Raw genomic sequence first — 56,951 nt, 5'->3', positions numbered from 1 at the left:
CCGGCGGCGACGAGGCCCGCGGGCTGCGCCGGGCCCGCGCCGCCTCCCTGCTGATGCTGGCGCTGCCCGGCTCCGCCTACCTCTACCAGGGCGAGGAGCTCGGCCTGCCCGAGGTCACCGACCTGCCGGACGAGGTGCGCCAGGACCCGGCGTTCTTCCGCTCCGCCGGGCAGGACGGCACGCGCGACGGCTGCCGGGTGCCGCTGCCGTGGTCCGGGGAGCGCGCGCCGTTCGGCTTCGGTCCCGCCGAGGGCGGCCCGAGCTGGCTGCCGCAGCCGGCGGACTGGAAGGACCTGTCGGTGGCGGCGCAGACCGGCGACCCGACGTCGACGCTGGAGTTCTACCGCTCCGCGCTCGCCGTGCGCCGTACGCACCCGGCGCTCGGCGCGGGCCACGACCTCGCCTGGCTGCCCGCCCCCGAGGGCGTGCTCGCCTTCCGCCGCACCACCGCCGAGGGCTCCTTCGTCTGCACGGTCAACCTCACCGCGCGTCCCGTCGCCCTGCCCACCCCCGGCACCCTGCTCCTCGCGAGCGCGGACGTCGCGCCCGGCACCGCCGAGACGGAGCTCCCGGCCGATTCAACGGTCTGGTGGGCAGCCTGAGATGCGACCGGTACAGTCCAATCCTGTGACCGCACGGCTAGCCGACATCGCAGCCCAGGCGGGGGTCAGCGAAGCGACAGTAAGCCGCGTGCTCAACGGCAAGCCGGGCGTCGCCGCGGCCACCCGCCAGTCCGTGCTCGCCGCGCTCGACGTACTCGGCTACGAACGCCCGGTGCGGCTGCGCCGGCGCAGCGCGGGCCTCGTCGGGCTGATCACCCCGGAGCTGGAGAACCCGATATTCCCCGCGCTCGCGCAGGTCATCGGGCAGGCCCTGACCCGCCAGGGGTACACGCCGGTGCTCGCCACGCAGACCCCGGGCGGCTCCACGGAGGACGAGCTGACCGAGATGCTGGTGGACCGGGGCGTCGCCGGGATCATCTTCGTCTCGGGTCTGCACGCGGACACCTCCGCGGACATGCAGCGCTATGAGCAGCTGCGCGCCCAGGGGGTGCCCTTCGTCCTGGTGGACGGCTTCTCGCCGAAGGTGCAGGCGCCGTTCATCTCGCCCGACGACCGCGCGGCGATGCGCCTCGCGGTCACCCACCTCGTCTCGCTCGGTCATACGCGCATCGGGCTGGCCCTCGGCCCGAAGCGGTTCGTGCCGGTACAGCGGAAGATCGAGGGGTTCGTACGCACGATGCAGGACCAGCTGGACCTCTCGCCGCACGAGATCGAGGCGGATCTGGTCCAGCACTCCCTCTACACGCTGGAGGGCGGCCAGGCCGCGGCCTCGGCGCTGATGGACCGGGGCTGTACGGCGATCGCGTGCGCCAGCGACATGATGGCGCTCGGGGCGATACGGGCGGCACGGCAGCGGGGCCTGGAGGTGCCGGACGACGTCTCGGTGGTCGGCTTCGACGACTCCCCGCTGATCGCGTTCACCGATCCGCCGCTGACCACGGTGCGCAAGCCGGTGCCCGCGATGGGGCAGGCGGCGGTGCGGACCCTCCTGGAGGAGGTCGGCGGCACCCCCGCGCCGCAGAGCGAATTCGTCTTCATGCCGGAGCTGGTCGTTCGAGGTTCAACCGCTTCCGCGCCCCGGCGCCCCTAGGGGCTTCTCGGGGTCGGGGACTCGTTCCTGCGGCGTAGGGAATGCGCCCCGAACCCGACCAAGGGATGATCGGGCGAGGGGTGGGGATCTGGCAGACTCTGTCCCTATGGGTGAGACGACCGTGACGACAATCGAGGGCCGGCAAGGGCCCGCCGCATCACCCATCGCGGGCGAGCAGGACGACCGCCATGGGCACGGTGCACCGCGGCTCCTGCAGCGGCTGCGCACGCCCCGCCGTCCCCGGCTGTGGTTCGAGATCCTGCTGATCGCGGTGAGTTACTGGACGTACTCCCTGATCCGCAACGCCGTGCCGGAGCAGAAGGCGCAGGCGCTGCGCAACGCCGACTGGATCTGGCGCGTCGAGCACGACCTGGGCATCGCCGTCGAGAAGAGCGTCAACCACGCCGTGGACTCGGTGACATGGCTCATCGTCGGCATGAACTACTACTACGCGACGCTGCACTTCGTGGTGACGCTCGGTGTCCTGGTGTGGCTGTTCCGCAAGCATCCCGGGCGGTACGCGGCCACGCGCCTGGTCCTCTTCGCGACGACGGCGGTGGCCCTGGTCGGCTACTACCTGTATCCGCTGGCCCCGCCGCGGCTGATGAACGGCACCCAGTTCATCGACACGGTCGTCGTCCACAACACCTGGGGCTCGATGGCCTCGGGCGACCTGAAGAACATGTCGAACCAGTACGCGGCGATGCCGTCGATGCACATCGGCTGGTCCCTGTGGTGCGGCCTGACGATCTTCGCCCTGGCGTCGGTGCCGTGGGTGAAGGTGCTCGGCCTGCTCTACCCCACGGCGACCCTCGTCGTGATCGTGGCGACCGCCAACCACTTCTGGCTGGACGCCGTGGGCGGCATGATCTGCCTGGCCTTCGGCTTCGCGGTGGCCCGCCTCTGGTACGGCTCGATGCCGTACGCGCTGCCGCGCGAGGTGGCGGTGAAGGGCGACGCGGGGTCGCTGTCGCCTCTCAAGGCATAGCCACGACGCCTTCGAGGGGCCGCACCGGGGCATCCGGTGCGGCCCCTTTCGCGTGCGTGGGCCCTTTCCACGTGCGTCGGGCCCCGCTCGTACGTACCTCAGGCCCCGCGGTGCGTGATCCGGCCTCCGGCGACCGTGAGACGGACCGGCGCCTGCGCCACCTCGTCCGCCGGTGCCTCCACCGGGTCGAGGGCGAAGGCCGTGAGGTCGGCCCGGTACCCGGGGGCGATCCGCCCGGCCACGTCCGCCTCGCCCGCGGCCACCGCGGCGTGCGTCGTGCACCCCTCCAGCGCCATGAGCCCCGTCAGCCCCTGCGCGGGCCCCGCCGCCCCGCGCGGGCTCCGGGCCGTCGCGAGGACCTGACGCACGTCGTGGTGCGCGATCGGCCAGTCCGAGCCGAGGGCCACGTACGCCCCGGCGTCCCGCAGGTCCCGCATGCGCCAGGCCCGGCCCGCGCGGGCGTCGCCGAGCCGCCTGGACCACTCGTCGCTGTGGTCGGCCCGCGTGTACGCGGTGTGCGGCGGCTGCATCGAGGCGATGACGCCCAGCTCGGCGAAGCGCGGCACCGTGTCGTCCGGCACGGTCTCGATGTGCTCGACGCGGTGCGCCAGGCGGCCGCCGGGGCCCAGGGACGCCACGGTGTCGAGGACGTGCCGCACGGCCGCGTCCCCGATCGCGTGGGTCGCCGTCCGCACCCCGGCCGCGTGCAGGTGGCGCACGGCGTCCGCGTACGCCTGAGGGTCCGGCCAGAAGGCCTCGGTGCCCTGGCCGTGGCAGTCCGCGTGCTCCAGCCAGGCCGTGCCGCCCTCGACGGTGCCGTCCATGAAGAACTTGGCGCCGCCGACCCGCCACAGCCGCCCCGCCGCCGACTGCAGGGCGACGATCCCGTCGAGCCCGTCCCGCCCGGTGCCGGGCATGCACCAGGGCGCGAGCCGCAGCCGCAGCGGCAGGTCCCCGTCCTCCTCGACCGAGGCGAGCAGCTCCGGTACGTCGCCGCCGCCCATGTCCATGACGTGGGCGCCGGTCAGTCCGGTGGCCGCCATCGCGGAGAGCAGCTCGACCAGGCGGGCGCGCCGCTCGGCGTACGGGGGCCGGGGCAGCACGGCCTGGACGAGGTCCATGGCGGCGTGCTCGACGAGGTGGCCGGTGAGGCGCCCGTCCGCGTCGCAGACGACGGTGGAGCGCTGGGCGAACGCGCGCGGCCCGGTGATCCCGGCGGCGCTCAGCGCGGCACCGCTGGCCAGGGCGGAGTGCCCGTCGTAGAGGCGGAGGAAGGCGGGCGCGCCGTCGAGGACGTCCTCGACGAGCACCCGGTCGACGGGCCGCCCGCCGAAGACGTTGTGGTCGAGCCCCCAGCCGGTCACCCAGCCCCCGGTCCGTGCGGCGCCGCGCAGCGCGCCCCGCAGCGCGTCGAGGTCGCGCACGGCGGTCAGGTCGAGGCCGGTGGCCATCTCCAGGCCCCACACCGGGTGGCTGTGGGAGTCGACGAGGCCGGGCGTGAGGGTGGCGCCCCTCAGGTCGATCCGCTCGGTGCCGGGACCGCTCAGATCGCGTACGTCGGCGGGGTCGCCGACGGCGACGATCACTCCGTCGCGGACGGCGACCGCGGTGGCGACGGGCCGGTCGGGGTCGAGGGTGCGGACGTGGGCGCCGGTGAGGAGGAGGTCGGCTGCGGGCACGGGGAGGGCTCCGTTCGGGTGGGGCACTAGGCGTGTGCGGACGGGGTCGGCGAGGCCGGTGACGGCGGCTCCGTGGGGGTGGCGGGCGCGTCCTGCGGTTCGGCCGCGAAGTTCTCGTACACCTCGGGCCGCGAGTGGCGCAGGCGCAGCGCCAGCGCGACGCCCAGGACGAGCACCGCGGGCACGAGCGCGACGAGGACCGTGTTCACCAGGGGCGAGGCGCCGGTGAAGAGGTCGACATGGCCGACGACGAGGACGAGCGCGGCGGTCAGCAGCACCGTCGCGGCGAGGGGCGCGACGACGGTGCGCAGGGTGCCCTCCTGGTGGCTGATCCGCCGGAAGTAGCAGGGCACGGCGATCGCGGCGAGCAGCTGGAGCGTCAGCAGGCCGATCATCCCGGGGGTGTTCACCCACAGGAGGAGCTGCTGGTACGGGTCGGCGTCGGCCGCGGCGAAGGCGAGGACGACGGCCGCGCCCAGGGCGGTCTGCGCGGCGCCCGCGACGTGGGGCGAGCGGTGCCGGGGGTGGACGCGGCCGAGGACCTCGGGCAGGACGCCCTCCTCGGCGAGGGAGAGGGTGTAGCGGTTGATGGCGTTGTGGAAGGCGAGCAGGGAGGCGAGGACGCTGGTGACGATGAGGACGTGCATCAGGTCGGCGGCCCAGGCGCCGACGTAGGTGGTGATGGCGGTGAAGAAGAGTCCGGCGGGGTCGGACGCGGCGGCCTTTACGACCTGCTCGTCGCCGAAGGCCTGGACGACGGTCCAGACGACGAAGGCGTAGAAGAGGCCGAGGAAGGCGACGGCGATGTAGGTGGCGCGGGGCACGGTGCGGTCGGGGTCGCGGGCCTCGCGGCGGTAGATGACGGTGGACTCGAAGCCGGTGAAGGCGGCGAAGGCGCAGGCCAGGACGGCGGCCGTGCCGGGGACCAGGACGTTGCCGGGGGCGAGGCCCGCGAGGCCGAGGCCGTCGGCGCCGCCCTTGAGCAGGACGCCGCCGGCGAGCAGGACGAGGATGCCGGTCTCGGCGACGAGCAGCACCCCGAGGAGCTTGGCGCCGAAGTCGATGGACCGGAAGCCGCCGTACCAGATGAGCAGCAGGCCGGCGAGGGAGACCGGGAGCCAGGGGATGTCGGCGCCGAAGAGGACGCCCGCGGTGTCCTGGGCGGCGGTGCCGAGCAGGCCGTAGACGCCGATCTCCATGCCGTTGTAGCCGAGCATGGCGAGCAGGGCGGCGGCGATGCCGGCCGGGCGGCCGAGGCCCCGGGTGATGTACGCGTAGAAGGCGCCGCCGCTGCGGACGTGGCGGCTCATCGTGGTGAACCCGACGGCGAAGACGGTGAGGGTGAGGCCGGCCAGGAGGTAGCCGACGGGGGCGCCGATGCCGCCGAGGGTGAGGGCGATGGGGGCGACGCCCGCCATGACGGTGAGCGGGGCCGCGGCGGAGACCACGAAGAAGGCGATGTCGGCGGTGCCGAGGGAGCCGGTGCGGAGCGTGCTGGCCATGGGGAGGCAGCCCTTCTGCGGCAGGCGGGAGCAGGGCATGGGGCGGGGAGTCCGAAAACCTAAAGGCTTTCGGTTTCGGCAATGTAGCCTCACCCTGGGCAGTTCGGGAAGGCTTCACAGGGAGATCGGGACCATGGGACGGCCGCGCACACCACTCCTCGACCGGGAGCGCATCACCACGACCACGCTCGAACTCGTCGACGAGCAGGGCGACTTCAGCGTGCCGCAGGTCGCACGGCGGCTCGGCGTGCAGACGGGCTCGGTGTACCACCATGTGGACGGCCGCGACGGCATCGTCGAGCTGCTGCGCGAGCGGGTGTCCGAGGCGATCGACACGGCGACGCTGACGGGCCCGTGGGACGGGGCCCTGGCGGCCTGGGCCCGCTCCTACCGCGCGGCCTTCGCGGCCCACCCCAAGGCGATCCCGCTCCTGATGGCCTCACCGGTGCGGGCCCCGCGGGTGCTCGCCCAGTACGAGCGCGCGGTCACCCTCCTCCTGGACGCCGGGTTCGCCCTGCCCGACGTGATGCCGGTGATCATCGCCCTGGAGAACGTGGTGCTCGGCTCGGCGCTCGACCTCGCGGCGCCGGAGGCCATGTGGGACCTGGCGGACGAGACGGCGACCCCGGCACTGGCCCGCGCGCTGGACGCGGTGCCGCCGGGGCGGGCGGACCGGGCGTTCGAGCTGGCGCTCGAAGGGTTCCTGGCGCACGCGCGGGAGATGCTCGCGGCCTACGACGCGCCCCGCTGACCCCTCCCCCGAAGCCGCCCCCTACGCCCCGTAGAACCTCTCCTCCACCACGGCCCGCGCCCGGCGCGTGATCCGGCGGTAGTCGTCGAGCATGTCGCCCACGTGCCCGGGGTCGTAGCCCAAGTAGCGCCCCACCGCGGCCAGTTCGCGGCCGTCGGAGGGGAAGGTGTCGCCCGCGCGGCCACGGACCAGCATCACCGCGTTGCGCACCCGGGTCGCGAGCACCCACGCCTCGTCGAGGGTCGCCGCGTCCTCGGTCGGGATCAGGTCCGCCGCGCAGGCCGCGGCGAGGGCCTCGCGGGTGCGGGTCGTGCGCAGGCCGGGCTCGGCCCAGGCGTGCTGCAACTGGAGGAGCTGGACGGTCCATTCGACGTCGGAGAGGCCGCCGCGGCCCAGCTTGGCGTGGAGCGTCGGGTCGGCGCCGCGCGGCATCCGCTCCGACTCCATGCGGGCCTTGAGCCGGCGGATCTCGCGGATCGCGTCGTCGCCGAGGCCCTCCGCCGGATAGCGCAGCGGATCGGCCAGCTCGATGAAGGCGCGCCCCAGCTCCTCGTCGCCCGCGACCGGTTCGGCGCGCAGCAGCGCCTGGGACTCCCAGACCAGCGACCAGCGGCGGTAGTACGCGGCGTACGACTTGAGGGTGCGCACCAGCGGGCCGCTCCTGCCCTCCGGGCGCAGATCGGCGTCGATGAGCAACGGCGGGTCGGCGGAGGGCAGTTGGAGGAGCCTGCGCATCTCGGAGATCACCTTCGCGGCGGCCTTGGCGGCCTCCTGCTCGTCGGCGCCCTCGCGCGGCTCGTGCACGAACAGGACGTCCGCGTCCGAGCCGTAGCCCAGTTCGTGGCCCCCGAAGCGGCCCATGCCGATGACCGCGAAGCGGGTCGGCAGGGTGTCGCCCCAGCCGTCGCGGACCACGGCGCGCAGCGTGCCCGCGAGCGTCGCCGCCGTCAGGTCGGAGACCGCGTCGCCCACCCGGTCCACCAGCGCGCCCGGGTCCTCCTCGGCGGGGCCGTCCTCCGTGCCGTACGAACCGATGAGGTCGCCCGCCGCGGTACGGAACAGCTCCCTGCGCCGGACCCCGCGCGCCGCCGTCACCGCCTGCTCGGCGCCGTCCGCGCGGCGCACCGCCGCGAGGATCTCCTGCTCCAGGTGGGCGCGGCCGCGCGGCTCCAGACCCCGCTCGTCGCCGAGCAGGGCGACCGCCTCGGGGGCGCGCAGCAGCAGGTCGGGGGCGAGCCGTCCGGCGGACAGGACGCGGGCGAGGTTCTCCGCCGCCGCGCCCTCGTCCCTGAGCAGCCGCAGGTACCAGGGGGTCTTGCCCAGCGCGTCGGACACCCTGCGAAAGCCCAGGAGGCCCGCGTCCGGGTCCGCCGAGTCGGCGAACCAGCCGAGCAGCACGGGCAGCAGGGTGCGCTGGATGGCCGCCTTGCGGGTGACCCCGGACGCCAGCGCCTCCAGGTGCCTGAGCGCGGCGCTCGGGTCGGCGTAGCCGAGGGCGATCAGGCGCTCGCGGGCCGCCTCGGTGCTCAACCGGGCCTCGCCGGGGGCGAGTTGGGCGACCGCGTCGAGCAGCGGGCGGTAGAACAGCTTCTCGTGCAGCCGGCGCACCACGGACGTGTGCCGCTTCCAGGCGCGGTTCAGGTCGGTGATCGGCTCGGTGCGCATCCCCAGGGAGCGGCCGATGCGCCGCAGGTCCGCGTCGTCCTCGGGCACGAGGTGGGTGCGGCGCAGCTTGTAGAGCTGGATGCGGTGTTCCAGGGAGCGCAGGAAGCGGTACGCGTCGTCGAGCTGGACGGCGTCCACGCGCCCCACGTACCCGCCCTCACCGAGCGCGTGCAGCGCCTCCAGCGTCGACCCGCTGCGGATCGAGGGGTCGCTGCGGCCGTGCACCAACTGGAGCATCTGGACGGCGAATTCGACGTCCCGCAGCCCGCCGGGCCCGAGCTTCAACTCCCGCTCGACCTCGCCGGCCGGGATGTTCTCGACGACCCTGCGGCGCATCTTCTGCACGTCCGTCACGAAGTTCTCGCGCTCGGCGGCCTGCCAGACCAGCGGGGCGAGCGTGGCGACGTACTCCTCGCCGAGCGTGAGGTCGCCCGCGACGGGGCGGGCCTTGAGCAGCGCCTGGAACTCCCAGGTCTTCGCCCAGCGCTGGTAGTACGCGAGATGGCTGGAGAGGGTGCGCACCAGCGGGCCGTTGCGGCCCTCGGGGCGGAGGTTGGCGTCGACGGGCCAGATGGTGCCCTCGACGTTCGTCTCGGAGCAGATCCGCATCATGTGCGAGGCGAGCCGGGTCGCGGCGCGCAGGGCCTTGCCCTCGTCGGCGCCCTCGACGGCCTCGGCGACGAAGATGACGTCGACGTCGGAGACGTAGTTCAGTTCGTGGCCGCCGCACTTGCCCATCGCGATGACCGCGAGCCGGCACTGCGCGGCGTCCGAGGGCGCCGCCGCGCGGGCCATGGCGAGCGCCGCCCGCAGCGTCGCGGTGGCGAGGTCGGCCAGCTCGGCCGCCGCCTCGGCGACGTCGGTCGTGCCGCACACGTCACGGGCCGCTATGGCCAGCAGGCAGCGGCGGTAGGAGACGCGCAGCTGGACGGGGTCGGTGGCGTCCGCGAGGCCCCGCTCGAACTCCTCGACGCCGGGGTGCAGGTCGGCCGCCTCGTACGTGACCAGGGCCCGCCAGTCGCGCGGGTGCCTGGCCAGGTGGTCGGCGAGGGCCTCGGAGGCGCCGAGCACCCCGAGCAGCCGGTCGCGCAGCGGCTTGGCGGTGACGAGGGTGTCGAGCAGCTCCCGCCGGCTGAGGTCGTCCTCCTGCCCCTCCACGAGCCGGACCAGGCCGAGCAGCGCCAGGTCGGGGTCGGCGGTGGCGCCGAGCGCGTCCAGGAGCAGCGGGTCGGAGCGGACGGCGCTCAGCGCGGGGTCGTCCAGGAGCCGCTCCGCGGTGGACGGGTCCGTGAAACCGTGCCGCAGCAGCCGCGTGAACGTACTGCTCCTGCGCCCTTGCGGCACCGTCATGGCCTCGCGCCTCCGTTCGATCACTCCTGGCCCCGAGCCTACGGCCTCACCGATGAGTTCCGCCCGCGTGCGCGGTCCGTCCTTCACACGGAGCCTTGACGGAACGACGGAAGGACGGACCATGCCGAGCGGAGAACCGCGTACGGAACTCGACGCGAGGTACAGCAGCCCCGGCGCCGAGGCGACGCCGTGGGAGGAGGCAGCGGCCCGGCTGAGGACGGCCGAGCTGTTCTGGATCTCGACGGTGCGCCCCGACGGACGCCCCCACGTCACGCCGCTGCCCGCCGTCTGGCTGGACGGCGCCCTGCACTTCGCGACGGGCCCGGAGGAGCGCAAGGCCCGCAACCTCGCGGCCAACCCGGAGACGGTCCTGACCACCGGCGTGAACCTCTGGGACAAGGGCTACGACCTGGTCGTGGAGGGCACGGCGGTGCGGATCACCGACGAGGCGCGGCTGCGGCGCCTGGCGGCGGCCTGGGAGGAGAAGTACGGCAGCTTCTGGCACTACGAGGTGCGGGACGGCTGCTTCCACCACGGGCCCGGCCACGCGTACGTCTTCGCGGTGGCGCCCCGCACGGCGTTCGGCTTCGGCAAGGGCGAACCGTTCAGCCAGACGCGGTGGCGTTTCGGGGACGCGGCGCGGTGAGTACGCGGATGGCGCAGACAGCGCTGACAGGCGGCCGACCGCCTGGTGTACTGCGCCCATGGAATACACCCTCGAAGTGATCCCGCTGCCGGTGAGCGACATCGAACGGTCCAAGGAGTTCTACCGCGACAAGCTCGGCTTCCACGTGGACATCGACACGGAGGTCATGCCGGGCCTGCGCATCGTCCAGCTGACCCCGCCGGGCTCGGGCTGTTCCATCGCCCTGGCCGACGCGCTCTGGGACACGATGGACGGCCCGACGCCGCCGCCCGGCTCCTACCAGGGCCTCCAGCTCTGCGTCGCCGACGCGAAGGCCGCGCACGCGGAGCTGGTGGCGCGCGGCCTGGACGTCAGCGAGCCGGTGCAGCACGCGCCGCAGGACGGCGGCACGTTCATGTACTTCAAGGACCCGGACGGCAACGGCTGGGCGATCCAGGAGTACCGGGTGAGGGCGACGACGTCTTTGCGGGACGCGATCGTGAGTGCCCCGTAGGGGGCGCGAGGAACTGCGCGAGGAACTGCGCGAGCGACCAAGGAAAAAGCCGCAGCCGCGCCTGACCGGCAACCCGGCGGACGCGTCTGCGGCTTTGGCAGGAACTACAGCACCGGCAGGTTCTTCCGCAGCTCGAAGGCCGTGACCTCGCTGCGGTACTCCTCCCACTCCTGCTTCTTGTTGCGCAGGAATTGATGAGGTCCAGTGGCCACCTGCCGCAACCAGAATTCCATCCCTCGTGACCAGCGGCCGGAAGGTCGTGGACGGTCGTTGTTGGTCGCCCTTGACGGCCCAGAGACGGCCCGAGCAGAGTGACCCGCCGTCGCGGACAGCGGCAGATTTACAGCGGGCCGCCACCGCGCCCTCCGACCTGCGGTTACTCACAGCTAAGGCCTGTTTGGGGAACACCCTCACCGACGCCAATGACGCTTCGACACACCTCATGCAGCCCAGCCACTCCCCCGAAGTACCTGGTGCACATCCACTGGGCTCGCACCGGGAGTGGGAGAAGGTGTCCAAGCTCGCGGTCAAGGTACAGGCAACGATCGACTCCAACGAGCCGGACACGGATGAGGTCGATGAGAAGCCAGACGTTGACTGATCGCTAGCTCCCCCACGCAGATGCGCCGTGCCTCGACGTCGCTGCACGGCGCATTTGCGTGGGAGCAGGGCCACGACTCCTTCGTCCCGAACGCGATAGCGACGGTATTTGACCTGGCGAGGCCCCTCGTTGACCACTATGACGTCGTGAGTTCTGTCCATACGTGCCTAGGGGAGTACACGGCAGGCTGCGAGGTATGGCCCCCTGTTTGGCCCCGGAACTAGGACAGCCTTGGCGCGAGACCCGCTCACCCGCAGCGGCTCGATCAAGAGCAGGTGTGCGTTGGCCTGCTCACCGTGCTGCCTTTTGAAGCCAGTCGAAGTGGGGTCCACAGAGCCCCGATCACCGGAGGCTCGCTCACAGACCATGATGACGCCGCAGCAGGGCACCACAACCCTCGCTGAGCCTGCTTCGACCTGCCGACTGAGGAGGTCAGTCGGGCTAACATCGGATAGGAGCCCCTGGTGAACGGGTCGATGAAGGGGTCTGCCGTCGCATGCAAGGCGATCTACATTCCCTTCGAGGAGAAGTAGGATGCCAAAGCAATCTGCGTCTTTCCGTCCGGCAAGATTGTTGTGCGCACGATATCTAGAAGTTCTGCTTCCTTGAACTTTTTCATGACAATACGCTCCTTATCCTTTACCGATCGATCCGCAGGGGAAAAGTCGGTTGCCACAAAACAGTGAATCTTTTCCGTGCTCGCCCCGACGGATGAGTAGAAAAAACCCAGTGAACGTAGAGTTGCGGGACGGAGGCCAACTTCCTCCGACAATTCTCGACGGAGTCCCATTTCCGGAGTTTCACCCGCCTCCACCTTCCCCCCCGGGCATTCCAATAGGGTTTGACCAACAAGGGGCCTCCATTGCTCCACGAGCATAATGCTGCCGTCCTGGAGGATCGGAACGGCGATAGCTACACCGGGTTGATCGATGTAAGAAATCTTGCGAATCTCCCCGGAGTTGGGAGTCGAAAAGGATTCCGAGTACAGTGCGAAATTCTTTGCTTGATGGATCTTCTCCTTGTTCATAATGTGACCTCCTGCGCTTGCTTCCAGGCCAACTGGTAGCTCTTAATGACCGCGTGAGCAATTTGCTCTTCGGATTTTTTCATCGAATACTGATCCGCCTCGGTGCCGCGCCTTCCAGGCAGGAAGACGCTAACGTGCACTTGCTCTCTGTCAACGATGATGGCGCGCCAAACTGGGTAGGCGGAGGAGAAACGCAATCGGATGTCCAGATTCGAGCTGTTCTTGTGCGAAGCGAGACGAGAAATTGTCGTTTGCATGTCCGCCCGCCAAGCCTCTGCCGATTCACCTTCATCTCGGGCCCGTTGACCGAAAGCATCGCATGACGGATCGAGTAGCAGAAATCTTATCCTTAGGTTGCGATTTTCCAATTTCTCCAATGATCTTCTGAATCCATCTTCGGTAACTGTGCGCTTTCCGCTGACGCCGAAAAAAACAACTTCCTCGCGCGCCGTTAGAATCACGTCGGACAGGGATACTCGATCCGCTGGTTTTACCTTCCCTATCGCGCTCACGGGGGTGCCGGATGACCTTCCTGCTGACCTTATGGAAAACAGGACGCGGATCAACACCAAGAGCGCGATGAAGAGAATCACGGTTAACACGTAAAGCCAGTCAGCTTTCCTGGATGACAGCGCTTCAGATATTGAGTCGGAGAGTAGTCCTGCTGGGATTCCTAACAATGCTGCAATCAATGCCGAATCTCTCGCAGCCCTAACGGCACGACGATCGATCACGCAACCACCTTCATGACTTCAAGAAGTTGCTTCCGAAGTGGGAAATTCAGAACGGAATCGATAGTCGTGAAGTGCAACTTCACTGATGGTCGCCGAATTAGCCGCAGAGACCAAGCGTCCAGCGATGGGTGCCAGCCTGCGCGCTCTATGATTCCGCTCTCAGTGACTTCTTTCTCGATGTCCGAAACCGTTACATAGCAGGTGTGATCATCCTGCACATGCGAGGGGTTTCTTGCACTGCTACGAAAAGGTAGTTCACGCTTGATGGAAAGAACCGGGTAGCCTAGGGCGTCGCCCATCAGCAGCGACAGGGAATCACTAGTCGTCGCTCCGGAGATCCTAGAACTGCTAACAACTGTGTGATATTGCTGCAGAAGAGTTCGCAGGTCTTGGATATTTTTTGCAGGCCTTGGGCAACAAGGGTGACTATCAATTGCGCGAGCTAGGTGATCGGCCATGATGCTCGCGCCGATATCGATCAACGAGCACCCAATGTCATTCATAAGTGCGTCTGAGCATCCGACGTGGCGCGCCCAGTCGAGGAAAACATTCCCGCCGACTCCGCCGGTAACCAAGGCAATCTTGAGGTCAGCACTCATGCATTCTTGGACTAGGGAAATTATGCCGTCGAGAGATTCCCTGTCGGCTCCTTCCATCCCCCTGGGGGTTAATACATTTCCCCCGATCCTAATCACTAATCCACCGCTCTGAGATACGAGTGCAAGAGGGTTTGGCACTTCTTCTCGCAATCCTTGAGGCAAGGAATCCCGGCAGGCGTCGCGCTAGCTGAGTGAACTATCTGAGACAGGCTAGCTTCGTTTGTGCACCAGCAGAAGGTCGCATGCGTGCCGCACAAGTGGGAGGATCTGAGGGCGCGCACGTCCCGTGGGACGTTGGACATGAGTGAGAAAACGGACGAGACAGGACCACATGCCGACACCTAGGCCAGCCGAGATTCCGACGGAAGCTCCATAGCAATCTCCCCGCCTTGATCTCCTTGCGTACGGCGTCTGCGAGCAGCACATATGTACCGCACCACCCGCGCGGCCCGCTCCCGCCGGCATCGCCGCATCTACCGCTGAACGCAAAGAACCCCTGGTCGGATTGCATCCGACCAGGGGTTCCAAGGTGAGCCACCTTCGAGAATCGAACCTTAGACCTACGCATTACGAGCTGTCCGGGCTTGTTCCAGTGTGGTCCAGGATCGTTCGCGGATGGGTTGGCGTACCGCCCCGGATTGAGCAGCAATCGACACTAGAACTGAGACTGGCACCAGCCGTCCGGCCTGGCAGTTGTCCATCAGCGTTCGCCTGAGTCGATGTCAGGGCCCTTCCTGCGCCCGGAAGGCTCTTGGGCGAGCCCTCTCTCCCCCGGCCTGGAGGGCTGGGGGCCCGCCCAGGCCGCCTCAGGGCTCCCCTTGGGCAGTCGGTACGCCTCATAGTCAGTCCACGCGCGCTCAAGCGTCCGACAGCCTCCGTGATCGCGCCACACTCTTCGAGGTAGTCCAGCTGGCCCTGTCGTCCCTTGTTTGAGGGCCAGTCGGGATCAGCGGAGACGTCTCGGGCAAGGTCCCCGATCGCATTGCGCTAGTCGGCATGGGTCTTCAACCACACTGTGAAACTCTTCGACTTGGGCATGCTCGCATCCTTCCGCCTCCGTCTGCCGACCGCGCAACTTTTGGTGTCTCCCATGCTGAAGAACTGCCCCTCACCCGACTCCCAAGTCTCTTGGCTGCCTGCCGGGGCCCCTTCCTGCTGCTGGCACCGAAGAGTCACCGCGTCAGCTTCTGGGCAACCGGTGGAGCCAACGGTGCCAACTGGGCGAAATCGGATGCATGGACATGGCGGATGATCAACTGGCGCTTCTCACTGGGTGGATCGCGCTTCTGGAAGCCCGCCCTCATGGCGGCCGACATCATCCCGGAGCCCCAGCCAAGCGAACGCCACCAGGCCGCCTGCGAGCACGGCATGCACGCCCTGAGGTACTTCCATGCGTCCGTGCTATTCGGGGAGCCGCGAAGTGTCATAAGCCGATGTCCCCTCACCGTCTGCGGCAGCATCGAGCATCTGCATGCCCCGGAAGGGCGAGGTAATTGCCGCAACCGTTTCCATCACCTTGGTCGCTTGAGGCTCGAGCAAACTCGGACCGTCGAGAATGACACCCCGCCCGCAGCGACTCACGTCGTCCGCCAGCTCGACAGCGCGAGGGACAAAGCCGTCCTTGAAATCCCCCTGCTTCACGACGACCACACCGTCCCAGGAACCGGGGGAGGTCTCTGACGGCAGCTGGAAATGACGACCGAAAGTGATCCACGGCGCCAGGTGGTCACGCAAGGCAGCGGCAGCGAAGGACTCATATGAGGCTCTGCGAGGGGCTCTGCCCTCCCGGATCAGCTCGACCCTCATCTGCATCTTGGCCACGGAACGTGAGACCCATCCCGTCGTGACCTGCGAGCGCTCCCAGCACCGCAGCTATGCCAGCATCCATGCGAAGAATGATCGCCCAAACTCCGCCCCTGGGGACAGGCGATGCAGATCGCCTCAGCCTCCTGCCTGGGGCCGCACGGCCCACAGACGGCCCAGCCGTAACCGGACAACCGAAAGGGCCCGCGGTCGATGACCGTGGACCCTTTCGTGAAAGTGGGCAGAGAGCCCTCTGACCTACGCCTACAGCACCGGCAGGTTCTTCCGCAGCTCGAACGCCGTGACCTCGCTGCGGTACTCCTCCCACTCCTGCTTCTTGTTGCGCAGGAAGAAGTCGTACACGTGCTCGCCGAGCGTCTCGGCGACCAGTTCGCTGCGCTCCATCAGCGCGATCGCCTCGCCGAGGTTCTGCGGCAGCGGCTCGATGCCCATCGCCCGGCGCTCCGCGTCGGACAGGGCCCACACGTCGTCGTCGGCGCCCGGCGGCAGCTCGTAGCCCTCCTCGATGCCCTTGAGGCCGGCGGCGAGCAGTACCGCGTACGTCAGATAGGGGTTGGCGCCCGAGTCGATCGAGCGGACCTCGACGCGCGCCGAACCGGTCTTGCCTGGCTTGTACATCGGGACGCGGATGAGCGCGGAGCGGTTGTTGTGGCCCCAGCAGATGTACGAGGGCGCCTCGCCCCCCGCGCCGGCCGTGCGCTCGGAGCCGCCCCAGATGCGCTTGTAGGAGTTCACCCACTGGTTGGTGACCGCCGAGATCTCCGCGGCGTGCTTCAGCAGGCCCGCGATGAAGGAGCGGCCGACCTTGGAGAGCTGGTACTCGGCGCCCGACTCGTAGAAGGCGTTGCGGTCGCCCTCGAAGAGGGAGAGGTGCGTGTGCATGCCCGAGCCGGGGTACTCCGAGAACGGCTTCGGCATGAAGGTGGCCTGCACGCCCTGCTCCAGCGCGACCTGCTTCATGACCAGGCGGAACGTCATGATGTTGTCCGCCGTGGAGAGCGCGTCCGCGTACCGCAGGTCGATCTCCTGCTGGCCCGGCGCGCCCTCGTGGTGGCTGAACTCGACCGAGATGCCCATCGATTCGAGCATCGTGATGGCCTGGCGCCGGAAGTCCATGCCCACGTTCTGCGGGGTGTGGTCGAAGTAGCCGGAGTTGTCCGCGGGGGTGGGCCGCGAGCCGTCCAGCGGCTTGTCCTTGAGGAGGAAGAACTCGATCTCGGGGTGGGTGTAGAAGGTGAAGCCGAGGTCGGAGGTCTTGGCCAGGGCCCTCTTCAGTACGTAGCGCGGGTCCGCGAAGGACGGTGAGCCGTCCGGCAACAGGATGTCGCAGAACATGCGCGCGGTGCCGGGGGCCTCCGCGCGCCAGGGCAGCACCTGGAACGTCGACGGATCCGGCTTCGCGATCATGTCCGACTCGTACACACGGGCGAATCCCTCGATCGCCGAGCCGTCGAACCCGATGCCCTCGTCGAAGGCCTGCTCCAGCTCGGCCGGGGCCACGGCCACCGATTTCAGGAAGCCGAGGACATCCGTGAACCACAGGCGTACGAACCGGATGTCGCGCTCCTCCAACGTACGGAGCACGAATTCCTGCTGCTTGTCCATCTTCCGCTTCCACCCATCCTTGCTGGTCAGGCCGCCTGCACCCGCGCAACGGGACACATCGGGCACCGAGCATCCCACTCCGCGGTTTCGAGCGCGTTGCGTACCCCCTGCCACCGCGTTCCGCGCCGGGCCGCGGGCCGCTCCGCTTGCCGCTCTGTGCCCATAGTGCCTGCTGATGGGCGGCTCTGTAACGGCGGGCCGGTCCCGCCCCGCCCGCACCCCCGCCGCTCCCTCTTAATTTGCATCTTAGATGCAAGTTTTCTACCGTCAGATCCACAGACAAGGGAGACGTAAGGCCCCCTGTCGGCCTTACCGGCTTCTCGGGCCTTTCCGGCTTCCCCGGCTTCCGGCTTTGAGGAGTCCCGTTGCTGTCCGAGCAGTCAGCCGCCACCGTCCGCGCCACCCTTCCCGTCGTCGGGGCCGCCATCGGCGACATCACCGAGCGGTTCTACGAGCGGCTCTTCACCGCCCACCCGGAGCTCCTGCGGGACCTCTTCAACCGCGGCAACCAGGCCGCGGGCACCCAGCGGCAGGCCCTGGCGGGGTCCATCGCGGCCTTCGCGGCGTACCTGGTGGACCACCCCGACGAGCGGCCCGACGCGATGCTGCACCGCATCGCCCACAAGCACGCCTCGCTCGGTGTGGCCCCCGAGCAGTACGGGACGGTCCACGAGCACCTGTTCGCCGCCATCGCCGAGGTGCTCGGCGACGCGGTCACCCCCGAGGTCGGCGCGGCCTGGGACGAGGTCTACTGGCTGATGGCCAACGCCCTCATCGCCGTCGAGGCCCGCCTGTACGCCGAGCAGGGCGCCGTGGGCCACGACACCTGGCGGGAGTGGGAGGTCGTCGGCCGCATCGAGGAGGCGGCCGATGTCGCCACGTTCCAGCTCCGTCCCCTCGGCGAGGCGCCCGCGCCGGGCTTTCGCGCGGGGCAGTACGTGTCCGTGCAGGTCCGACTGGACGACGGCGCGCGGCAGATACGGCAGTACAGCCTCTCCGGAGCGGGCGGGACCGGCTCGCCGGTACGGCAGATCAGCGTGAAGCGCGTCCCGGCCGGTGCCGGGGCGCCCGAGGGCGAGGTCTCCAACCACCTGCACGCGCGCGTGCGCGAGGGCGACGTGCTGCGGCTCTCCGCCCCCTACGGAGACCTCGTCCTGGACCCCGCCGACCGGGACGCCCCGCTGCTGCTCGCCTCCGCCGGCATCGGCGTCACCCCGATGATCGCCATGCTGGACCAGCTCGCCGCCGACGGGCACCGCGGCCCCGTCACCGTCGTGCACGCCGACCGCTCCCCCGCCGAGCACGCGCTGCGCGCCGACCACGCGGCCTACGCGGACAAACTCCCGCACGGCGCCGCGCACTTCTTCTACGAGCGGCCGGACGAGGGCCACCCCGCGGAGCTGACCGGGCTCGCCGACCTGACGGCGCTGCCCCCGCTGCCGGCCGGCACGCGGGCGTATCTGTGCGGGCCGCTGCCGTTCATGCGGGCCGTGCGGACGCAGCTCATGGAGGTGTGCGGGGTCGGGGCGGCCGACATCCACTACGAGGTGTTCGGGCCCGACCTCTGGCTGGCGCGGGGGTAGTCGGAGGGCTTTCGTACGGGAGCGGTCACGTACCGGCTTGCGGGGTGGCGGTCACATACCGCCCGTGCCGGGTGGCGGTCACGTACCGCCGAGCGGGGTGGCGTTCACGCGTCGCCCCGCTTCGTGATGTCCAGGAGCAGGGGGCCCGTCGGCGCCGCCACGATGTCCGCCACCGTCAGCGGGTCGAGCGACGCGTAGAACGCCTCCTGCGCCCTGCGCAGCGCGCCCCTCAGCCGGCACGCCGCGTTGAGCGGGCACGGTGTCGCGCCCTCGCACTCCACCACGTCGCCGTCGCCCTCGAAGGCCCGCACCAGCGCGCCGACCGACGCCGTGCGGCCCGCCTCGGTCACCGCGAGCCCGCCGCCGCGGCCCCGGCGGGCCTCCAGCAGGCCCATCTTCTGGAGCTCGGCGACGACCTTCGCCTCGTGGGTGTAGGGCACCGCCATGTCGGCGGCCACCTCGCGCGTCGTGGGGGCCGTTCCGTCCGGCACGGCCAGGCGCATGAGCGTACGGAGCGCCAGATCGGTGGATCGCATGAGCCGCATGACGTCGAGCCTAGATAATGCGCATCCGCGCCTCAAATTTTGCGGGCGTGCGAAGGCGGGTCCTCGACGGGCGGTGGCCGGATCCGGCACCGGGCCCAAGAACCCCACGGACGCCCTGTGTGCGGGCCCGCTCTCCCATTACGATCAGCGGACTCTCGTTCGTCGTCCCGTCCGTCCCTTTCCCCAGAAGGACACACCATGGGTTCCGCCAAGAACACGAGCAACGCATCCCGCAAGGCCCGGATAGAGGAGATGCGCCGGGCCGACCGCGCACGCGAACGCCGGGGCCGGGCCCTGACGATCACGGTCAGCGCGGTCGTCGTCGCGGCGCTCGGCGTGGGCGGATTCCTCCTCTTCGACAAGGCGTCCGACGACTCCGGCTCGAAGGACGACGCGAAGGCCTGGCCGAAGTACAAGGTCACCGAGGACGGCGAGAAGGTCTGGGGCAAACTCGGGCGTACGCACGTCACGAAGACCGTGGACTATCCGATGACGCCGCCCGTGGGCGGCGACCACAATCAGGTGTGGATGAACTGCAACGGCGACGTCTACAAGAAGGCGATCCCCGAGATGAACGCCGTGCACTCCCTGGAGCACGGTGCCGTCTGGGTCACGTACAACGACAAGGCGGAGCCGGCCGACCTGAAGAAGCTGGAGGCCAAGGTCAAGGCCACGCCGTACTCCCTGATGAGCCCGGTGAAGGACCAGAAGGCCCCGGTCATGCTGACCGCGTGGGCGCACCAGCGGACGGTCTCGGGCGCGGACGACCCGAAGGTCAAGGAGTTCTTCTCCACGTACGTCCAGGGCAAGCAGACCCCGGAGCCGGGTGCGGCGTGCACCAACGGGCTCGCTCAGTAAGGCGGCGTGAGTGGTGAGTTGGCGCGAAAGGCCCGCGATGACGGCGACGGCGCGTACGAAGTGGCTCTTCGGATCCCTCGCGGCGGTGGTGGTCCTCGCGGGCGGGATCACGGCGGCGGTGGCCTCCACGGGCTCCGACCCGGGGGGCGGTACGCCCGCGAGCTCGTCGGCCGACGCGGGGTTCGCGCAGGACATGGCCGTCCACCACCAGCAGGCGGTGGAGATGTCGTACATCGTGCGGGACCGGACCGACGACGAGGAGGTGCGGCGCCTCGCGTACGACATCGCCCAGACGCAGGCCAACCAGCGCGGGATGCTGCTGGGGTGGCTGGACCTGTGGGAGCTGCCGAAGGTGCCGGAGGGGGCGCCGATGGAGTGGATGGGCATGGGGGACATGCCGGCCGGCGAGGACGGGGCGCTGATGCCGGGCATGGCGACGCGGACGGAACTGGACCGCCTCGGCAAGCTGAGCGGCAAGAAGGCGGAGGTCCTCTACCTCCAGCTGATGACGCGGCACCACCGGGGTGGGGTGCACATGGCGGAGGGCTGCGTGAAGCGGTGCGAGGTGCCGGTGGAGCGGAGGCTGGCGCGGGGGATGGTGGAATCGCAGGAGTCGGAGATCGCCCTGATGTCCACGATGCTGAAGTCCCGCAACGCGAAACCGTAGTCGGGCGGGGCGCCTTGGGGTGCGGGGCGCCTTGGGTCCGCGTGTGGAACGGGTACGTGGGCGTCTGCGCCTTGGCGGTCTGCGCGGTTGCTTCGCCTGTGGGGCGGGCTCGTGGGCGTCTGCGCCTTGGCGGGTCTGCGCCTTTGTCCGTCCCGGGGGCGGGGCCGCGGGGGTATGTGCGTACTCGCCATCCCTGCGCCCCGCCCCAAGTCCAAAGACGCCAGCGTGCGCTCAGTGCTCCGTTCGCACATACCCCCACGTCCCCTCAGGAGCGTCTGCGACCGCGGCCCGGTGGGGGCCGGTGCGCCCGCGCCGCGGCGGACGGGACCGTGCCGCTCCGCTGTGGGCGGCGACGCGGTGGGCATGTGGCCGCCCCCGCTGTGGGCACCGGCGCTGCGGTGGACGGGACCGTGCCGCTCCGCTGTGGGCGGCGGCACCGGCAGGGTAGCCGCTCCCGCTGTGGGCAGGCGTTCCGCAAGGCGGAACGGGTGGGCACAGCCCACGGTGCCGGGCAGCGATAAGTGTGGCTCCAGCCCCGGCGCAGCCGGACCGTGCCGGGCGGCGATGAAGGAGGCTCCCGGCACGGTGCAGGCGGGGCACTGGCACGGGCCGCGCGGCGATGAGTGTGGGCCCGGTCCCGCGCACGCGGAACGTCACGCCAGGCGGGGCAGGTCCTCGCGGAGGAGCCGCCCGCGGAGCCCCGCCCCGGCCACGTACCGCTCGACCTCGCCCACCGCGTACTCCCCGAGCCTGCGCACCTCACTCCCCTGCGCCCCCGCGACATGCGGTGTCACCAGCACATTGGGCAGCCCCAACAACACGTGCCCCGCGGGCAACGGCTCAGGATCCGTCACATCCAGGAACGCGTCCAACCGTCCCGCCCCGCACTCCCGCGCCAACGCCTCCGTATCCACCAGCGCCCCCCTCGCCGTGTTGATCACGGTCCCCCCGTCAGGGATGAGCCGCAGCATCCGCTCGCTCAAGAGCCCCCGCGTCTCCGGGAGTTGGGGAGCGTGGACCGTGACGATGCTGCTGCGCCCGCAGAGCTCGGCCAGCTCCACCAGCTCCACCCCCAGCCCCGCCGCCTCCGCGGGACCGACGTAGGGATCCGTGAGCAGCACCCGGAACCCCGCGTCCGACGCCCGCAGCGCGGCGATCACCCGGCGCCCGATCCGCGACGCCCCGATGACGCCGATCACCCGCGCGTCCGCCCCGGCCCGCGCGGCGAACGGCGGCCACCCGGCCGCGTACCCCGCGGCGGCGGACAGCGCCCCCTTCGCCGCGAAGGTGATCGCGGCCAGCGTGAACGCCACCACCGGATCCGCGTTGGCGTCCGCCGCCGACGAGACGACGATGCCCCGCTCCCACACCGCGTCCGTCACCATCGGCTTGACCGAGCCCGCCGCGTGGATCACCGCGCGGAGACGGGGCGCGGAGGCCAGGATCTCCGGCGTGAGCGGCGGGCACTCCCAGCCCGTGACCAGGATCTCCGTCCCGGCGAGCACCGCCAGGGACCCGGGCGCCGTGAGCGGTCCCGACAGCGGCTCCGGGGCCAACCGCACGCTGCGGGCCAGCCGTTCGCGCAGATCCGGGGCGAACACGCGGTCCGCGACCTCGGCCCCCATGGCGAGGGCCGCCGTCGGCGGCCCCTCGCCGCCCCGCTCCCGCTGATCCGCCTGCACTGCCTGCTCTGCCACGCGTGACCATCCCTCGTAGTAACCGGTTACTCACCAGCGCTTGGAGGCTAGGACCAAGCCGGGAGGGTGGTCAAGAGACAGGCAGGCGAAGGGGGTTGACCAAGGGCAGTAACCGCTTTAGATTCCGGGCACCTTATTCCGACGACGGAGGGGTTGCCGTGCCGACGGTGACGAAGGAACGGGCGGAAACCGAGGCGGTGAAGCCGCCCGACGGGCGCAACAGTGGGACAAAGGGCGGGAAATCAGGGCGTGATGCGCGGTGGAAACGGTTTCAGCGCACCCGCGTCCTGGTGCTGCTCATGGTGCCCGGACTCGTGTACTTCCTGGTCTTCCACTACGGCGCCTTCATCGCCAACGCGGTGGCCTTCAAGGAGTACGTCCCCTTCGACGGCCTGTGGGCCAGTCCCTGGGTGGGCACGGAGAACTTCGCGCGGATGTTCGGCGATCCGGACTTCTGGCACGCGACGTGGAACACCCTGTTCATCGCCGTGCTCCAGCTGGTCTTCTTCTTTCCGGCGCCGCTCGCCCTCGCACTGCTCCTGCACAGCCTGACCTCGGACCTGCTGCGCCGCTTCACGCAGTCCGTGATCTACCTGCCGCACTTCCTGTCGTGGGTCGTCGTGGTCGCGCTCTTCCAGCAAGTGCTCAGTGACACCGGCCTGTTGAACACCTTCCTCAGCGACTCCGGACTGCACACCGTCGACATCATCGGCAATCCGGACGCGTACAAGCCGCTCGTGGTCATCGAGGTGATCTGGAAGGACGCGGGCTGGGGGACGATCATCTTCCTCGCCGCCCTGATGCAGGTGGACGAGCAGCTCTACGAGGCCTCGGCCATCGACGGGGCCGGGCCCTGGCGGCGGTTCTGGCACGTCACGCTGCCCAGCATCCGGCCCATCATCATCCTGCTGCTGATCATGCGGCTCGGCGACATCCTCTCCGTCGGCTTCGAACAGATGCTGCTCCAACGGCAGTCGGTGGGCCCGGAGGTCGGCGAGGTCCTCGACACCTTCGTCTTCTGGCAGGGCATCGTCGGCGGCGACACCGGATACGCGGCGGCCGCCGGTCTGTTCAAGGGTGTCGTCGGCGCGGCACTCGTCTTCACCGCCAACCGGGTCGCCCACCGGCTCGGCGAGCAGGGGGTCTACAAGTGAGTACCGGTCATGTCACCAGGCCCGCCTGGATGGAGAAGCCGCGGTTCGCGACCAAGGCCGCCAAGGCGGTCGCCGTGGTGATCGTCCTCGCGCTCGTGCTGATTCCCTTCCTCGTCATCGTCTCGACCTCGCTCGCCTCCAACCGCGAGGTCGTGGACAACGGCGGCTGGGTCCTGTGGCCGAGCGATCCGACACTGCGGGCCTACCGCACCATCCTCAGCGGCGGCATCGTCACCAAGGCGCTCGGCGTGAGCGTCGGCCTGACCCTCGTGGGCACGCTGTTCTCGCTGGCGTGCACCACCTTCCTCGCCTACGCGCTGGCCCGCCCCGGCGTCTTCGGCGGCAAGCCCGTGCTGCTGCTCATCCTGTTCACCTTCCTCTTCCCGCCCGGCATGATCCCGGCGTTCCTGCTGGTCAAGGGAATGGGGATGATGGATACGTATGCCGCGCTGATCGCACCCGTGCTCATCAACGTCTTCAATCTGATCGTGCTGCGCGGCTTCTTCCAGGGCATACCCGAGGAGCTGTACGAGGCGGCCAGGCTCGACGGCGCCGGCGACTGGCACATCCTGTGGCGGATCGTCCTGCCGCTGTCGAAGGCGGCCCTCGCCGTGGTCTCCCTCTTCTACGCGGTGAGCTACTGGAACGCCTGGTTCCATGCCTCGATCTACATGGAGTCCGGCCACTGGCCGCTCTCCCAGGTGCTGCGCACGTACGTCATCGGCGGCTCCCAGATCGCCGACACCGGCCTGAGCGAGGCGGGCATGGTCTCCGCCCCGCAGACCACGCAGATGGCGGTCCTGGTGATCGCCACCGTGCCGATCCTGCTCGTCTACCCCTTCCTTCAGAAGTACTTCACCAAGGGCGTGCTCACCGGCGCCATCAAGAGCTGAGCTTCTCTCCCACTCGTCGTCCTGAAGGGTTCATTCACGTGTCCGGTTCCTCGATGTCGCGGCGCACCCTGCTCCGCTCCATGGCCGTCGGCGGCGCCGCCCTGGCCGCCCCCGCCGTCCTCACCGCCTGCTCGACCGACTCCAGCGGCGGCGGCAACGTCTCCAACGCCGGGAAGAAGGCGGTGCCCTGGCCCACGTACACCCCCGCGAAGGGCCCCGCTCCCGACCTCGCGCCGACCGCCGAGGGCGTGCAGCCCGGGTACACGAAGTACCCGGAGAGGCTCGTGCGGGCGATGTCGGAGAAGCCGGGCACCGGCAAGCAGAAGATCAAGGTCATGACCATCACCTACGGCACCCCGCCGAAGCCGGTCGGCCGGAACAAGTACTGGCAGGCGGTGAACGAGGCGCTCGGCGTGGAGATCGAGTTCACCGTCGTGCCCGACGCGGACTTCCGCGCCAAGATGTCCACGCTGATGTCCGGCGACGACCTGCCCGACATGATCAACTTCGGTGGCGGGTACGTGCTGCCGCGCGAGTCGCAGTTCGTGAAGTCCCGCTGCGCCGACCTCAGCGACCACCTCTCCGGCGACGCGGTCAAGGACTACCCGAACCTCGCCAATATCCCCACGTACGCCTGGGAGGGCATGGGCCGCATCGCCGGGCGCATCTACGGCCTGCCGATCGAGCGCGCCAAGGTGCAGGGCGCGATGTTCATCAACCGCGAGGCCTTCGACAAGGCCGGCTACCGGCCCGGCATGTCCGCCCCGGACTTCCGCGCGATGGCGAAGGAGGCCTCGCAGGGGAAGAAGTTCGCCCTCGGCGCGTCCACCGTCGGCTTCTACGGGTACCTCTACCACGCGATGTGGCACGGCGCGCCCAACCAGTGGCAGATCAAGGGCGGCAAGGTCACCGACATGTACGGGACCGACGCGTTCAAGGCCGCCCTGGAGTACATGTCCACGATGCGGGGCGACGGCTCGTACAACCCGGACGCCACCTCGATCTCCCAGGTCGACCTGAAGACCCAGTTCTACAACGGCACCGTCCGCTCGATGACCGACGGCTGGGGCGCCGTCATCTCCAACGCCCAGGGGATCAAGGACGAGTTCACCCTCGACGTCGCCGAGCCCTACGCCGTCGACGGCGTCACCCCCGTCTACCAGCAGAACCGCGGCTGCTTCGGCTACACGGTCATCAAGAAGGCCTCCAAGGAGCGCGTCCAGCTCATGCTGCGCGTACTGAACTGGCTTGCCTCGCCGTTCGGTTCGAAGGAGTACGAGCTGATGCACTACGGCGTGGAGGGCACCCACTTCACGTACAACAAGGGCGGCGACCCGGTCGCCACCGAGCTGGGCCTGATCGACTCCAAGACCAACCTTCCCTTCCCGTACCTCATGGACGCGCCGCAGCCGCTGTACTTCCCCGGTTTCCCCGACCTCACCGAGCGGCTGCACGCCTGGGAGAAGAAGGTCGTGCCGCTGCTGGTGCCCGACGACCACTGGGGCCTGATGTCGGACACGTACAACCGCCAGGGCGCCTCGATGCAGCAGATCATCGAGGACGGCGTCACCGCGATCGTCTCCGGCCGCAAGAAGCTCTCCGAGTGGGACTCCATCCACCAGAAGTGGCAGTCGCAGGGCGGCAAGAGGTCCGCCGAGGAGTTCCTGAAGGAGTACGAGGCCGCGCACTGAGCCGGGGTCCGGGCGCGGGATGATGGGTCCGGGGCGGCGACTGCCGTGGGGGCAACTCCGCCCCGGATCCGCAGGGTTGGCCGGCCGACAGGCCGCTGGGTGAGGGAGACACAGGTGGGTGAGCGGGTCACGATCCGCGACGTGGCCGCGCGCGCGGGGGTCTCGGTGGCGACCGTCTCGCGGGTCCTCGCGGGCAACTACCCGACGTCCACGGCGTCGCGGGCCAAGGTGCTGCGGGCGGTCAAGGACCTCGACTACGTCGCCAACGCGCACGCGCGCGCGTTGGCGGGCGCGGGCCGCAAGACGATAGCCGTGCTCACCTACGACGTGGTGGGCGCGTTCTACGCACAGGTCGCGCAGGGCGTGGAGATGGAGGCGGCCCAGCACGGGCGCCTCACGCTCGTCGCGTCCACCGGCAGCGATCCGGCGCGCGAGCTGGCGCTCGTGCAGATGATGCGCGAGCAGGCCGCCGAGGCCGTCGTCCTGGTCGGCGGCGCGGTCCAGGACGACGAGTACCGCCAGCGGATGGCGCGGTACGCGGAGGCGCTCGCCGCGGCGGGCTCCCGGCTCGTCCTGTGCGGCCGCCCCGCCCCCGCGCCGGACGTGCCGGCGCTCGTGGTCGAGTACGACAACGAGGCCGGCGCCCACGCCGTCACCAGCCACCTGCTGGGCGCCGGGCACCGGCGGATCGCGCTCCTCGGCTACCAGCCGGGGAACACGACCGGCGAGGACCGCCTCGCCGGCTACCTCCGGGCCCTCGACGACCACGGCGTACCCCGGAGCGAGGCGGTCCTCCACGGGGTCGGCTTCGGGCAGAACTGCGGCTACCGGGCGATGCGGGACCTCCTGGAGAAGGCCGACGGGAAGCCCGACTTCACGGCGGTCTTCGGAGGCGACGACCGGGCCGCCGCGGCAGCGGTCATCGCGCTCCGCGAGTACGGGATACGGGTGCCGCAGGACATGTCGGTGGTCGGCTACAACGACGACCCCGTGGCGGCGGACATCACTCCCGGCCTGACGACCGTGCACATCCCCGCCGAGGAAATGGGCCGCACAGCGGTCCGCCGCGCCCTGTCGGGCTCCCCGAGGACAGGCCAGGAACGCCACGTCCTGGGCACACACATCGTGATCAGGGACAGCGTGAGGCCGGTACGGGGGGTGGCGGGGTAGCGAGGGGGGCTTATGGCGGCCGGTCGGGGTCCCCCGGGAGGAGGAATGGCCTGCGGGGGTTCGCGCAGTGGCCGGTCGGGGGCGGGGGACCGGCGGCGGGGGTTACCGCAGTGGCCGGTCGGGGCGGCGCATTTCCGGTGGGTGGCGGGTTCTTGCAGCGGCGGACCGGGGTCGGGGGCATCGGCTGACGAGGTTCCTACGGTGGGCGCTCGGTGCCGGGTATACGGGTGGGTGGGACGATCCGCCGCGGAGCGGCGGGACAGGGATGCCACACACCGGCCGTCAGCCGGAAGCGACAGAAGCGACCGTGGAGAGCACCGCCTCCGCCACGTCCGCAGGACGATCCCGCATGACCAGATGCCCCGAAGGCTCCGCGACCCGGAACACCCCACCAAGGCCCCCGGCCAGCCCCCGCTGGCGCTCGACCCACCCCCGCGAACCCCCCGCGTGAGCGGCCAGCACCGTCACCGGCACCCCCTCCGGCAGAGGGCGGCCACGCCGCACCGCGGCGAGCCCGACCGCCACGTCGCCGTACGTCGCGTACTCCATGAGCGCCGCCCGCCACACCCGCCCGCTCCCGTACACCCGCGCCCAGGGAGTCGGCGCCACAAGACCCCGCAGCGCGGGCCCCACCGCCCGTGGCAGCCCCGCCGCACACAGCACCGCCCCGCACGCGCGCGTGGCGCCCACCCGCACCCCGCGCGGCACGCGCACCCGGGGCCGCTCCTCGACGCTGGAGTCGACCAGGACGAGCCCCGCCGTACGCTCCGGATACAGCCGCGCGAACGCCTCCGCGTGGAACCCGGCGAGCGAGTGCCCCACCACCGTCACCCGCTCCCCGCCGAGCCCCACGGCCGCCAGGACCCGCAGGATCCGCTCCGCCTCACCGCGCACGGTGGGCGCCTCGCGCGCGGGGCCGCTCAGTCCCAGACCGGGCCGGTCGAAACGGACGACGGTGCGGTGCGGCGCGAGCCGCGGCACCACGGGGTCCCAGTCGAACCAGCCGAGCCCGAGCCCGGCACTCAGCACGCACACCGGCCCGCTCCCCGTCACCTCGACGTGGTGCGGCACTCCCCCGATGCGTACGAAGGTCACCCCCGCCGCTCCCGGGCGGTCGCCAGCGACCACGCGAGGACCGTGATCCACACCGCGATGCACAGCACCTGGAGCCGCTGCCCGACCCCGAGCCCCCAGGTGCCGCGCCCCGCCTCGAACGCGGCGACGGACGCCAGCGTCCAGCAGGTGGCGGCCAGTTCGAGGACGACGAGGGCCGGTCCCGTGCGGGCGAGCGCGGGCCACGTACCGGCGAGCGAGCACCGCGCGGCGACCGTGAGCAGCACCATGCCGACCAGCGCCCCGGTGACCGCGAGGCTGCTGCTGACGGCGTGCGCGGAGTGCGTCCAGGGGACATCGCCCGCCCGCTCCCGCGCGAGGCACGCCGCGTCGGCGGTCGGCGTGCAGCTCAGCGGCAGCCGCGCGTCGGCCGCGGTGGCCGCCCCGAACAGCGCGAGGCCCGCCCAGCCCGCCGTGGCCCACCGACCCCGGCGCGGCAGCCGGACCAGGGCGCCCACGGCGGCCACGAGGACGAACAGGCCCGCGAGGAAGTCCGCGGTGCGGAAGAACGTGCCGTACGGCTGGTCCTCGGCGGCGAGTTCACTGACGTACGCCGAAAGGGGCGAGAGGCCGGTCGGCAGGAACGCCTCGGCCGCCCAGGTGCTGTACCCGAGGGCGCCGAGCAGCAGGAGCACGGCGAGGACGCGCGGCCCGGCGGACCGGCTCCGGCTCCGCGTGGAACCCGGCTGCGACTGCTCAGTGGCCATGGATGCGGCTGCCGTCGTAGATGCGGACATCGGTCGACAAATGCTATTCGGACGCATGGGACGGGCGGTGATCGGGGTGGATCCAGCTCGGTCTGCGGTACTTGAGGAACGCCGCGGGCGCCAGCACCCCGAGGGCGAGGAGCCCGCCGCCGACGATCAGCAGATAGCGCCACAGCGGCCCCTTGCCGAACTGGTCGGGCGGCACGAAACCGATGGCGAGCGCGACGAGCGAGGCGACGAAGCCGACGCCCGCGACGAGGGTCACGGCGGGGACCACGAAGCCGCGCGGCACCTGCGGCTTCGTCTTCCGCAGCCGCACGACGGCCACGAACATCAGCAGGTAGGCGATCAGATAGATCTGCACGGTGATGACGGAGAACATCCAGTAGGCGCTGGAGACGTCGCTGCTGAAGGCGTAGAGGACACCGATCAGGGTGGTGACGACGCCCTGGGCGACCATGATGTTCCGGGGGACGCCCGCCTTGTTGAACTTCTGCAGGAAGGGCGGCAGGTAGCCCTCCTGCCGCGCGAGCGTCACCAGCCCCTTGGCGGGCCCGGCGAGCCAGGTGAGCATGCCGCCGAGCGCCGCCATGACGAGCATGATGCCGACGATCTTCGTCATCCAGCCGATGTGGAAGTGGTCGAAGAACGCCTGGAAGGCCTGCATCAGACCGGCGGTGAGGCTGAGCTCCTCCGACGGCATGACCCAGCTGATGGCCAGCGCGGGAAGGATGAAGATCAGCAGGACGAGGCCGGTGGCGAGGAAGATCGAGCGCGGGTACTCGGCGCGGGGGTGGCGCAGCGACGAGACGTGGACGCCGTTCATCTCCATGCCCGCATAGGAGAGGAAGTTGTTGACGATGAGGACCAGGCTGGCCAGGCCGGTCCAGGGCGGCAGCCAGTGGTCGGCGCTCATGGGCGCGGCGGAGGCGTTTCCCTGCCCCAGGAAGACGATGCCGAGGACGACGAGGACGACTCCGGGGATGAGGGTGCCGATGATGAGCCCGAGGGAGGAGAGCCCGGCGACCGTCCTGGTGCCGCGCGAGGTGATCCAGACGCCGGTCCAGTAGATGACGACGATGACGATCGCCACGTAGGGGCCGTTCTCGGCGAGGCTCGGGTGGACGACGTACGCGAACGTCGAGGCGACGTAGGCGAGCAGACTCGGGTAGTACGCGATGGTCATGGCGAACTGGCACCACACGGCGACGAACCCGAGCGGCTTGCCGAGGGCCTCGCTGACCCACCGGTAGATGCCGCCGGACCACCCGGAGGCGAGTTCCGCGCCGACGAGGGCCGTGGGCAGCAGGAAGACCACGGCGGGCAGCAGGTAGAGGAAGACCGCGGCGAGGCCGTAGATGGCCATCGAGGGCGAGGGACGCAGACTGGCCACGGACGCGGTGGTCATGAGGGCGAGCGTCACCCAGGAGATGACCTGCCGCGGCATGGCGGGGTCCGGCTCCGGCAACGTGCCGGTGCCGGTCTGCTCCGGTTCGTCCGTAGTCGTCATGCGCTCATGATCGTCGCAGTGCCCGGGGCCCGCATGTCGCCGGATACCCGGCGGGGGTAGGGTTTCCCCCATGGCGAGGACGAGGAGCCGCACGGGGCACGGGCAGTTGCTGCTGCTCGCCGCGCTGCTCTTCGGGATCGTGACGATGCATACGTTGGGGCATCCCTCGGGCGGTCATGACGGCGGCCACGGGGGCGGGGCCGCGGTGGCCCCGCCGCCGACGGGGCACGGGATGCCCGCCGGACACGGGGGCGGGGCGGGACCCCGCGCGGGCGCGGACGCCATGGGCGTGACCGCGTCCCATCGCGGCGCGAATGCCGTGGGCGTGGCCGAGCCCCGTAGCGGCGCGAATGCCGTCGGTCTGACCGCGTCCCATCGCGGCACGGACGCCATCCGCCTGGCCGAGCCCGCCCACCGCACCGACGTCGTGAGCACGCCCGCGCCCGCGCACGGCGCCGACGTCGTCCGCGTGGCCCGCGCCGCCCCCTCCCCCGAGCCGGGGCACGGCGGGACGGGGATGGATCCGCTGTCCGTGTGTCTCGCGGTGCTCGGCGCCTTCACGCTCGCGCTGCTCGTGCGCGCCGGACTGCTCCGGCCGGGCGGGACCCTCGCCCACGCGCCCGGACTCCGGCGGCTCCTGCTGGTCCAGCGGCCGCAACCGCCGCCGCCCCGTGCCCTGCTCTCCCGTCTGTCGGTACTGCGCATATAGGCCCGCGCACCGGCTGCTTCGCGCTGCCCGCGCACCTCGTGCGGTTCCGGAGGGAACCCGAGGGCGTCGAGCGGTGTACCAGAAGCAGCGGATGCGCCCACCTGCACGCACCACCAGACGAGGTGTCACCCAGTCATGCGTCAACACACTCTGCCCACCCCCTCGCGCCGCACCCTGCTCGGCGCCGCTGCCGCCGTCGCGGGGACGGGCGTCCTCACGGCGTGCTCCGGCTCGGACTCCGGCGGGCACGGCGGTCACGGAGCGGGCGGCTCGGCCGGCGCCGGGGACTATGTGGACCCGGCGGGCAAGGAGGTCGCGGCCGCCGAGAAGAAGCGCGCCCGGGGCGGCCGGGTCCGCGAAGTGAAGCTGATGGCGATGGAGACCAGGCTCGACCTGGGCGGCCCCACGGTGAGGACGTGGGCGTACGGCGACCGCCTCCCCGGCAAGGAGGTCCGCGTCACCGCGGGCGACACCCTCGCCCTCACCCTCGCCAACCACCTCCCGCAGGCCACCTCCCTGCACTGGCACGGCATCGCCCTGCGCAACGACATGGACGGCGTGCCCGGCCTCACCCAGAAGGACATCAAGCCCGGCGCGGACTTCACCTACCGCTTCGCGGTCCCGCACCCGGGGACGTACTGGTTCCACCCCCACTCCGGCACCCAGCAGGACCGGGGGCTGTACGCACCGCTGATCGTCGACGACCCGAAGGAGCCCCTGAAGTACGACAAGGAGTGGGTGATCGTCCTCGACGACTGGGTCGACGGGGTCGACGGCTCGACCCCGGACGGCGTCCTCGCGGAGCTGAGCAAGGGCATGGCCGGCCACGACATGGGCGGGGACGACATGGGCGGGGACGACATGGGCGGCGACGGCGGCTCGGGCGGCATGGACCACGGCGGTTCCGGCGGCATGGACCACGGCGGCGGGCACGACATGTCGAACATGTCGCACGCGGCGGCGCGGACCGAGCCGTCACCGAAGCCGTCCGGCCCCTCCCGGATGATGATGGGCGCCAAGAGCGACCTGCTGGGCGGCGACGCGGGCGACGTGGCCTACCCGTACTACCTGGTCAACGGGCGTACGGCGAAGGAGCCCTCGCAGTTCCGCGCCCGCCCCGGGGACCGCATCCGCCTGCGCATCATCAACGCCGGGGGCGACACCGCCTTCCGCGTGGCGCTCGGCGGCCACGAGATGACGGTGACGCACACGGACGGCTTCCCCGTGGCCCACGCGAAGACGGACGCCCTGCTCCTGGGCATGGGCGAGCGGTACGACGTGCTGGTCACCGCCAAGGACGGCGTCTTCCCGCTGACCGCGCTGGCCGAGGGCAAGAAGGCGTCGGCGCTCGCGGTGCTGCGCACGGGCGGCGGGGCCGCGCCGACCGCCTCCACCCGCCCCGAGGAGCTGACGGGCCGCCTCCTGACGGCGGACAAGCTGAGGGCGCACGAGTCCGTGGCCCTGCCCTCCGGCAAGCCGGACCGGACGATCAGGATCCAGCTGACGGGCGGCATGGCCAAGTACGACTGGGCGTTCGACAAGAAGCCCTACTCCCCCGGTCAGCGCCACCCCGTGCGCGCGGGCGAGCGGGTCCGGCTGACCTTCGCCAACTCGACGTCGATGTGGCACCCCGTCCACCTCCACGGCCACACCTTCGCCCTGGCGAACACGGCGGGCGGCCCCCGCAAGGACACCGCGGTCATCCTGCCGAACGGCACGCTGACGGTGGACTTCGAGGCGGACAACCCGGGCCTGTGGATGATCCACTGTCACAACGTCTACCACGCGGAGGCGGGCATGATGACGGTCCTCGGCTACCGCCGCTAGCCGCACGGGGCGCCCCCACGTGGGGCGCCCCACACCCTTCCGGGAGGGCATCGCGTCGCTTTGACGATTACACTGGGCCGCGTGCCTCAACTACGCCTCGCCCTGAATCAGATCGACTCGACCGTCGGCGATCTCGCCGGGAACGCCGAGGCGATCGTCCGCTGGACCCGGCACTCCGCCGAGCAGGGGGCGCATCTCGTCGCGTTCCCCGAGATGGCGCTGACCGGGTATCCCGTCGAGGACCTCGCCCTGCGGTCGTCCTTCGTCCACGCCTCGCGGGCCGCGCTGCGCGCGCTCGCCGTGCGGCTCCAGGACGAGGGCTTCAGCGAGCTGCCGGTCGTCGTCGGCTATCTCGACCGCACCGAGGAGGCCAAGCCGAAGTTCGGCCAGCCCGCGGGCGCCCCGCGCAACGCCGCGGCCGTCCTGCACCGCGGCGAGGCCGTCCTGACCTTCTCCAAGCACCACCTCCCCAACTACGGCGTCTTCGACGAGTTCCGCTACTTCGTGCCGGGCGAGACCCTGCCGGTCGTGCGGGTGCACGGCGTCGACGTCGCGCTCGCCATCTGCGAGGACCTCTGGCAGGACGGCGGCCGCGTCCCGGCGACCCGCAGCGCGGGGGCGGGCCTGCTGCTCTCCATCAACGCCTCGCCGTACGAGCAGAACAAGGACGACCAGCGCCTGGACCTCGTGCGCAAGCGCGCCCAGGAGGCCGGCTGCACCACCGCCTACCTCGCGATGATCGGCGGGCAGGACGAGCTGGTCTTCGACGGCGACTCGATCGTCGTCGACAAGGACGGCGAAGTCATCGCGCGCGCCCCGCAGTTCGCCGAGGGCTGCGTCGTGCTCGACCTGGAGCTGCCGGCCGCCGCGCCGGTGCCGCCGTCCGGCACCGTGGACGACGGCCTGCGCATCGAGCACGTCACGCTCTCCGACGAGCCCCTGCCCGCGTACGAGCCGGAGCTCACCGGCGGGTACGCGGAGCGGCTCGACGACGCCGAGGAGGTGTACTCCGCGCTGGTCGTGGGCCTGCGCGCGTACGCCGCGAAGAACGGCTTCAGCAGCGTCCTGATCGGGCTCTCCGGCGGCATCGACTCGGCGATCACCGCCGCCATCGCCTGCGACGCGCTCGGCGCGCAGCACGTGTACGGCGTCGCCATGCCGTCCCGCTACTCCTCCGACCACTCCATCGGCGACGCCGAGGAGCTGGCGCGGCGCACGGGGCTCAACTTCCGTACCGTGCCGATCGCCCCGATGTTCGACGCGTACATGGGGTCGCTCGGGCTCACCGGTCTCGCCGAGGAGAACCTCCAGTCGCGCCTGCGCGGCACGATGCTGATGGCGATCTCCAACCAGGAGGGGCACATCGTCCTCGCGCCGGGCAACAAGTCCGAGCTGGCGGTGGGGTACTCCACGCTGTACGGCGACTCCGTCGGCGCGTACGGCCCCATCAAGGACGTCTACAAGACGTCGATCTTCCGGCTCGCGAAGTGGCGCAACCGCGCGGCCCAGGAGCGGGGGCAGACGCCGCCGATCCCGGAGAACTCCATCAGCAAGCCGCCGAGCGCGGAGCTGCGGCCCGACCAGGTCGACACGGACTCGCTGCCCGACTACCCCGTCCTGGACGGGATCCTGGAGCTCTACGTCGACCGGGACCAGGGCGCGGACGCGATCGTGGCGGCCGGCTTCGACCGGGAGCTGGTCACGAAGACGCTGCGGATGGTGGATACGGCGGAGTACAAGCGGCGGCAGTACCCGCCGGGCACGAAGATCTCCGCGAAGGGCTTCGGCAAGGACCGGCGGCTGCCGATCACCAATCGGTGGCGCGAGTCCGCTGCCGGCTGACGCAGGCGTCCGGTGAGGGATCCGCGGGCCGGTGAGGACCGGTCGCGCGGTTCCCCGCGCCCTTCACGGGGCGCGACGCCGCCACCACCGGCCGCCGCATGTCGACCACGTAGGCGACCCCGGCCACCGCGAGGCCCAGCACCGCGAGGCCCGCGCCCGCCACCGCCGGGGACGTCACGCCGAAGCCTGCCGCCAGGGCGAGGCCGCCGATCCACGCGCCGCCCGCGTTGGCGAGGTTGAACGCCGCCTGGTTGGCGGACGAGGCCAGGGACGGGGCCGCCGCGGCCTTCTCCATGACCATCAGCTGCAGCGGGGACCCGGTCACGAACGCCGCCGTGCCGAGCAGCACCACCGCGAGCGCGGCGCTCCACGCGGCGCCCATGAGCAGCGGGAACAGGACGAGGACGAGCGCGAGCGCGGCGAGGCCGCCGAACAGCGTGCGCCGCAGGGAGTGGTCCGCGAGACGGCCGCCCAGCAGGTTGCCCGCGGTCGCGCCGACGCCGAACAGCGCGAGCAGCAGGGTGACGCTGGACTCGGCGTAGCCCGCCGCGTCCGTCAGCATCGGCGTGATGTAGCTGTAGGCCGAGAACAGCGCGCCGAAGCCGGCGACGGTGGTGCCGAGCGCCAGCCACACCGGGACGCTGCGCAGGGCGCGCAGTTCGCCGCGCAGTCCGACGGCGTCGCCGTGGCCGTGGTCGGCCGGGACGAGGAGGGCGAGCGCGGCGATGGCCGCGAGGCCGATCGCGCTGACCCCGAGGAACGTGGCACGCCAGCCGAGCTGCTGGCCCATCGCCGTGCCGACCGGGACGCCCACGATGTTGGCGACGGTCAGGCCGAGGAACATCAGGGAGACCGAGCGGGCCTTGCGCTCGGGCGCGACGAGCCCGGTGGCGACGACGGCGCCGACGCCGAAGAAGGCGCCGTGCGGCAGCCCGCTGAGGAAGCGCGCGGCGAGCAGCCAGTGGTGGTCGGGGGCGGCCGCCGACAGGGCGTTGCCGACCACGAACAGGGCCATCAGGCCGATGAGGACGCGGCGGCGCGGCAGCCGTGCGGTGAGGGCGGCGAGCAGCGGGGCGCCGATGACGACGCCGAGGGCGTACGCCGAGACCAGGTGTCCGGCGGTGGGAATGGATATGTGCAGGTCGTCGGCGACGTTGGGCAGCAGGCCCATCATCACGAACTCGGTCGTACCGATGCCGAAGGCGCCCACGGCGAGGGCAACCAGGGCCAGGGGCATGGAGAAGTACCTTCCACGGAAAGGGGGGCGTGCGGCGGGGCCGGACGGCCGGCGGCGGTGGCGGCCTGGAACGGCGGGGGTGCGGAGCCCGCGGGACAAAGCGGAACCCGCAATTCTACGTGCCGAACAAGGCCGCGCGGCCCGAGTATTCCGTGGGGTCGGGACCCCGGGGTCAAAGGCGGACGACGGGGGCGTTACGAGGAGAGGTCCACCCGTGCCGCGATCGGCAGGTGGTCGCTGCCCGTCTCCGGCAGCGTCCAGGAGGAGACCGGCTCGACGTCCTTGACCATGATCTGGTCGATGCGGGCCATCGGGAACGACGCGGGCCAGCTGAAGCCGAAGCCGTTGCCCGCCGCGCCCTGGGTGGAGCGCAGCTGCGAGGTGACCGCGTTCAGGGCGCGGTCGTTCATCGTGCCGTTGAGGTCGCCGAGCAGGACGATCCTGCCGATCTTCTCGTCGGCGATGGCCTCGCCGAGCGCGTCGGCGCTGTTGTCCCGCTGGTTGGCGGTGAAGCCCGCGTCGAGCTTCACGCGCACCGACGGCAGATGCGCGACGTAGAAGGCGACGTCGCCCTTGGGGGTGGCGACCGTCGTGCGCATCGCGCGCGTCCAGCCGAGCTTGATGTCGACGGGCTTGGTGTCGCTCAGCGGGTACTTGCTCCACAGGCCGACCGTGCCCTGCACCGAGTGGTACTTGTACTGGCCGGCGAGGGCCTTCTCGTACGTGGGCACGGCATCGGAGGTGAGCTCCTCCAGGGCGATCACGTCGGCGCCGGACGAGGCGACGTCCTGGGCGGTGCCGGTCGGATCGGGGTTGTCCGCGTTCACGTTGTGCGTGGCCACGGTCAGGTCGCCGCCGGAGCCCGACTTGTCGGTGATCAGGCCGCCGAACGAATCGGTCCAGACGATCACCGGCAGCAGCAGGGCGATCAGCGCGCTGGCGGACTTGCGCAGCACGGCGACGACGAGCAGCACCGGCAGGAAGAGGCCGAGCCACGGCAGGAACGTCTCGGTCAGGCTGCCGAGGTTGCCGATGTTGTTCGGGATCTGCGCGTGGAAGATCATCACCAGGGCGATGAAGAGCGCGATGCCGGCCGTGACCAGGCCGCGCCGCCAGATGCCCGGATCGTCCCGCCAGCCCTCGATCAGGCGCCGGAACCGGGACCCCGGGCGCTCGGGGCCCGAGCCGCCGCTGCCCGTCTCCGTCATATACGCCTGCGCCATGCTGTCGTCGCCTCACTGCCTGCCGTGCACACCGTCTGTCCCGCCCTCGGCAAACCCTAGGCGATGATCGGGTGCGTCTTCGCCGTCCGCGACGGCCGTACAGGCACCAGGACGAACGGCGCGGCGCGAGGGGTTCCTGATCGGACCCCGTGAACGTCCTCTGTGACAAAACGCGCACAACCCGGCGCGGCGGGCCGCTTCGGGCGCGCGAGCAGGCAGAACGCCCGTTCGCCGGGCCCGGTCGGGGCCCGGCCGGTGGGCCGGTCGATGGGCCGGTCGGGGCTCAGCCGGGGGGCCGCAGCCCTTCAAGGACGGTGTCGACGATCCGGGCCGCGAGATCCTCGTCGAGCGGGGCGTCGGGCCGCATGACCGTGCGCAGCAGCATGGGTCCGACGAGGAGGTCGTTGGCCGTCTCGATGTCGACGTCGGCGCGCAGTTCGCCGTTGGCGACGCCCCGCCGCAGCACCTCGTACATGGTGCGGCGGCGGGGGTCGACGACGGTGCAGTGGTACGCCTCCCAGAGCTTGGGCAGGGCCTTCATCTGCGCGAAGACGTTGTGCAGCATGGCCGAGGCGCGCATGTTCAGACCGCGCCGGCGAAGCCCCTCCAGGAGGCAGACCAGGTCGTCGCGCATGGAGGTGCCGGGCAGTTCGGCGTCGGGCTCCTCGAAGACGCGCAGGACGTCGACGAAGAGGGCCTCCCTGCCGTCCCAGCGCCGGTAGATGGTGGCCTTGCCGACGCCGGCGGTGCGGGCGATCCGCTCGATGGACAGCTCGGCGAGCGGAACGCCGTCCTCGATGAGGCGCACGACGCCCTCGATGATCGCCTGCTCGACGGCCTCGCTGCGGGGACGGCCCCGGCCGCCCTTCGCGGTCGACGCACCGGCCGCGCTCCCGACGCCGTCGTCGGTACGCACGCCCCTGTGGCTCACGTCGTCTTCCTCTCTCCGCGCGGACTGCCGGGCCGATTCTCCCCCAGCGCTCTCAAGTGCCTGATCAGCGCCCTGCGGCACCCACCGTCTCGGGGCGCTGCTCCTCGCCCTGCTCCTTCGGCGTACGTCCCGGCAGGAACAGGAAGACGATCGCCGCGCCGATCAGCGCGACGCCCGAGCCCCACAGCGCCGTGACGTGCATGGCGTGCAGGAAGGAGTCGTTGGCCGCGCTCACCAGGGGCTCGCCCTTGGGGCCGAGCTTCTCGGCGACGCCGAGGGTGGCCTCGATGGACTCGCCCGCGGTGTGCCGCACGCCTTCGGGCAGGGCGGTCAGCTCGTCCTCGACGCCGCTGCGGTAGGCCGTGGACAGCACGGAGCCGAGCACCGCGATGCCGAGGGCGCCGCCGACCTGGCGGAAGGTGTTGCTGAGCGCGGAGGCCGAACCGGCCTTCTCCCGCGGCAGGGCCTGCATGATCACGACGCTGGTGGGCGTCATGATGTGCGCCATGCCGGTGCCCATGAGGAAGAAGATGACTTCCAGGAGCCAGATCGGCGTATCGGTGTCGAAGATCGTGAAGGCCGCCAGGGTGGCCATCACCAGGAGCAGTCCGCCGGTGCACACGGCCCGCACGCCGAAGCGGTCGACGACGAGCCGGGCGCGCGGCGCGAAGATCAGCTGGGCCACGGCCAGCGGCAGCATCAGCAGGCCGGTCTGCAGCGGCGTGTAGCCGCGCACGCTCTGGGTGTAGAAGACCGAGAAGAAGGTCACGCCCATCAGCGCGAAGAAGACGAGCGCGATGGCGCAGATCGCCGCGGAGAAGACACGGTTCTTGAAGTACGTGATGTCGATGGAGGGGTGGTCGCTGCGCTTCTCGTACAGCACGAAGGCGGCGAGGACGGCGAGACCGGCGGCGATGGTGCCGAGGACGGCCGCGTCGGTGAAGTCGGCGAGCTGGCCGCCCTTGATGATGCCGTAGACGAGCAGGACGAGACCGACGACGGAGAGCAGGACGCCGAAGAGGTCGATCCGGCCCGGCTTGGGGTCACGGGAGTCGGGCACCAGCCAGACCATCAGCGCGACCGCGATGATCACGATCGGTACGTTGATGAGGAAGACCGAGCCCCACCAGAAGTGGTCGAGCAGCACGCCGCCGGTGATGGGGCCGATGGCGATGGCGAGGCCGACGCCGCCGGCCCAGATGCCGATGGCCTTCGGCTGCTCCTCGCGCTCGAAGACGTTCATCAGGACGGCGAGGGTGGCGGGCATCACGAAGGCGGCGCCGAGGCCCATCACCGCACGGAACGCGATGAGTTCGACGGGCGACCCGGACTGGGCGGCGAGCGCCGATCCCAGGCCGAAGACGACGAGGCCGGCGAGCAGGACCTTCTTGCGGCCGAGCCGGTCGCCGAGCAGGCCCGCGGTGAAGAGCAGGCCCGCGAAGACGAGCGTGTAGGAGTTGATCGCCCACTCCAGCTCGCTCTGGGTGGCGCCGAGGCCGGTCGGTTCCGGCGTGGAGATCGTCTTGATGGCGACGTTCAGGATCGAGTTGTCGAGCACCACGATCAGCAGGCTGAGCATCAGCACCCCGAGGATCGCCCAGCGGCGCCGGTGGACGGCCTCCGGTATGCGGGGCGGGGTGGGTGCGGCAGATATGGACATGCCGTCCAGCCTAGATCGATTTCGATACGAGACCGTCTCGTATTGGAAAGGCTTTACCGATCCCAGACCGAAGCCGGACCGAAGTCACAGGGGTGCGGGGCGGCGCCGCACGCCGCGCACGCGGGGTGACCGGCGACGCACTAGCCCCGGCAGGGCACGTGATGCCACCATGGAGGTGATCCGGGGACGCCGTCAGGGCGCCTCGAGATGACAGAAGGAGCCGTTGCGATGACGCAGCTCTCGGCTGCCCACAAGAGCGCCGACACCCCGAAGAGCCCCGACAGCAGCAAAGCGCTGTACGGCGGCAAGGGCACCCGGCGCATCACCGTGCGCGACATCACCGCCGCCAAGGAGCGCGGCGAGAAGTGGCCCATGCTCACCGCCTACGACGCGATGACCGCGTCCGTCTTCGACGAGGCGGGCATCCCCGTCATGCTCGTCGGCGACTCGGCGGGCAATTGCCACCTCGGGTACGAGACGACCGTGCCCGTCACCCTCGACGAGATCACCATGCTGTCCGCGGCGGTCGTACGGGGCACGAGCCGCGCCCTGGTCGTCGCCGACCTGCCCTTCGGCTCGTACCAGGAGGGCGCCGTCCAGGCGCTGCGCTCGGCGACCCGGCTCGTCAAGGAGGCGGGCGTGGGCGCGGTGAAGCTGGAGGGCGGCGAACGCTCCCTCCCCCAGACGGAGTTGCTGGTCCAGTCCGGCATCCCCGTCATGTCCCACCTGGGCCTGACCCCGCAGTCCGTGAACACCATGGGCTATCGCGTGCAGGGCCGCGGCGAGGAGGCGGCCCACCGGCTGATCAGCGACGCGAAGGCGGCGCAGGACGCGGGCGCGTTCGCGGTCGTCCTGGAACTGGTCCCGGCGGAGCTGGCCGCCGAGGTCACCCGCTCCCTGCACATCCCGACCGTCGGGATCGGGGCGGGCGCCGAGTGCGACGCGCAGGTCCTCGTCTGGACGGACATGCTGGGCCTGACCGGCGGCAAGATGCCGCGCTTCGTGAAGCAGTACGCGGATCTGCGGGGCGTCATGTCGGGCGCGGCGAGGGCGTTCGCCGAGGACGTGGTGGGCGGCGCGTTCCCCGCGGCGGAGCACGCGGTCCACTAGGCCTGGGCGGCCGCCGAAGCGGGGCGTGGCGGCTTCGCCTCGGGGGCGCCGAAGCGGGGCGTGACCTCGGACCACCGAGGCGGTACGTCGCCTTGGGGTCGGCTCAGGGCCACGGGGGCCTCGGGACCACCGAAGCAGGGCGTCGCCTCGGGGGCGGCTCAGGGTCATCGAAGCCGTACGTCGCCTCGGTGGGCCGAGGGGGCATCAGACCAACACGGCACCACGGCAGCCCGTCGGACTCCCCCACCGGCGGGCTGCCCTCTTCTCGCCCCTGGGCGTTCGGCGGTGCCTACTCGTCCTGCGCCGCCAGGTTGCCGCGTGCCCGCTGCGCGGGCTTGTCCCCACCCACCCGCCCGACTATCCCCTCCCGCCCACGGCACGGTGCTGTGGGGAAGGGCGGGTGGGTGGGGAGGAGGCCCCGGCAGCGCGGCTGGCGAAGCGGTGTGGCGGGCGGGAAGGCGCCCCGGGCAGCGCGGTCGGCGGAACTGTGTGGCGGGCGGGGAGCAGGACCGGGCAGCGCGGCTGGCGAAGCGGCGGGGTGGGGGGAAAGTGGCCCGCACAGCGCGGCCGACGGAGCGGCGGGGTGGGCGGGGAGCGGGACCGGGGATGCGTACCGGTCAGGTGCGAGGATGCGTGCCGGTCGGGTGCGGGGCCGACAGGGGCAGGGGGGCGCTGTCAGTGGGATGTCGGTGGTTTGTCGGTGGGGTCTGGCACCTTTGGCCGCATGACGCGAATCGACATGACCCCCGGCGGCGCAGGAAGCGCCGTCACCGTGAGGGGACTGGTCAAGCACTACGGCGAGACCAAGGCACTGGACGGCGTGGACCTCGACGTACGCGAGGGCACGGTCCTCGGCGTGCTCGGCCCGAACGGCGCCGGCAAGACGACCCTCGTACGCTGCCTCTCCACCCTCGTGACCCCGGACTCGGGCTCGGCGTTCGTCGCCGGGTACGACGCGATCCGCCAGCCCCGCCAGCTCCGCCGCGTGATAGGCCTCACCGGCCAGTACGCGTCGGTGGACGAGAAGCTGTCCGGCCGCGAGAACCTGTACATGATCGGCCGCCTGCTCGACCTGTCCCGCAAGGAGGCCAGGTCCCGGGCCGACGGCCTGCTGGAGCGCTTCTCCCTCACCGAGGCCGCCAAGCGCCCGGCCAGCACCTACTCCGGCGGCATGCGCCGCCGCCTCGACCTCGCGGCCTCGATGATCGGCCGCCCCGCCGTCCTCTACCTGGACGAGCCGACGACCGGCCTCGACCCGCGTACGCGCAACGAGGTCTGGAGCGAGGTCCAGCGCATGGTCACCGACGGCGTGACCGTGCTGCTCACCACCCAGTACATGGAGGAGGCCGAGCAGCTGGCCTCCGAGCTGACGGTCATCGACCGCGGCAAGGTCATCGCCAACGGCGGCATCGACGAGCTGAAGGCGAAGGTCGGCGGCCGCACCCTGCGCGTCCGCCCGGCCGACCCGCTGGAGCTGCACCCGCTGGCGAACGCCCTGGACGACCTCGGCCTGACCGGCCTCGCGACCGCCACCCCGGACGTCGAGACCGGCACGGTCCTGGTCCCCATCCTCAGCGACGAGCAGCTGACCGCCGTGGTCGGCGCGATCACCGCCCGCGGCATCACGATCGGCTCGATCGCCACCGAACTGCCCAGCCTGGACGAGGTGTTCCTCTCCATCACCGGCCAGAAGGCGAGCGCCCCGCAGGACGCCCGCCCCGAGCTCGAGGAGGTCGCCGTATGAGCGCCACCACTCTCACGCCGCCTCCCCTGACCAAGGGAGAGGCCGACGCCCGCATCGGTCTGCGCGCGCACGTGCGCCACACCGGCGCCCTGGTCCGCCGCAACCTGCTGTGGATCCGTCAGGACCCGGAGTCGATGTTCGACGCGATCCTGATGCCGATCGTCTTCACGCTCCTGTTCGTGTACGTCTTCGGCGGCTCCATCGGCCAGGCCCTCGGCGGCGGTCAGGACCAGTACGTGCAGTACGTGGTCCCGGGCATGATGGCGATGATGAGCATGAACATCGCCATGGCCGTCGGCACCGGCTTCAACCAGGACTTCCAGAACGGCATCATGGACCGCTTCCGGACCCTGCCGATCGGCCAGGGCTCGGTCCTCTTCGCCAAGATCGTGGTGGAGCTGATGCGGCTGCTCATCGCGACGACGATCATGATGATCGTCGGTGTCCTGGTGGGCTTCGACATCACGAACTGGGGCGGCCTGTTCGCCTCCGTGGGCCTCGCCGCGCTGTTCGGCACGTCGATCATGTGGATCTTCCTGGTGCTCGGCGTCGCGATGAAGAGCGCCCAGTCCGTGCAGGCGATGGGCTTCCTGGTCCTGATGCCGCTGCAGTTCGGTTCGTCGATCTTCGCGCCGACGCAGTCGATGCCCGGCTGGCTCCAGGGCTTCACCGACTACAACCCGCTCTCCTCGCTCGCCGACGCGGCGCGCGGCCTGATGGTGGGCGGCCCGGTCGCCCACGACCTGTGGGTGACGATCGGCTGGTCGGTGGTGCTCACGCTGGTGATGGCGCCGATCGCGATCCACAAGTTCCGTACGAAGAACTGATCGCACACGGGTCGAACCGGTCGGACCGGTCGGACCGGTCACGGAGAAACGATCACCGGTGGTCCTCCTGGGCCATCCGGTGCACCAGGGCGGTGACCTCGTCGAGCGTGAGGTCGCCGCCCTGTGCGTACGCCGCTTCGTACGCCTCGTCGTCGAGCGCGGCCCGCACCCGTCGCTCCGCGTCCGCGCGGATCTCCCGCTCCATCGTGCTCGCCACGTGCGCCGGGGGCAGCTCCCGGTCGGCGGCCCCGAGGAGCCGGGCGGCGTCGTCCGCGCGGGCGCCGTCGGTGGTCTGGGCCAGGGCGAGGGCGGCGATGCACAGATGGAGCGAGGCCATCTGCGGGGCGACCATCCGCGACAGCGGGTCGAGCGCCTTCTCGAAGGACTCGCCCACCCGGGCGAGGCTCTCGGCGTAACGCCCGCCCAGCGCGTTCAGCCAGGCCGTGATGCCGAGCACGGAACTCTCGAAGACCGCGTAGCCGATGGCGCTGAACTCCTGGCCGAGGAGCCGCATGTGCTCGTGCGCCTCCTCGACCCGGCCGGTGCGGCCGAGCGCGAGGGCGAGGAAGAGCCGGGCCGCGGGCATGGCCTCGGCCGTGTGGTGGCGGCCGGGATTGTCGATGATCTCCCGCAGCATCGCCTCACCGCGCGCGAAGTCCTCCCGCCGCTGCGGGTCGTCGGTCAGGAGCGAGCCGAGACGGGCCCGGAGCAGGGCCACCTGGGCATGGGCGCCGACCTGTTCGGCGTACGCGACGGCGGCGTCGAAGTCCTCGGCGGCCAGGGCCGGTTCACCACGCCGCTCCCTCGCCTCGCCGCGCGCGGAGAGCGCCTCTGCGAGGCCCCACGCATCACCCAGGTGCCGGAAGAGGCGCAGTGACTCGTCCGCGTCGCGGATGGCGTCGCCCGACCAGTCGGTGCGGTTGGCCAGCATGTTGGCGCGCATCTGGAGGGCGGCGGCGAGCTCCCACTCGTAGCCGAGCTCCCGGCAGGTCCCGACGGTCGCGTCGATGGTGACGCGCAGCAGCTCCATGTCGCCGCCGAACATCAGGGCGAAGAACCAGAGGTTGCCGGGCGGCCGGCAGGTCTGCGGGAGACCCGGGCGGTAGGCGGTCGTGATGCCTCGCAGCTTCACCTCGGCCGCCTCCGTCTGCCACTCGGCCACCTCCAGGTCCATGCAGGAGAGATGGATCAGGTGCACGCCTCGGCGGGCCTCCACCAGGACCTCGGGGCGCATCGGCGGGGGCGTGGCCGTGCACGGCTCGTACAGCGGAGGCGCGGGGGCGACGGGCGGGGCGAACGGGTCGGGGCCGAGGGCCATGGCGGCGCGGGACCAGTTGCGCGTCTCCAGGCGCAGACCGCGGATCTGCCAGTACCAGGACAGGGACAGGACGAGGCAGAGCGCCTCCTGCTCGTCCTCGGCGGCGACGGCGTGCCGCAGGGCGGTGCGCAGGTTCTCGTACTCGGTCTCCAGCCGCGCCACGGCGGCGAGTTGCCGGCGGCCGCGCAGCTCGGGGTCGACGGTCCGGGCGACCTCGCGGTAGTGCACGAGGTGCGCGCGTGCGGCGGCGGCCCGGTCGCCGGCCTCGCCGAGCCGCTCGCCCGCGTACTCGGCGACGGTCTCCAGCAGCCGGTAGCGCATGCCGCCGCCGGACAGCGGCGAAGGGGCCGCGACGACAAGGGACTTGTCGACCAGGGAGCCGAGCAGGTCGGCGACGTCGTGTGTGCCGTCGCCGGTCGCGCACACCTCCTCCGCCGCCGCCAGGTCGCAGCCGCCCGCGAAGACCGCGAGCCGGCGCAGCACGGCCCGCTCGGCCTCGCCGAGCAGCTCCCAGGACCAGTCGACGACGGCGCGCAGGGTCTGCTGGCGGGGCAGGACCGTGCGGGCTCCGCCGGTGAGCAGGCGGAAGCGGTCGTCGAGGCGGTCGGCGATCTGGCGCGGGGTGAGCAACCGCAGGCGGGCGGCGGCCAGTTCGATGGCGAGCGGCAGACCGTCGAGACGTCGGCAGATCTCGGCGACGGCCTCGGCGTCCCCCTCCGGGGCGAAGCCGGGCCGCACCGCCATGGCCCGCTCGGCGAACAGCCGGACCGCGACCGGCTCCGGCAGCGGCTCGACGGAACGGAGCAACTCCCCCGGTACGCCCAGGGGTTCGCGGCTGGTGGCGAGGACCGTCAGCCCCGGGCAGCGGGCGAGCAGCTCGTCGGCGAGGTGCGCGGCGGCCCCGATGACGTGCTCGCAGTTGTCCAGGACGATCAGCATGCGGCGCGCGGCGCAGTGCTCGACGAGCCGGACGAGGGGGTCCTCGCCGTGCCGGTCCGACATGGCGCGGATCTCCTCGGCACCGGCGCCGCGCAGCACGGTCTCGCGGGCGCCGAGCGCGGTGAGGACCGCCGCGGGTACGTCCGCGGGGTTCTCGACCGGGGCGAGCTCGGCCAGCCACACCCCGTCCGGCAGGCCCTCGGCGACGGCCTCGGCGGCCTCCTGCGAGAGCCGCGTCTTCCCGGCGCCGCCGGGGCCGATGAGGGTGACGAGCCGGGCCCGCGCGAGGTCGTCCCGCAGGACGTCGATGTCGGCCTCGCGCCCGACGAAGGAGGTCAGCCGGGCGCGCAGGTTGCCGAGGGCGCGGGGCGCGGGCGGGCGTTCGGCCGGGCCCTTCAGCAACTCGCCGTGCAGGGCGCGCAGTTCGGGTCCCGGGTCGGCGCCGAGCCGGTCGGCGATGTCCCGTCGTACGTCGTCGTACGCGGCCAGGGCCGCCGCGAGGCGGCCCGTGTCGCGCAGCGCGCGCAGCCGCAGGGCCTGGAGCGGTTCGTCCAGGGGGTGCGCCTCGCACAGCGCGGCGAGCTCCGGCAGGGCGCGCTCCGCGTCGCCCAGGGCGAGCGCCGCGGTCATCCTGGCGCGGCGGGCGTCGAGGTGGCGGGCCGTCCAGCGGACGGTGTCCGCGGTGTGGTCGGGGAGGTCGGCGAGGGGCTCGCCGGTCCACAGGGCGAGCGCCTCGTCCAGGGCGTCGGCGGCCTTCCGGGCGTCGCCGTCCGCCAGGGCGCGACCGCCCTCTCCCACGAGCCGGTCGAAGCGGAACAGGTCGACGTCGTCGGGGCGCGCGCGGAGGCGGTAGCCGCCGTCCGCCGAGACGACGGCGTCCGCGCCGAGGGTCCTGCGGAGCCGGGCGACGAGTGCCTGGAGGGCGCCGGTCGCGTCCGCCGGGGGTTCCGTCCCCCAGACCTCGTCGACGAGGGTCGGTGCGGGGACCGTGCGGTCCGGGTGCAGGGCCAGGGCGGTCAGGAGGGCGCGGAGGCGGGGGCCGCCGAGGGGTATGGGGGTGCCGTCGGGGCGGGTGGCCCTCGTCGGGCCCAGGAGGCGATAGCGCACTGGCCCATTCTCCGCCAAGCCTGGCCGGGGGCCTCCGACCGTCTCCCCTCCGCCCCGGGGCCGGGTTCTGTGCCCCGCCTGCGCCGGGGCGGGCGCCACTTTCATCGCGGCCCGGCACGGTCCGGCTGCGCCGGGGCTGGAGCCACCTTTCCCGCCGCCCGGCACCGTCCGGCTGCGCCGGGGCTGGAGCCACACTTGTCGCCACCCGGCACCGGGGGCTGTGCCCACCCGTTCCGCCCTGCGGAACGCCTGCCCACAGCGGGGAAAGCCACCGGCCCGCCCCCACCGGGCCGCGCCCGCAAACGCTCCCGAGGGGACGTGGGGGTATGTGCGAACGGAGCACTGAGCACACACTGGCGCCTTTGGACTTGAGGCGGGGCGCAGGGATGGCGAGTACGCACATACCCCCGCGGCCCCGCCCCACAGACGGACAAGAGGCGCCCCAGCCCAAGGCGCCCCGCCAGACGCCCACGGCCCCGCCCCACAGACGAAGCGACCGCGCAGACCGCCAAGGCGCAGACGCCCACGCACCCGCCCCCAAGACGAACCCAAGGCGCCCCGCCCTAGGCGCCCCCGCCAGGCTCCGCGGCCACGCCCGGTGCCGTGACCTCCAAGGACACCAGTGCCCCCACCTCCTCCCGTCGCCGCCCCCGTGCGTCCGGGGGCTGGGGCTTGAACCACTTCGGGCAGCGGTCCACCCGGCGCAGCGCGCGTTCGCCGGGGACGCGTGTCGCGTCGGCGAAGGTGTGGGTCACCACCTGGATGCCGCGGACGCGGCCCACCGTGTCCGGCCACTTCCCCCCGTGCCGTTCCACCGACAGCAGCCCCTCAAGACGCGCCCGCGGAGGCCACTTCTTCCTGCCGCCCACCGGCAACGGCACCGGCACCGTCACCCCGTCGACCCGCACCACGGGCCCGCCCCCGAGGGACTCCACCGCGCCTTCGAGCACGGTCAGCTCGGCCGCCCACTCCGCGCCCCACCCGGACGTGTCGACCCGCAGCGGCCAGGCCACCTCGTCCCCCACCCCGAACGGCTCCCCGCAGCACTCCATCTGCCAGTCCTGGTACATCACGTTCACGTTCATGTTCACGGTCCGCAGCGCCATGCCCCCAGCCTGCTCGGAACTCCACGGCATGTGCGAGACGTTTTCGCCAAGAGCCCGGTACGGTCGGCACGCCGACCGCCGTCACCCAGGAGCCCCACCCCATGACCACCGCCCCCACCCGCCGCAGCGACCGACGGATCAGCCCCGTCTTCCTGGGGATCGCCGCCGTCACCGCGGTCTCCGGCTGGGCCACCTGGACCGGCTTCGCGGACAACCCCGGCGTCGCCGTGTTCCTGTTCGTGACGGCCGCCTGGATCGTCTCCCTGTGCCTGCACGAGTACGCGCACGCGCGCACGGCCCTGCACGGCGGCGACATCTCCATCGGCGCGAAGGGCTATCTGACCCTCAATCCGCTCAAGTACACGCACGCGCTGCTCAGCATCGTGCTGCCCGTACTGTTCGTGATCATGGGCGGCATCGGCCTGCCCGGCGGCGCGGTCTTCATCGAGCGGAGCCGGATCAGGGGCCGCTGGAAGCACAGCCTGATCTCGGCGGCGGGACCGCTGACGAACGTCGTCTTCGCGGTCGTCTGCACGGCGCCGTTCTGGCTGGGCGCCCTGGACGGCGTCCCGGACGCGTTCCGCTACGCGCTCGCGTTCCTTGCGCTGCTCCAGGTGACGGCGGCGATCCTGAACTTCCTGCCCGTCCCGGGCCTGGACGGGTACGGCGTGATCGAGCCCTGGCTGTCGTACAAGGTGCGCCGCCAGGTGGAGCCGTTCGCGCCGTTCGGGCTCCTCGCGGTCTTCGCGGTGCTGTGGATCCCGGAGGTCAACCACGTGTTCTTCGACGCGATCGACGCGGTCCTGCGCGGCCTCGGCGTCAGCGAGTGGGACAGCTACTGGGGCCAGAAGCTGTACAGGTTCTGGGACGGCCCGGCGGAGGTCCCGCCGTCGCTCAGCCAGTAGCCGGGCCGGAGGCGGCCCGCCGCGCCTTCTCCCTGCGCAGGTAGAACCACGCCATGTTCGAGGAGAGCCCGGCCAGCAGCACCCACACGATGCCGAGGAAGCTGCCCCGCGTGAAGGAGATCACGGCCGCGGTGACGGCGAGCGCGCAGACCACGAGGGCGTACAGAGCGAGGCGGGGCATGGGGTCGGCTCCTGTCGGTTCCGGATTACGGCGTTCCGTACGTCGTATTACGGCGTTTCGTACGCCGTCCAGTGTCCCCCATGCCCCGCCCCCGCCCGCACGTGGCTAGACGTCGGTGACCCGCAGCCCCGCGTGCGCCTTGTAGCGGCGGTTGACGGAGATGAGGTTGGCGACCAGCGACTCGACCTGGTGGGCGTTGCGCAGCCGCCCGGCGAAGACGCCCCGCATGCCGGGGATGCGGCCGGCGAGCGCCTGCACCACGTCGGTGTCGGCGCGGCTCTCGCCGAGGACCATGACGTCCGTGTCGATCTCCTCGATGGACGCGTCCTGGAGGAGCACCGCCGACAGGTGGTGGAAGGCGGCGGTGACGCGGGAGTCGGGCAGCAGGGCGGCGGCCTGTTCGGCGGCGCTGCCCTCCTCGGGCTTGAGGGCGTAGGCGCCCTTCTTGTCGAAGCCGAGCGGGTTGACGCAGTCGACGACGAGCTTGCCGCTCAGCTCCTCGCGCAGGGACTCCAGGGTCTTCCCGTGGCCCTCCCACGGGACGGCGACGATCACGATGTCGCTGCGCCGCGCGCACTCCGCGTTGTCGGCGCCCTCGACGCCGAGGCCCAGCTCGTCGGCGGCGGTCCGCGCCCGCTCGGCCGCACGCGAACCGATGATCACCTTCTGGCCCGCGCGGGCCAGCCGGTAGGCGAGCCCGCGCCCCTGGTCACCGGTGCCGCCGAGCACGCCGACGACGAGCCCGGAGACGTCGGGCAGCTCCCAGGGGTCCTTGGCGGGGGCCTTCTGCACACTGTCGGTAGAGGTCATACCGCGACCTTACTCAGCCGTACGGAATCCTTGGACACCTGTGCGTCACACCAGGTCCGCGACCGGTATCCGGCGGAACGAGATCGTCTCGTACGCACTGAAGTCCCCCGTCTCGTAGAGCAGTCCCACGGTCTCCTCGTCGAGGCGCACGAGGTCGGAGTACGCGGCCGGGAGTCCGTCGACGGTGTGCGCGACCTGCCAGGTGGTGCCGGCGTCGGTGGAGCGGCGCACGGTCATCAGGGCGCGGAAGCCCGGGTCGGCGGGGCCGGAGAAGAGGAGGACGTCGGGGTCGCGGAGCTGCAGGACGCTGCCCTCGACGACGGGGCCGGTGAGGCAGGCCTGGGGCCGGAAGCGTTTGACCAGGCTGCGGCCGCCGTCGGCGGAGTGGGCGTCGGCGCGGTTGCCGGGGGCCGGGGAGTCGTTGCGGGTGTTGAAGTAGAGCCGTCCGTCGGGGAGTTCGGCGGCGGTGGTCTCGTTCACGTTGATGTAGTTGTCGGGGTTGTCGTCGATGTAGCCGATGCGCCAGGTCGCGCCGGCGTCGTCGCTGAGCAGGCAGTGGCCGCCGTTGTACTTGCCCTCGGTGCCGTTGTCCGAGCCGGTGGGCGGCAGGGAGTGGTTGGCGGGCACCACGACGCGGCCGGTGCGCCCGCCGTGCTCGCCGGCCAGTTGCAGGGCGTGGCCCGGCGTGGTCGCGTACCACCGCCAGGTGGCCTTCTTCACCTGCGCGGTGATCTCGCGGGGCGTCGACCAGGTGAGGCCGTCGTCGTCGCTGTGCTGCACCCAGACGCGGCGCCCGTCGGCCGCGGAGACGGTGCCGCGGCGGATGGCGTCCTCGGTGGCCGAGGCGGCGTTCCTGACGTGCACGAGGAGGACGCGTCCGGTGTCGAGGACGACCGGGGCGGGGTTGCCCGCGAGGTCGGCGCCGTTCTTGCCGACGATCTGGAGCGGGCCCCAGGTGCGGCCGCCGTCGGCGGAGCGCTTGAGGACGACGTCGATGTTGCCGAAGTCCTCCTGGGAACCGACGCGGCCCTCGCAGAAGGCGAGGACGGTGCCGGCGGCGGAGGTGACGACGGCGGGGATGCGGAAGCTCGCGTACCCCTCGCGGCCCGCCCGGAAGGGAACAGATGTCTCAGCAGTCATCCCCCGCCCTTCCCCGGTGCGGGGGAATTCCGGGTGAACTCCGGGTCACGAGTGGTGTGTTGGGGCAGGATGCGGCGCCATGGACGCCGTACGGGTCGCGCTGCTGCGCGAAGTGCTCGCCGGGACCGAGTGGCTGGGGGCCACGCGCCGCTTCGCGGGGGCGCTGCGCTCCTCCGTCGTGCCGCACGGCGGCGGGCTGCTGCTCGTGGGGACGCGGGCGTACGAGCCCTGGCACCTGGCCGCGCATCTGGTCGACGAGGCGGCCTGGTCGGGTACGCCGGAGCTGACCCCGACGCTCGTACGGCACCGGGTGCTCGCCGAGGACCCGGCCCATCTGTCGACCGGGCTCGGCCGGATCGAGGCGGCGCGGCGCGGCGAGACACTGCTCGTGGTGGCGCCGGACGCGCCGGGCGAGGAGCTGCTGGCGCGCGTGCACGACGCGCGCCAGGCCGGGGCGACGGTCCTCACGCTCGACTCCGGGGACCGGGACCTGGCCGCGCTGGCGCACGAGGCGCTGTCGGTGCCGCCGAGCCCGGACCTCGACCTGGACACGGTCCAGCACTTGGTGAGCGCGGCGGCCGGGGAGAACGCGCTGCCCGAGGCGCGCGGCCGCAGGCGGCTGCGCGACCGGCTGTCCCGCCTGGCCGACCAGCTGACCGCGCCGCCGCCGACGCGGTGGTGAGGAGAGCGCCGGTGAAGGGGGCGCCGCGAAGGGGACGGCGTGAAGGGAGCGCCGGTGAGCTGCGGTGAGTGGCGCGCTCCGCTCGTGGAAATTGATTTGCCCGGTACACGGGTCGCAGCTGAGCATGGCTTCTCGTGCCTCTCTCCGCGATACTGCCCGACCTCTCGCCCTGGCGTTCCACCCGTGACTTCCGGCTGCTGTGGGTGCAGGGTCTCGTCACCTACTTCGGCAGTTTCATGGCGATGGTCGCCCTGCCGCTCCAGATCAAGGAGCTGACGGACTCGCCGGTCGCCGTCGGCGCGATGGGCGCGGTGGAACTCGTACCGCTGATCGTCTTCGGGCTCTACGGCGGCGCGCTCGCCGACGCCGTGGACCGGCGCAAGGTGATCCTCCTGACCGAGGCGGCGCTGGGCGTGCTGGCCGCGGTGCTGCTCGTGAACGCGCTGCTGCCCGACCCGCTGCTGTGGCCGCTGTACGTGGTCGCGGCGGGCGTCTCCGCGCTGGCGGGCCTCCAGCGGCCCGCGCTGGACTCGCTGATGGCGCGGATCGTGCCGCACGACCAGCTGACGGCGGCCGCCGCGCTGAACTCGCTGCGCTGGAACGTGGGCGCCATCGCGGGCCCGTCCCTGGCGGGCCTGGTCGTCGCGTACGCCGGGCACGCGTCCGCGTACGCGATCACCATCGTCGGCTTCGCGGTCTCCGTGCTCCTGTGCACCCGGCTCTCGCCCGCGCCCGCCGCCCACGACGCGGAGAAGCCGTCGCTGAAGGGGCTCGCCGAGGGCGCGCGGTACGCGTGGTCGCGGCCGGTGCTGCTCGGTACGTACGCGATCGACATGGCGGCGATGTTCTTCGCCTTCCCCAACACGATCTTCCCGTTCCTCGCGGACGAGCTGGACGCCGAGTGGTCGCTCGGCCTGATGTACGCGGCCGGGGCGGTGGGCTCCCTGATGCTCAGCCTCACCAGTGGCTGGACGTCGCGGGTGCGGCGGCACGGGCTGCTCGTGGTGTTCGGGGCGGCGGGCTGGGGCCTCGCGATCACGGCGGCGGGCTGGTTCTCGAACGTGTGGGTGGTCCTGGCGTGCCTGGCGGTCGCGGGTGCGGGCGACATGCTCAGCGGGCTGGGCCGCTCCACGATCTGGAACCAGACGATCCCCGACGAGCTGCGGGGGCGCCTCGCCGGGATCGAGGTCCTCTCCTACAGCGTGGGGCCGCAGCTGGGGCAGGTCCGCGCGGGCGCGGCGGCGGGCTGGACGGGGACGCGGCCCGCGATCTGGTCGGGCGGTCTGGCCTGCGTGGCCTCGGTCGGCGTGCTCGCGGCGGTGCTGCCGCGGCTCATCTCGTACGACGCGTCGACGGATCCCGATGCGGTGCGGCGGCGGGCGCGGACGGATACCGGTGAGCCGGAGCCGGCCGCGCCCTGACCCCGCGCCGTGCGCGGCACCCCACTCTGACCCCACGCCGTGCGCCGGCGCCTCGCTCTGACCCCACGCCGTGCGCCGGCACCTCGCTCTGCCCTCACGCCACGTCCCCGGCGCCTCGGCGTGCCGCCCCTGTGCAGCTCGATGCCCGGCGCCTCGGCGTGCCGCCGCTGTACGACGCGGTGCCGTCCGACGTCGCGGACTCGGCGCCGCGTCACGCGCCCGGCTCCTCCACGCACCCTGCCCCGCCGCTCCGCGGCGGATCCTCCCCACCCACCCGCCCTTTCCCACCCACGGCCCGTGGTGGGCGGGTGGGCAGGCGAGTGGGCAGGTGAGTGGGTGGGTGGGCAGGTGAGTGGGTGGGTGGGCAGGTGAGTGGGTGGGTGGGCAGGTGAGTGGGTGGGTGGGCAGGTGAGTGGGCGGGCGAGTGGGCGGGTGGGGATCACACTGTGGTGGGGACCCACCAGTCCCTCGCGACACATCACCACGCGAGCCCACCCGGCCTCTACGGCAACCGAACGTCGCGGCGCGGGCGGCCGGGCCCCACAGCACCCGAAACCTCGCGGCGCGGGCCGCCGGGCCCTACAGCACCCGAACCTCGCGACGCGAGCCCACCCCGGCCCCTGCACAGCAACCGGGCAGCGGCAGGCGCCCCTCCCCCGGCCCCTGCGACGACCAGGCGTCGCGGTGCAGGCCCACCCCGTGCCCCTACCGCGGCCAAGCGGTGCCGGGTAAACGGGTGGGTGGGCGGGGAAACCGCGGCGGAGCCGTGGGAGGTGCCCGGCCGCGCCGGGTTAGGAGGCGTCGTCCTCGCCCCGCGCAGCGGAATCGTGCCAGCGCGGGTCGTTCTCCCACTCCAGGTTCCGCTCCCGAGCGGTCTGCATCGCGTGCTCCGCCTCCTCGCGCGAGGCGTAGGGGCCCATGCGGTCCTTGCCGGGACAGTCCGGGCCCTCCTCGACCCGCCGGTGCTCCAGGCAGTAGTACCACTCGCCCGGCTTGCCGACGGTCCTCTTCTTGAACAGTGCCATGCCCCGCTCCTTTCGTCCCGCTCTCTGAGGCCATGCTGCCCCACCACGGCTGGCTAGACTCGCTGGCATGTCTGGCCAGTCACTGCTCGTACCAGGGGAGCTCTCTCCCATCCGTTCCGTACCCGGCAACATCAGGCGCCCGGAGTACGTCGGGAAACCCGCCCCGACCCCGTACACGGGTCCCGAGGTGCAGACCCCCGAGACCATCGAGCTGATGCGCACCGCGGGCCGCATCGCCGCCCGTGCGATGGAGGAGGCCGCGAAGCACATCGCGCCCGGCGTCACCACCGACGAGCTGGACCGCGTCGCGCACGAGTACATGTGCGACCACGGCGCCTACCCCTCGACGCTGGGCTACCGGGGCTTCCCGAAGTCGCTGTGCAGCTCGCTCAACGAGGTCATCTGCCACGGGATCCCGGACTCCACCGTCCTCAAGGACGGCGACATCATCAACCTCGACGTCACGGCGTACATCGGCGGCGTGCACGGCGACAACAACGCCACCTACCTCGTCGGCGACGTCGACGAGGAGTCGAGGCTCCTCGTCGAGCGGACCCGCGAGTCCCTCGCCCGCGCCATCAAGGCCGTCAAGCCGGGCCGCCAGATCAACATCATCGGCCGCGTCATCGAGTCGTACGCCAAGCGCTTCGGCTACGGCGTGGTCCGCGACTTCACCGGCCACGGCATCAACTCGTCCTTCCACTCCGGCCTGATCGTCCCGCACTACGACAGCCCGCACGCCACGACCACCATCCAGCCCGGCATGACGTTCACGATCGAGCCGATGCTGACGCTCGGCACGCACGAGTACGACATGTGGGAGGACGGCTGGACCGTCGTCACGAAGGACCGCAAGCGCACCGCGCAGTTCGAGCACACGCTGGTGGTGACGGACACCGGGGCGGACATCCTGACGCTGCCCTGACCCTGCTCCGAGACAGTCCCGGAGCCCCGGAGCCCGGTCCGGAGCGCGCCGCGGAGTCCGCTCCGGAGCGCGCTCCGGACCGCTTCTCGGGAGATCCAGTTCCTTACGGTTCCCTGAACCGTGAGCGGGTAGCTTTTTTACCGACAGGACGTCGGGAACCAGTTGACTTAGGTAAGCCTAACTTGCCATGATCTGCGGCAGGGGTCGCGCCGGTTCCCGGCCATCCCGTCATTCCTCGGCTCCCTCCTGGAGGTCCCGCATGGACACGCCGCTCACGCCCTTCTCGACGGTCATCCGCACCGCGTCCCACGAGCAGCACACCGAAGCGGAGACCTCGTCCTTCATGAGCGACCTGCTCGGCGGCAAACTGGGCGTCGACGCCTACGCCCGCTACACGGAGCAGCTCTGGTTCGTGTACCGCGCCCTGGAGGACGGCGCCCAGTCCCTGCGCGAGGACCCCGTCGCGGGACCGTTCATACAGCCCGAGCTGGAGCGCGTGAGCGAGCTGGAGCGCGACCTCGCGCACCTGCGGGGCGCCGGCTGGCGCGACGGCCTGACCCCGCTGCCCGCCACGGCGGCGTACGCCGCACGGGTCGCGGAGTGCGCGCGCACCTGGCCCGGCGGCTATGTCGCCCACCACTACACCCGCTACCTCGGCGACCTCTCCGGCGGCCAGATCATCCGGGGCAGGGCCGAGCAGACCTGGGGCTTCGCGCGCAAGGGCGACGGCGTGCGGTTCTACGTGTTCGAGGGGATCCCCAACCCGGCCGCGTTCAAGCGGGGTTACCGCGAGCTGCTCGACGGCGTCGACGCGGTGGTCACGGACGAGCTGGAGAAGAAGCGGATCGTCGACGAGTGCAAGCGCGCGTTCGCTTTGAATACGGCAGTGTTCCGTGAGCTGGGGGACGAGTTTCCGCTGACCGCCTGACGGTGTGCCGTCCCGGGGGCGCTGCCCCCGGACTCCCGCTCCTCAAACGCCGGATGGGCTGACATTCCCGATGCGCCGGAGGGGCCGAATCCGAATCAGCCTGCTTCCGCCAACCGCACCCGTCCCCCCACCTCGATCAACCCCTCCGGCCCCGGCGCCGTCAGGATCTGTGAGCCGCGTCCTTGCGTGATGTTGAGGGCGCGGCTCAGCTCATGGGTGAGCAGCAGCGCCGCCGCGCCCGTCGCCTCGTCCTCGTCGATGCCGTCGTCCCGGCCCGGGAACGCCCTCGCCCGCACCCGGCCCGCCGCCTCGTCCTCCCACGCCCAGGCGTAGATCCACTCCCCCGGCGGCGGCACGTCGAGCGCGTCGACCTCGGCGGCCGTCCCGTACCGGCGCAGCGTCCTGGGCGGCGCCCACTCGGCGCGGGCCGTGATCCAGCTGAACTCGCCGTCCTGGCGGGCCTCCACCACCCCGGCGGGCGTGACCAGTTCGGGCACGTCGAGGAGCCAGGACGTGCCGACGCAGGGGTGTCCGGCGAAGGGCAGCCGCAGGGTCGGCGTGTAGATGTCGATGACGCCGCGCTCGGGGTCGTCCACGAACACCGTCTCACTGAAGCCGAGTTTGCCCGCGAACGCCTGCCGGTCCTCCC

General features: G+C 71.4%; 49 protein-coding genes (2 of these 49 only partly in view). 24 read left to right on the top strand and 25 right to left on the bottom strand.

The genetic code is table 11. The features are described from left to right. The 3 genes from AB0L89_RS03635 to AB0L89_RS03625 form a co-directional block, all read left to right on the top strand. A protein-coding gene (locus AB0L89_RS03635) for a glycoside hydrolase family 13 protein (RefSeq protein WP_365133568.1) crosses the window boundary here: on the top strand, positions 1-602 show its end. Its footprint begins 1,039 nt before the window's first position; the window shows 602 of its 1,641 coding nt (coding positions 1,040-1,641); the start codon falls outside the window, past its left edge; its stop codon occupies positions 600-602. A gap of 25 nt (positions 603-627) precedes the next feature. Beyond that, on the top strand, positions 628-1,653 hold the full coding sequence (locus tag AB0L89_RS03630; RefSeq protein ID WP_365133565.1) for a LacI family DNA-binding transcriptional regulator: 1,026 nt from the start codon (positions 628-630) through the stop codon (positions 1,651-1,653). A 106-nt stretch (positions 1,654-1,759) separates the two neighbouring features. After that, the gene (locus tag AB0L89_RS03625) at positions 1,760-2,641 is read left to right on the top strand and encodes a phosphatase PAP2 family protein (RefSeq protein ID WP_365133562.1); all 882 of its coding nucleotides are present in this window, start codon (positions 1,760-1,762) and stop codon (positions 2,639-2,641) included. A 98-nt stretch (positions 2,642-2,739) separates the two neighbouring features. Here the strand turns inward: AB0L89_RS03625 and AB0L89_RS03620 are convergent, their stop codons facing one another. Both AB0L89_RS03620 and AB0L89_RS03615 read right to left on the bottom strand, forming a co-directional pair. Further along, a complete protein-coding gene (locus AB0L89_RS03620; RefSeq protein WP_365133559.1) occupies positions 2,740-4,320 on the bottom strand; it encodes an amidohydrolase in 1,581 nt (526 codons plus the stop codon). 26 nt (positions 4,321-4,346) lie between these two features. Further along, positions 4,347-5,822, bottom strand: a complete 1,476-nt coding sequence (locus AB0L89_RS03615; protein WP_365133556.1) for an APC family permease — start codon at positions 5,820-5,822, stop codon at positions 4,347-4,349. Between the two features lie 133 nt (positions 5,823-5,955). Here AB0L89_RS03615 and AB0L89_RS03610 point away from each other — a divergent pair, with 133 nt between their 5' ends. Then, positions 5,956-6,573 carry a TetR/AcrR family transcriptional regulator C-terminal domain-containing protein gene (locus tag AB0L89_RS03610; protein WP_365133553.1) on the top strand — a complete coding sequence of 206 codons (618 nt, stop codon included), beginning with the start codon at positions 5,956-5,958 and terminating at the stop codon, positions 6,571-6,573. Between the two features lie 21 nt (positions 6,574-6,594). Here the strand turns inward: AB0L89_RS03610 and AB0L89_RS03605 are convergent, their stop codons facing one another. Beyond that, complete coding sequence (locus tag AB0L89_RS03605; RefSeq protein WP_365133550.1) at positions 6,595-9,588, bottom strand: bifunctional [glutamine synthetase] adenylyltransferase/[glutamine synthetase]-adenylyl-L-tyrosine phosphorylase; 2,994 nt, start codon at positions 9,586-9,588, stop codon at positions 6,595-6,597. A gap of 121 nt (positions 9,589-9,709) precedes the next feature. On the opposite strand from AB0L89_RS03605, the gene AB0L89_RS03600 reads away from it, so the two are divergent. Together AB0L89_RS03600 and AB0L89_RS03595 are read left to right on the top strand one after the other, a co-directional pair. Beyond that, positions 9,710-10,234 carry a pyridoxamine 5'-phosphate oxidase family protein gene (locus tag AB0L89_RS03600; protein WP_365133547.1) on the top strand — a complete coding sequence of 175 codons (525 nt, stop codon included), beginning with the start codon at positions 9,710-9,712 and terminating at the stop codon, positions 10,232-10,234. A gap of 58 nt (positions 10,235-10,292) precedes the next feature. Next, positions 10,293-10,727 carry a VOC family protein gene (locus AB0L89_RS03595; protein WP_365133544.1) on the top strand — a complete coding sequence of 145 codons (435 nt, stop codon included), beginning with the start codon at positions 10,293-10,295 and terminating at the stop codon, positions 10,725-10,727. A 104-nt stretch (positions 10,728-10,831) separates the two neighbouring features. Here AB0L89_RS03595 and AB0L89_RS03590 read toward each other — a convergent pair whose 3' ends face one another. The 6 genes from AB0L89_RS03590 to AB0L89_RS03565 all read right to left on the bottom strand — a co-directional run bounded on the left by AB0L89_RS03590 (position 10,832) and on the right by AB0L89_RS03565 (position 17,117). Beyond that, the gene (locus AB0L89_RS03590; protein WP_365133541.1) at positions 10,832-10,939 is read right to left on the bottom strand and encodes a glutamine synthetase; all 108 of its coding nucleotides are present in this window, start codon (positions 10,937-10,939) and stop codon (positions 10,832-10,834) included. 897 nt (positions 10,940-11,836) lie between these two features. Continuing rightward, complete coding sequence (locus AB0L89_RS03585; RefSeq protein WP_365133538.1) at positions 11,837-12,355, bottom strand: NUDIX hydrolase; 519 nt, start codon at positions 12,353-12,355, stop codon at positions 11,837-11,839. Next, entirely contained in the window at positions 12,352-13,089 is a 738-nt protein-coding gene (locus AB0L89_RS03580; protein ID WP_365133535.1) for a hypothetical protein, read from the bottom strand. Before AB0L89_RS03580 ends, AB0L89_RS03585 begins: the two co-directional genes overlap by 4 nt. Then, complete coding sequence (locus AB0L89_RS03575; protein WP_365133532.1) at positions 13,086-13,688, bottom strand: hypothetical protein; 603 nt, start codon at positions 13,686-13,688, stop codon at positions 13,086-13,088. Before AB0L89_RS03575 ends, AB0L89_RS03580 begins: the two co-directional genes overlap by 4 nt. A gap of 1,401 nt (positions 13,689-15,089) precedes the next feature. Further along, the gene (locus AB0L89_RS03570; protein WP_365133529.1) at positions 15,090-15,422 is read right to left on the bottom strand and encodes a hypothetical protein; all 333 of its coding nucleotides are present in this window, start codon (positions 15,420-15,422) and stop codon (positions 15,090-15,092) included. Positions 15,423-15,755: 333 nt separating this feature from the next. After that, positions 15,756-17,117: a glutamine synthetase family protein gene (locus AB0L89_RS03565; protein WP_365133526.1), complete on the bottom strand. Its 1,362-nt coding sequence runs from the start codon at positions 17,115-17,117 to the stop codon at positions 15,756-15,758. Between the two features lie 365 nt (positions 17,118-17,482). On the opposite strand from AB0L89_RS03565, the gene AB0L89_RS03560 reads away from it, so the two are divergent. After that, entirely contained in the window at positions 17,483-18,700 is a 1,218-nt protein-coding gene (locus AB0L89_RS03560) for a globin domain-containing protein (protein WP_365133523.1), read from the top strand. Between the two features lie 104 nt (positions 18,701-18,804). Here AB0L89_RS03560 and AB0L89_RS03555 read toward each other — a convergent pair whose 3' ends face one another. After that, positions 18,805-19,245 carry an Rrf2 family transcriptional regulator gene (locus AB0L89_RS03555; RefSeq protein ID WP_365133521.1) on the bottom strand — a complete coding sequence of 147 codons (441 nt, stop codon included), beginning with the start codon at positions 19,243-19,245 and terminating at the stop codon, positions 18,805-18,807. Between the two features lie 198 nt (positions 19,246-19,443). Between AB0L89_RS03555 and AB0L89_RS03550 the strand changes: the two genes are divergently transcribed. Beyond that, positions 19,444-20,103 carry a DUF3105 domain-containing protein gene (locus AB0L89_RS03550; RefSeq protein WP_365133518.1) on the top strand — a complete coding sequence of 220 codons (660 nt, stop codon included), beginning with the start codon at positions 19,444-19,446 and terminating at the stop codon, positions 20,101-20,103. Positions 20,104-20,140: 37 nt separating this feature from the next. Further along, positions 20,141-20,770 (top strand): DUF305 domain-containing protein, encoded by a 630-nt coding sequence (locus AB0L89_RS03545; protein WP_365134003.1) that lies wholly within the window; start codon positions 20,141-20,143, stop codon positions 20,768-20,770. A gap of 653 nt (positions 20,771-21,423) precedes the next feature. On the opposite strand, the gene AB0L89_RS03540 is transcribed toward AB0L89_RS03545, so the two are convergent. Continuing rightward, complete coding sequence (locus AB0L89_RS03540; RefSeq protein ID WP_365134000.1) at positions 21,424-22,395, bottom strand: hydroxyacid dehydrogenase; 972 nt, start codon at positions 22,393-22,395, stop codon at positions 21,424-21,426. A 371-nt stretch (positions 22,396-22,766) separates the two neighbouring features. Here AB0L89_RS03540 and AB0L89_RS03535 point away from each other — a divergent pair, with 371 nt between their 5' ends. The 4 genes from AB0L89_RS03535 to AB0L89_RS03520 all read left to right on the top strand — a co-directional run bounded on the left by AB0L89_RS03535 (position 22,767) and on the right by AB0L89_RS03520 (position 27,375). Beyond that, a complete protein-coding gene (locus AB0L89_RS03535) occupies positions 22,767-23,621 on the top strand; it encodes an ABC transporter permease subunit (protein WP_365133516.1) in 855 nt (284 codons plus the stop codon). A gap of 29 nt (positions 23,622-23,650) precedes the next feature. Beyond that, positions 23,651-24,514, top strand: coding sequence for a carbohydrate ABC transporter permease (locus AB0L89_RS03530; protein ID WP_365133997.1), 864 nt, complete (start codon positions 23,651-23,653; stop codon positions 24,512-24,514). 53 nt (positions 24,515-24,567) lie between these two features. Continuing rightward, positions 24,568-26,205, top strand: coding sequence for an extracellular solute-binding protein (locus AB0L89_RS03525; protein ID WP_365133513.1), 1,638 nt, complete (start codon positions 24,568-24,570; stop codon positions 26,203-26,205). Between the two features lie 114 nt (positions 26,206-26,319). Then, a complete protein-coding gene (locus AB0L89_RS03520) occupies positions 26,320-27,375 on the top strand; it encodes a LacI family DNA-binding transcriptional regulator (RefSeq protein ID WP_365133510.1) in 1,056 nt (351 codons plus the stop codon). A gap of 282 nt (positions 27,376-27,657) precedes the next feature. Here AB0L89_RS03520 and AB0L89_RS03515 read toward each other — a convergent pair whose 3' ends face one another. Genes AB0L89_RS03515 through AB0L89_RS03505 form a run of 3 tightly spaced genes read right to left on the bottom strand, consistent with a single transcriptional unit; the run spans position 27,658 to position 30,705 of the window. Then, entirely contained in the window at positions 27,658-28,470 is an 813-nt protein-coding gene (locus tag AB0L89_RS03515) for an alpha/beta hydrolase (RefSeq protein ID WP_365133507.1), read from the bottom strand. Further along, a complete protein-coding gene (locus AB0L89_RS03510; RefSeq protein ID WP_365133504.1) occupies positions 28,467-29,195 on the bottom strand; it encodes a DUF998 domain-containing protein in 729 nt (242 codons plus the stop codon). The genes AB0L89_RS03515 and AB0L89_RS03510 overlap by 4 nt, the downstream gene beginning before the upstream one ends. Before the next feature lie 43 nt (positions 29,196-29,238). After that, the gene (locus tag AB0L89_RS03505; protein WP_365133501.1) at positions 29,239-30,705 is read right to left on the bottom strand and encodes an APC family permease; all 1,467 of its coding nucleotides are present in this window, start codon (positions 30,703-30,705) and stop codon (positions 29,239-29,241) included. Positions 30,706-30,775: 70 nt separating this feature from the next. On the opposite strand from AB0L89_RS03505, the gene AB0L89_RS03500 reads away from it, so the two are divergent. The 3 genes from AB0L89_RS03500 to AB0L89_RS03490 all read left to right on the top strand — a co-directional run bounded on the left by AB0L89_RS03500 (position 30,776) and on the right by AB0L89_RS03490 (position 35,083). Next, entirely contained in the window at positions 30,776-31,414 is a 639-nt protein-coding gene (locus AB0L89_RS03500) for a hypothetical protein (RefSeq protein ID WP_365133498.1), read from the top strand. 135 nt (positions 31,415-31,549) lie between these two features. Further along, entirely contained in the window at positions 31,550-33,241 is a 1,692-nt protein-coding gene (locus AB0L89_RS03495) for a multicopper oxidase family protein (protein WP_365133495.1), read from the top strand. A gap of 81 nt (positions 33,242-33,322) precedes the next feature. Continuing rightward, positions 33,323-35,083, top strand: coding sequence for an NAD+ synthase (locus AB0L89_RS03490; protein ID WP_365133492.1), 1,761 nt, complete (start codon positions 33,323-33,325; stop codon positions 35,081-35,083). Here the strand turns inward: AB0L89_RS03490 and AB0L89_RS03485 are convergent. From AB0L89_RS03485 to AB0L89_RS03470, 4 genes are all read right to left on the bottom strand, one after another. Beyond that, entirely contained in the window at positions 35,049-36,320 is a 1,272-nt protein-coding gene (locus tag AB0L89_RS03485; RefSeq protein ID WP_365133488.1) for an MFS transporter, read from the bottom strand. The two genes, AB0L89_RS03490 and AB0L89_RS03485, sit on opposite strands and share 35 nt — an antisense overlap. Positions 36,321-36,514: 194 nt before the next feature. Continuing rightward, complete coding sequence (locus tag AB0L89_RS03480) at positions 36,515-37,543, bottom strand: endonuclease/exonuclease/phosphatase family protein (protein ID WP_365133485.1); 1,029 nt, start codon at positions 37,541-37,543, stop codon at positions 36,515-36,517. A 283-nt stretch (positions 37,544-37,826) separates the two neighbouring features. Then, positions 37,827-38,459, bottom strand: coding sequence for a TetR/AcrR family transcriptional regulator (locus AB0L89_RS03475; protein WP_365133994.1), 633 nt, complete (start codon positions 38,457-38,459; stop codon positions 37,827-37,829). Between the two features lie 79 nt (positions 38,460-38,538). After that, entirely contained in the window at positions 38,539-40,134 is a 1,596-nt protein-coding gene (locus AB0L89_RS03470; RefSeq protein WP_365133482.1) for an MFS transporter, read from the bottom strand. A 228-nt stretch (positions 40,135-40,362) separates the two neighbouring features. Between AB0L89_RS03470 and panB the strand changes: the two genes are divergently transcribed. From panB to AB0L89_RS03455, 3 genes are all read left to right on the top strand, one after another. Continuing rightward, the gene (gene panB / locus AB0L89_RS03465; protein WP_365133479.1) at positions 40,363-41,244 is read left to right on the top strand and encodes a 3-methyl-2-oxobutanoate hydroxymethyltransferase; all 882 of its coding nucleotides are present in this window, start codon (positions 40,363-40,365) and stop codon (positions 41,242-41,244) included. 724 nt (positions 41,245-41,968) lie between these two features. Next, positions 41,969-42,988 (top strand): ATP-binding cassette domain-containing protein, encoded by a 1,020-nt coding sequence (locus AB0L89_RS03460; RefSeq protein WP_365133476.1) that lies wholly within the window; start codon positions 41,969-41,971, stop codon positions 42,986-42,988. Beyond that, on the top strand, positions 42,985-43,815 hold the full coding sequence (locus AB0L89_RS03455; RefSeq protein WP_365133473.1) for an ABC transporter permease: 831 nt from the start codon (positions 42,985-42,987) through the stop codon (positions 43,813-43,815). The genes AB0L89_RS03460 and AB0L89_RS03455 overlap by 4 nt, the downstream gene beginning before the upstream one ends. A gap of 52 nt (positions 43,816-43,867) precedes the next feature. Here AB0L89_RS03455 and AB0L89_RS03450 read toward each other — a convergent pair whose 3' ends face one another. Further along, on the bottom strand, positions 43,868-47,179 hold the full coding sequence (locus tag AB0L89_RS03450; RefSeq protein ID WP_365133470.1) for a BTAD domain-containing putative transcriptional regulator: 3,312 nt from the start codon (positions 47,177-47,179) through the stop codon (positions 43,868-43,870). Positions 47,180-47,742: 563 nt separating this feature from the next. Then, the gene (locus tag AB0L89_RS03445; RefSeq protein ID WP_365133467.1) at positions 47,743-48,285 is read right to left on the bottom strand and encodes a DUF6578 domain-containing protein; all 543 of its coding nucleotides are present in this window, start codon (positions 48,283-48,285) and stop codon (positions 47,743-47,745) included. Between the two features lie 101 nt (positions 48,286-48,386). Between AB0L89_RS03445 and AB0L89_RS03440 the strand changes: the two genes are divergently transcribed. Further along, entirely contained in the window at positions 48,387-49,190 is an 804-nt protein-coding gene (locus AB0L89_RS03440; protein ID WP_365133465.1) for a site-2 protease family protein, read from the top strand. On the opposite strand, the gene AB0L89_RS03435 is transcribed toward AB0L89_RS03440, so the two are convergent. The 3 genes from AB0L89_RS03435 to AB0L89_RS03425 all read right to left on the bottom strand — a co-directional run bounded on the left by AB0L89_RS03435 (position 49,180) and on the right by AB0L89_RS03425 (position 51,321). Continuing rightward, entirely contained in the window at positions 49,180-49,371 is a 192-nt protein-coding gene (locus AB0L89_RS03435; RefSeq protein ID WP_365133462.1) for a hypothetical protein, read from the bottom strand. The genes AB0L89_RS03440 and AB0L89_RS03435 overlap by 11 nt on opposite strands. Before the next feature lie 105 nt (positions 49,372-49,476). Then, positions 49,477-50,181: an NADPH-dependent F420 reductase gene (gene npdG / locus AB0L89_RS03430; RefSeq protein WP_365133459.1), complete on the bottom strand. Its 705-nt coding sequence runs from the start codon at positions 50,179-50,181 to the stop codon at positions 49,477-49,479. A gap of 45 nt (positions 50,182-50,226) precedes the next feature. Next, positions 50,227-51,321, bottom strand: a complete 1,095-nt coding sequence (locus tag AB0L89_RS03425) for a sialidase family protein (protein ID WP_365133457.1) — start codon at positions 51,319-51,321, stop codon at positions 50,227-50,229. A gap of 79 nt (positions 51,322-51,400) precedes the next feature. On the opposite strand from AB0L89_RS03425, the gene AB0L89_RS03420 reads away from it, so the two are divergent. Both AB0L89_RS03420 and AB0L89_RS03415 read left to right on the top strand, forming a co-directional pair. Continuing rightward, positions 51,401-52,003, top strand: coding sequence for a hypothetical protein (locus AB0L89_RS03420; protein ID WP_365133454.1), 603 nt, complete (start codon positions 51,401-51,403; stop codon positions 52,001-52,003). Positions 52,004-52,137: 134 nt separating this feature from the next. Then, complete coding sequence (locus AB0L89_RS03415) at positions 52,138-53,424, top strand: MFS transporter (RefSeq protein ID WP_365133451.1); 1,287 nt, start codon at positions 52,138-52,140, stop codon at positions 53,422-53,424. Positions 53,425-54,215: 791 nt separating this feature from the next. Here AB0L89_RS03415 and AB0L89_RS03410 read toward each other — a convergent pair. Then, positions 54,216-54,449, bottom strand: coding sequence for a hypothetical protein (locus tag AB0L89_RS03410; RefSeq protein WP_365133448.1), 234 nt, complete (start codon positions 54,447-54,449; stop codon positions 54,216-54,218). 67 nt (positions 54,450-54,516) lie between these two features. Here AB0L89_RS03410 and map point away from each other — a divergent pair, with 67 nt between their 5' ends. Further along, on the top strand, positions 54,517-55,374 hold the full coding sequence (gene map / locus AB0L89_RS03405; protein ID WP_365133445.1) for a type I methionyl aminopeptidase: 858 nt from the start codon (positions 54,517-54,519) through the stop codon (positions 55,372-55,374). Positions 55,375-55,633: 259 nt separating this feature from the next. Continuing rightward, complete coding sequence (locus tag AB0L89_RS03400) at positions 55,634-56,302, top strand: biliverdin-producing heme oxygenase (RefSeq protein ID WP_365133443.1); 669 nt, start codon at positions 55,634-55,636, stop codon at positions 56,300-56,302. Positions 56,303-56,397: 95 nt separating this feature from the next. On the opposite strand, the gene AB0L89_RS03395 is transcribed toward AB0L89_RS03400, so the two are convergent. After that, positions 56,398-56,951 carry the 3' portion of a PhzF family phenazine biosynthesis protein gene (locus AB0L89_RS03395; RefSeq protein WP_365133440.1) on the bottom strand. The gene runs 115 nt beyond the window's last position, so 554 of the gene's 669 nt are visible here — the last part of the coding sequence; its start codon lies off the right edge, out of view; it ends in the stop codon at positions 56,398-56,400.

It is taken from the genome of Streptomyces sp. NPDC052114 (assembly GCF_040680155.1).
Classification (GTDB): domain Bacteria; phylum Actinomycetota; class Actinomycetes; order Streptomycetales; family Streptomycetaceae; genus Streptomyces.
This window is presented reverse-complemented; position numbering and strand designations above follow the sequence as displayed.

Excerpts from the sequence above, each read along its gene's own strand:
- AB0L89_RS03555 (WP_365133521.1), bottom strand. The coding sequence starts at position 19,245 with ATGCGGCTCATGCGATCCACCGATCTGGCGCTCCGTACGCTCATGCGC.
- AB0L89_RS03600 (WP_365133547.1), top strand. The coding sequence starts at position 9,710 with ATGCCGAGCGGAGAACCGCGTACGGAACTCGACGCGAGGTACAGCAGC.
- AB0L89_RS03535 (WP_365133516.1), top strand. The coding sequence starts at position 22,767 with ATGGTGCCCGGACTCGTGTACTTCCTGGTCTTCCACTACGGCGCCTTC.
- npdG (WP_365133459.1), bottom strand. The coding sequence starts at position 50,181 with ATGACCTCTACCGACAGTGTGCAGAAGGCCCCCGCCAAGGACCCCTGG.
- AB0L89_RS03575 (WP_365133532.1), bottom strand. The coding sequence starts at position 13,688 with ATGAGTGCTGACCTCAAGATTGCCTTGGTTACCGGCGGAGTCGGCGGG.
- AB0L89_RS03445 (WP_365133467.1), bottom strand. The coding sequence starts at position 48,285 with ATGGCGCTGCGGACCGTGAACATGAACGTGAACGTGATGTACCAGGAC.
- AB0L89_RS03610 (WP_365133553.1), top strand. The coding sequence starts at position 5,956 with ATGGGACGGCCGCGCACACCACTCCTCGACCGGGAGCGCATCACCACG.
- AB0L89_RS03505 (WP_365133501.1), bottom strand. The coding sequence starts at position 30,705 with ATGACGACTACGGACGAACCGGAGCAGACCGGCACCGGCACGTTGCCG.
- AB0L89_RS03510 (WP_365133504.1), bottom strand. The coding sequence starts at position 29,195 with ATGGCCACTGAGCAGTCGCAGCCGGGTTCCACGCGGAGCCGGAGCCGG.
- AB0L89_RS03550 (WP_365133518.1), top strand. The coding sequence starts at position 19,444 with ATGGGTTCCGCCAAGAACACGAGCAACGCATCCCGCAAGGCCCGGATA.
- AB0L89_RS03460 (WP_365133476.1), top strand. The coding sequence starts at position 41,969 with ATGACGCGAATCGACATGACCCCCGGCGGCGCAGGAAGCGCCGTCACC.
- AB0L89_RS03410 (WP_365133448.1), bottom strand. The coding sequence starts at position 54,449 with ATGGCACTGTTCAAGAAGAGGACCGTCGGCAAGCCGGGCGAGTGGTAC.
- AB0L89_RS03595 (WP_365133544.1), top strand. The coding sequence starts at position 10,293 with ATGGAATACACCCTCGAAGTGATCCCGCTGCCGGTGAGCGACATCGAA.
- AB0L89_RS03525 (WP_365133513.1), top strand. The coding sequence starts at position 24,568 with ATGTCGCGGCGCACCCTGCTCCGCTCCATGGCCGTCGGCGGCGCCGCC.
- AB0L89_RS03495 (WP_365133495.1), top strand. The coding sequence starts at position 31,550 with ATGCGTCAACACACTCTGCCCACCCCCTCGCGCCGCACCCTGCTCGGC.
- AB0L89_RS03440 (WP_365133465.1), top strand. The coding sequence starts at position 48,387 with ATGACCACCGCCCCCACCCGCCGCAGCGACCGACGGATCAGCCCCGTC.
- AB0L89_RS03455 (WP_365133473.1), top strand. The coding sequence starts at position 42,985 with ATGAGCGCCACCACTCTCACGCCGCCTCCCCTGACCAAGGGAGAGGCC.
- panB (WP_365133479.1), top strand. The coding sequence starts at position 40,363 with ATGACGCAGCTCTCGGCTGCCCACAAGAGCGCCGACACCCCGAAGAGC.
- AB0L89_RS03500 (WP_365133498.1), top strand. The coding sequence starts at position 30,776 with ATGGCGAGGACGAGGAGCCGCACGGGGCACGGGCAGTTGCTGCTGCTC.
- AB0L89_RS03425 (WP_365133457.1), bottom strand. The coding sequence starts at position 51,321 with ATGACTGCTGAGACATCTGTTCCCTTCCGGGCGGGCCGCGAGGGGTAC.
- AB0L89_RS03530 (WP_365133997.1), top strand. The coding sequence starts at position 23,651 with ATGGAGAAGCCGCGGTTCGCGACCAAGGCCGCCAAGGCGGTCGCCGTG.
- AB0L89_RS03480 (WP_365133485.1), bottom strand. The coding sequence starts at position 37,543 with ATGGCGCAGGCGTATATGACGGAGACGGGCAGCGGCGGCTCGGGCCCC.
- AB0L89_RS03565 (WP_365133526.1), bottom strand. The coding sequence starts at position 17,117 with ATGGACAAGCAGCAGGAATTCGTGCTCCGTACGTTGGAGGAGCGCGAC.
- AB0L89_RS03585 (WP_365133538.1), bottom strand. The coding sequence starts at position 12,355 with ATGAACAAGGAGAAGATCCATCAAGCAAAGAATTTCGCACTGTACTCG.
- AB0L89_RS03625 (WP_365133562.1), top strand. The coding sequence starts at position 1,760 with ATGGGTGAGACGACCGTGACGACAATCGAGGGCCGGCAAGGGCCCGCC.
- AB0L89_RS03615 (WP_365133556.1), bottom strand. The coding sequence starts at position 5,822 with ATGGCCAGCACGCTCCGCACCGGCTCCCTCGGCACCGCCGACATCGCC.
- AB0L89_RS03400 (WP_365133443.1), top strand. The coding sequence starts at position 55,634 with ATGGACACGCCGCTCACGCCCTTCTCGACGGTCATCCGCACCGCGTCC.
- map (WP_365133445.1), top strand. The coding sequence starts at position 54,517 with ATGTCTGGCCAGTCACTGCTCGTACCAGGGGAGCTCTCTCCCATCCGT.
- AB0L89_RS03540 (WP_365134000.1), bottom strand. The coding sequence starts at position 22,395 with ATGGGGGCCGAGGTCGCGGACCGCGTGTTCGCCCCGGATCTGCGCGAA.
- AB0L89_RS03545 (WP_365134003.1), top strand. The coding sequence starts at position 20,141 with ATGACGGCGACGGCGCGTACGAAGTGGCTCTTCGGATCCCTCGCGGCG.
- AB0L89_RS03420 (WP_365133454.1), top strand. The coding sequence starts at position 51,401 with ATGGACGCCGTACGGGTCGCGCTGCTGCGCGAAGTGCTCGCCGGGACC.
- AB0L89_RS03470 (WP_365133482.1), bottom strand. The coding sequence starts at position 40,134 with ATGTCCATATCTGCCGCACCCACCCCGCCCCGCATACCGGAGGCCGTC.
- AB0L89_RS03435 (WP_365133462.1), bottom strand. The coding sequence starts at position 49,371 with ATGCCCCGCCTCGCTCTGTACGCCCTCGTGGTCTGCGCGCTCGCCGTC.
- AB0L89_RS03605 (WP_365133550.1), bottom strand. The coding sequence starts at position 9,588 with ATGACGGTGCCGCAAGGGCGCAGGAGCAGTACGTTCACGCGGCTGCTG.
- AB0L89_RS03485 (WP_365133488.1), bottom strand. The coding sequence starts at position 36,320 with ATGCCCCTGGCCCTGGTTGCCCTCGCCGTGGGCGCCTTCGGCATCGGT.